Raw genomic sequence first — 56,757 nt, forward strand, 5'->3', positions numbered from 1 at the left:
CGTCAGGCCTCGTCGCGGATGACCGAGGCGGCGGGACGGCGGACGCTGGTGAGCACGGGGCCTTCGGGCACCCCGAGCCGCAGCAGCGACTGCGGGTACCGCCCGTCGCAGAAGCGGGTGCGGATGAATTCGCGCAGCTCCGGCACCTCCAGCGCCTGGGTGTGGAACGCGGCGGCCAGATCGTCCTCGGCGGCCGCGCGCAGCAGGGTCCGCTGCAGCGCCTGGCCGGCCCGTACCCGGTCGTGCGGGGTGTCGCCGGGCGTGGTGACCAGCATGACCAGCCCGGTCTCCGGCGGATGCGGCCCCCCGTCCGGGACCCCCCAGCCGCGGCCCCGGGCGAAGTCGCGTCCCGGGAACCCGGTCCCCGGCGGCTGCTCCGGATAGGCCTCCGCGTGCACCCCTTCGGGGCGGCCGCTGCCCGGTGCCGGCGCCCAGCGGGCCTCCTCGGAGGCGTACGCGGGATTCAGCCGCTGGACGTGCCCGGCCGCCTGGGTGAGCCCCGCCAGCGCCTGCCGGGTGTGCGTCTCCACGGCCTGGATCAGCCGGGCCCCCTCGCGCTCGGCCTCCAGTTCCAGCGACGCCGCCAGCGACGGCCGGATCTCGCCGGCCCGGAAGGCCCCGCGATGGGTGCGCCGCCGCCGGACGGCCCCGTACAGCCGCCGCGCGTCCGGGTTCTCCGCCGCCGGGGCGCCCAGGGTGACGTCCGCCACCAGGTGCGGGCGGTCGGGGTCGGGCAGCACGCGCGCGTCCGGCTCGTACCCGAGCGCCTGGAGCGCGACGCGCAGCGTGAACAGCGCCGCGCCGCAGCTGATCAGCATCTCCCGGCCCTCGGGGTCGGCGATGCCCAGCCGCCGGTCGGCATCCGCGCGCAGGCAGATCCGGGACCCGCCCACGCCGAACGACCACGGCTGGGTGTTGTGGATCGAGGGCGCCCAGAGCGCCGCCTCCGCGGCGGTCCGCGCGTCCTGGTGCCGCGTGTCCGTCATGGCCTTCCTTCCTGGTGGCCCCTCACCAGCCGCGCCGGGCCGGGCGGGAGCCGAGCCGCTCGTCGCGGCTGCGGTAGACGATGTAGGGCCGGGTCAGATAGCCGACCGGCGCGGTGAGCATGTGCACCAGCCGGGTGAACGGCCAGATGCAGAACAGCGCCAGCGCGCTCAGGGCGTGCAGCCGGAACAGCACCGGAACGCCGCTCATCAGCCCGGCGTCGGGCTGGAGGTAGAACACCGAGCGGAACCAGGGCGAGACCGTCTTGCGGTAGTCGTACCCGCCGCCCACGGTGTTGGCGGCGACCGTCGCGGCCAGCCCGAGCACGATGACCAGCGCCAGCACCGCGTACATCAGCTTGTCGTTGCGGGTGGTGGCGGAGAAGACGGGCCCGACCGTACGGCGCCGGTAGATCAGGATGGCCAGGCCGCCCAGCGTGCAGATCCCGGCGACGGTGCCGAGCACCACGGCCATCACGTGGTACGCGTGCTCGCTGACACCGGCGGCCTCGGTCATCCAGTCGGGGATGACCAGGCCGCCGATGTGCCCCAGCAGGACGACCAGGATGCCGAAGTGGAACAGCGGGCTCCCGATGCGGAGCAGGCGCCGCTCGTACAGCTGGGACGAACGGGTCGTCCATCCGAACTTGTCGTAGCGGTAGCGCCAGACGTGCCCGAGGACGAAGACGAGGATGGTGACGTACGGGAGCACGACCCACAGGAGCACGTCCATCAGGAACGGACCTCCAGCCGGTCGGTCACGAACACCTGCCCGCCACCGGCGGCGGGCTCAGCGCCGAACGGGGCGAGGCCGACCTCCTCACCGGGCGGGCCCTCGGCGACGAGGCGCGCGACGGCGTCGTGCTCGCGACCCGCCGGCGGCGGCAGTGTCGCCGCGATCGCCTCCAGGACGGCCGCCCACGGCGACCCGGACTCGGTCAGCGCCAGCCGCAGCAGTTCCAGCCCGGCGCGGTGCTCCAGCAGCAGCCGCCGGCCCTCCTGGAGGTCACCGGTCGCGGCGAACTCCAGCACGACCGCCAGATGGTCGGGCAGTTCCCCGTCGTCCAGGGCGAGCCCCGCCGCGGCGTAGGCCTGCTTGATGCGCAGCAGCGCCATCCCCCGCCTGCGGGTGTCGCCGTACGCGTAGTACGTCAGATAGAGGCAGCATCGCTTGCGGTGGTCGAACGTCGCGACGTAGTCGGCGGCGAGCACGGGCTCCGGCGTGGCGTCCAGATGGTCCAGGAAGCGGGCCAGCGGCGCGGCCACGGGTGGCGGCAGCCCGGCCACGGCGCGGCGCAGCAGGGGCCGCAGCTCCAGCAGCCCGGCGTCGGGATAGCCGAGCAGCAGCGACGCCGCCTGCCAGGCCGTGATCAGCTCGGCGTCGTCCGGTCCCGGTCGCCTGCGCGGTCGCTTCATCGGCTCGGTCGTCCTCGTGGTCCTAGTGCTCAGGGCAAGTGCTCAGGGCAAGTGCTCAGGGCAGGTGGTCAGGGCTTCGGCTCGGTCTCGGCGTCGCCGGAGTCGGCGGGCGGGTTGGCGGGCGGCTCGCCTGGACGCGACGGGAACAGCCCCTGCGGGGTGCCCTTGCCGTCCCAGTTGAGCAGGTTGACGCGCTTGTCCTTCTCCGCCGGATCGACCGGGCTGTCGGCGGTCTGCCGCTGCCGCAGCATGTGGAAGTTCTCCACGGCGACCGGGGCGGCGCCGCCGGACGACTCCCCGAACGGTCCCGACCCGCCCATGCCGGGGCCGCCCTCGTAGTCCAGGCTGCACTCGGTGGCCAGCTCCTCCAGCTTGTGCGCCTGCTCGGCGTGCGCGGTCGGGATGACGTAGCGCTCGTCGTACTTGGCCAGCGCCAGCAGCCGGTACATGTCGTACAGCCGCTCGCCGGTCATCCCGACGCGCGCGGGGATGGACTCGTCGGGCTCCCGGCCGAGGTTGATGTCGCGCATGTACGAGCGCATCGCCGCCAGCCGCCGCAGGACCGCGCCCACCGGAGCCGGATCCCCCGCGGTGAACAGCTGCGCCAGGTAGTCCACCGGGATCCGCAGCGCCTCGATCGCCGCGAACAGGTTGCCGGCGTTTTCGGCCTCGTGCCCGGTGTCGCGCACGACGTCGACCACCGGTGACAGCGGCGGGATGTACCAGACCATCGGCAGCGTCCGGTACTCCGGATGCAGCGGCAGCGCCACCTCGTAGGTACTGATCAGCGCGTACACCGGCGACCGCTGCGCGGCCTCGATCCAGTCGCGCGGGACACCGTCCCGTTCCGCCGCCGCGACGACCGCCGGATCGCGGGGGTCGAGGAAGACCTCGCGCTGCGCCCGGTACAGATCCTTGTCCTCGGGCGTGGACGCCGCCTCCAGCACCCTGTCCGCGTCGTACAGGACCAGGCCGATGTAGCGCAGCCGGCCCACGCACGTCTCCGAGCACACGGTCGGGATGCCGACCTCGACGCGCGGGAAGCAGAACGTGCACTTCTCGGCCTTGCCGGTGCGGTGGTTGAAGTACACCTTCTTGTACGGGCAGCCCGACACGCACATCCGCCAGCCCCGGCAGCGGTCCTGGTCGACCAGCACGATGCCGTCCTCGGTCCGCTTGTAGATCGCGCCGGACGGGCAGGACGCCGCGCAGCTCGGATTGAGGCAGTGCTCGCAGATCCGCGGCAGGTAGAACATGAACGTCTGGTCGAACTCGAATTTGATCTTCTCGGAGAGTTCGGCGAGCAGCACGTCCTCGTCCCCGTGGTCGGGCGACCCGCCGAGGTCGTCGTCCCAGTTCGCCGACCAGGTGATCTTCATGTCCCTGCCGGAGATGAGCGACTTGGGCCGCGCGACCGGCGTGTGCTCCTGGAGCGGAGCGCTGGTCAGGGTCTCGTAGTCGTACGTCCAGGGCTCGTAGTAGTCGTCGATCCCGGGCAGCTTGGGATTGGAGAAGATCGTCAGCAGCTTGCGCGCCCGGCCGCCGCCCTTGAGCGCCAGCCGCCCGCGCCGGTTGAGCGTCCAGCCCCCGCGCCACTTCTCCTGGTCCTCGTACCGGCGCGGATAGCCCTGCCCGGGCCGCGTCTCGACGTTGTTGAACCACACGTACTCGACGCCGCTGCGGTTGGTCCACGCCTGCTTGCACGTCACCGAGCACGTGTGGCAGCCGATGCACTTGTCCAAGTTCATGACCATCGCCATCTGAGCCATAACGCGCACCTAGTACGTCACCTCCTGGGAGCGGCGGCGGATCAGGGTGACCTCATCGCGCTGGTTGCCGGTCGGGCCGAGGTAGTTGAAGGCGAACGACAGCTGCGCGTACCCGCCGATCAGATGGCTGGGCTTGATCAGCAGCCGGGTCAGCGAGTTGTGCATGCCGCCGCGGCGGCCGGTGGTCTCGGCCTGCGGGACGTCGATGAGCCGGTCCTGGGCGTGGTACATGTACGCGGTGCCCTCGGGCATCCGGTGCGAGACGATCGCGCGCGCGACCACGACCCCGTTGCGGTTGACCGCCTCGATCCAGTCGTTGTCGTGCACGCCGATCCTGGCGGCGTCCTCCCTGCTGAGCCAGATCGACGGGCCGCCGCGCGACAGCGACAGCATGAACAGGTTGTCCTGGTACTCGGAGTGGATCGACCACTTGTTGTGCGGGGTCAGGTAGCGCACGGTGACGCCGAGCTCGCCCTGCTCCCCGATCCGCGGCTCGCCGAACAGCCGGTGCATGTCCAGCGGCGGGCGGAAGGTCGGCAGCTGCTCGCCCAGCTCGGCCATCCAGTCGTGGTCGAGGAAGAAGTGCTGGCGGCCGGTGAGGGTGTGCCACGGCTTGAGCCGCTCGACGTTGATGGTGAACGGGGAGTACCGGCGCTCGGAGCTCTCCGCGCCCGACCATTCCGGCGAGGTGAAGACCGGGACGGGACGGGCCTGGGTGTCGGCGAAGGTGATCCGGTCGTCGCCGTGGTCGGCGGCGAGGTCGGCCAGCGGCGTGCCGGTGCGCTTCTCCAGCGTGCGGAAGCCCTGGACGGCCAGATGCCCGTTGGTGGTGCCCGACAGGGCCAGGATGGTCTCGCAGGCGTGCACGTCGCGGATCAGCGAGGGCCGGCCGTCGGCGGGCCCGCCGCGGATCGTCCCGTTCTTGCCGCGCAGGTACGCGACCTCGCGTTCCAGGTCGAACGGCACGCCCTTGGTGGCGGCGCCGAGCTTCTCGGTGAGCGGGCCGAGCGCGGCCATCCTTGCTCCGAGCGCCGGGTAGTCCCGTTCGACGACCACCAGCTTGGGCAGGGTGGTGCCCGGTATCGGCTCGCACTCCCCGGCCGCCCAGTCGGCGACCCGGCCGTGCGGTGTGGCCAGTTCGCCGGGGGTGTCGTGCAGCAGCGGCACCGCGACGACGTCCTTGCGCACGCCCAGGTGCTCGCCGGCGAGCCGGCTGAACGCCTGGGCGATCGACTGGAAGGCGTCCCAGTCGGTACGGGTCTGCCACGGCGGCGAGATCGCGGGGTTGAACGAGTGCACGAACGGGTGCATGTCCGTGGTGTTGAGGTCGTGCTTCTCGTACCAGGTCGCGGCGGGCAGCACGATGTCGGAGTAGATCGTGGTGCTGGTCATCCGGAAGTCCAGTGACAGCAGCAGGTCGAGCTTGCCGGTGGGCGCCTCCTCGTGCCAGGTGACGCCCTTGGGGCGGGCATCGGGCGGCGCCTCGGTGGCGCGTACGGAGGAGTCGGCGCCGAGCAGGTGCTTGAGGAAGTACTCGTTGCCCTTGGCCGAGGAGCCGAGCAGGTTGGCCCGCCACACCGTCAGGATCCGGGGGAAGTTCTCCGGCGCGTCGGGGTCCTCGCACGCGAACCGCAGCCGCCCGGCCTTCAGTTCTTCGACGACATGCTCACCGGCCGGTTTCCCGGCCGCCTCGGCCTCGTCGGCCAGGTCCAGGGGGTTGCGGTCGAACGTCGGGTACGAGGGCATCCAGCCGAGCCGGGCGGACTGCGCGATGACGTCGGCGGTGGAGCGGCCCGCGAGGGTGCCATCGGCGGTGGCGGCCGACAGCGTGCCGGCGCTGAACGGGTCGTACCGGAACTGGTCGGTGTGCAGGTACCAGAACGCGGTCCCGATCATCTGCCGGGGCGGCCGGGACCAGTCCAGCGCGCCCGCCAGCTGCGCCCAGCCGGTGACCGGGCGGCACTTCTCCTGCCCGACGTAGTGCGCCCAGCCGCCGCCGTTGACGCCCTGGCAGCCGGTCATCGTGGTCAGCGTCAGGAACGCCCGGTAGGTCGTGTCGGAGTGGAACCAGTGGTTGGTGCCCGCGCCCATGACGATCATCGACCGGCCGCGGGACTGCTCGGCGTTGGCGGCGAACTCCCGGCCGATCCGCGCCGCCGCCTGCGCGGGCACGCCCGTGATCGCCTCCTGCCAGGCCGGGGTGTACGGCTCGGTGGCGTCGTCGTACCCCGACGGCCAGGTCCCCGGCAGCCCTTCGCGGTACACGCCGTACTGGGCCAGCATCAGGTCGTGGACGGTGGTGACCAGATGGCCGCCGACGCGCCGTACCGGGACGCCCCGGCGCAGCCGCCCCGGCCCCCCGTCCGGAGCGTCGAAGCGTGCCAGCTCCACGACGACACCGGGCTCCGGGCCACCGGCGACGCTCAGCAGCGGATCGATCTCGCCCAGATCGAGGTTCCAGCGGCCGGCGCCGGACTCCCCGTACCGGAACCCCAGCGATCCGCCCGGCACCACCGGCCGTCCGGTCGCCCCGTCCAGCAGAACCGTCTTGAACGCGGCGTGCTCGGAATCCGCCTCAGCGCTGTGCTCATCACCACGGGGCAGGTCGGCGGCGGTGAGGAACTTGCCCGGTACGTAGGCGTCCCCCTCCTGGCGGCTCGGCTCCAGGCGGACGAGGAAGGGCAGGTCGGTGTAGCGCTTGCAGTAGCCGGTGAAGTAGGGCACCTGCCGGTCGGCGAAGAACTCCTTCAGCACGACATGGCCCATCGCCATCGCCAGCGCGCCGTCGGTGCCCGGCTGGGCGGCCAGCCATTCGTCGGCGAACTTGACGTTGTCGGCGTAGTCCGGCGAGACCGCCACGACCTTCTGCCCCCGGTAGCGCGCCTCGGCCATCCAGTGCGCGTCCGGCGTCCGGGTCACCGGGAGGTTGGACCCCCACATGATCAGGTAGCCGGCGTCCCACCAGTCCCCCGACTCCGGTACGTCGGTCTGGTCGCCGAACACCTGCGGCGAGGCCACCGGCAGGTCGGCGTACCAGTCGTAGAACGACAGCATCGTCCCGCCCAGCAGCGACACGAACCGCGACCCTGCGGCGTGCGACACCATCGACATCGCCGGGATCGGGGAGAACCCCGCGATGCGGTCGGGCCCGTGGGTCCTGACCGTGTGCACGTGCGCGGCGGCGATCATCTCGGTGGCCTCGTCCCAGGACGCGCGCACCAGCCCGCCGTGGCCGCGGGCGGACTTGTAGCGCCGGGCCCGTTCCGGATCGGTGACGACGTCCGCCCACGCCGTGACCGGGTCGCCGGTCCGTGCCCTGGCCTCGCGGTACATCTCCAGCAGCAGGCCGCGCACGTACGGGTAGCGGACCCGGGTGGGCGAGTAGGTGTACCAGGAGAACGCGGCGCCGCGCGGGCAGCCGCGCGGCTCGTACTCCGGCCGGTCCGGGCCCACCGACGGGTAGTCGGTCTGCTGCGCCTCCCAGGTGATGATCCCGTCCTTGACGTACACCTTCCAGGAGCACGACCCCGTGCAGTTGACCCCGTGCGTCGACCGCACCACCTTGTCGTGCGACCACCGGTCCCGGTAGAACGCGTCCGCGCTACGGCCGCCCTTCTTCTCCATCGTCCGCAGGTCCGGGGACACCTTCGCGCGGGTGAAGAACCGGCGGGTGCCCACCAGGGCGTCCGTCACCGGCCCGTCCAGCCCGGGGCGTTCCTTGGCGGCCATCAGGGGTGTCCCGCCGTGCTGCGGGGCGCCTGCCGTTCGTGTACGGCGCGCCGTACGGCCGTGGCGGTGAGCAGCCCGGCCGCGGTCGCGACGACCGCGAGCAGCAGCAGGCCGACGGTGTAGGAGCCGAACAGGCCGTAGATCGCGCCCATCACCAGCGGCGGGACGAAGCCGCCCAGGCCGCCGGCCGCGCCGACGAGGCCGGTGACGGAGCCGACCTGGTTCGCCGGGGCCATCAGGGACACCAGCGCGAACGTGGCCCCGCTGCCCGCGCCCAGCGCCGCCGCCATCGCCAGGAACGCGATCGTCCCCAGCGGCATCAGCGGGGGCGCGAACGCCTGCACCGCCGCCGCCACGACGGTCACGGCGAGGCAGACCTCCATGACCTGGACGGCACCGATCCGGTCCGACAGCCAGCCGCCGACCGGGCGCATCAGCACCGCCAGCAGCACGAACCCGGCCATCCGGTTGGCGGCGTCCGCCTGCTCCAGGTCGTACTGGGACTTGAGGTAGGTGGGCAGGTACACCGAGAACGCCACGTACCCGCCGAACGCGACCGCGTACAGGGCCGACGCCTGCCAGGCGACCGGCAGCCGCAGTGCGGCGGCCATCCGGTGCGACATCGGCTCGCCGGGAACGGTCCGTCCGGGCGCCTCGCGCAGGAGCAGGGCCGCGACCACGGCGTACACCGCCAGCAGGACCGCGGTCAGCACGAACGGCGTCGCCATCCCCGACCCGTCGACCAGCCGCACGGTCGTCAGCGCACCGATCGCGGTGCCGCCCATGCCGGCACCGAACACCCCGACCGCGAACCCGCGCCGCTCGGGCGGGTACCAGCCGTTGACGAACGGCACCCCGACCGCGAAGGTCGTACCGCCGATGCCCAGGAAGAAGCCGCCGATCAGCAGCGCGGGCAGCGAGGAGTGGCCGAACAGGCCCAGGAACAGCACCGGGACGATGGTCGCCGCCGATACCAGCGGGAACATCACCCGCCCGCCGTACCGGTCGGTCAGCGCTCCGACCGGGATCCGGCCCACCGAGCCGACCACGACCGGCACCGCCACCAGCAGCGCCTGCTCGAAGGCGCTGAGGCGCAACTCCTCCTGGAACCTCGGGCCCAGCGGGCTCAGCAGCGCCCAGGCCCAGAAGTTCAGCGCGAACCCCAGCGTGGCCAGGGCCAGCATCACCGCGGGACGGCCACCTGCCGCCGCGTCCCCGGATCCCGTCCCCGGTCTCGCCGCCGAGTCCGGTTCCTCAGGCGAACCACCCATGCCGCACCTTCCGCTCGGTCGGCGGTAGCACTACCCGAAGGCATGCCGCAGGTGCGGGTGGTCGTCCCAATATTCGATCAAGGCCTGCGGGCCACCGGCCGGTCGGCGCGGTGGCCCGTTCGCCGGCCGGTCAGGCCGGGTGCTCGGCCTCCAGTTCGGCCAGCAGCCTGCCCTGGCCGGCCAGCAGGTCGGTGAGGATCCGGCGGGCCGCGCCCATCAGCTCCCCCACGTCCCCGCCGGCCAGCTCGTACATCACCGTCGCCCCCTCGCGGCGGGCGGTCACGATGCCCGCCCGGCGCAGCACCGCCAGCTGCTGGGACAGATTGGACGCCTCCACCTCGATCGCGGCCAGCAGGTCGCGAACCGGCATCGGCCCCTCGCACAGCAGCTCGAGCACGCTGATCCGGACCGGATGCCCCAGCGTCTTGAACAGCTCGGCCTTGGCCTGGCTCAGCTGAACCGGCACCGTCAGCTCTCGGTGTCGCTCTCGGCGCGCTCGGCGGCGTCCCCGATGTCCTCGGCGCCGGTGCCGGCCGTGGCCGCCCCGACGCCCATGTCCCGGCGCAGCCGCTCCAGGTCGGTGCCCCCGCTGCTGTACTTGATCTTGCGTGCGACCTTTGTCTGCTTGGCCTTAGCCCGACCTCGTCCCACTCGGTACGACCTCCTCGACGGCGACTTCATCCATTGAAGAAGTTATCAACTGTACAGGAGCAACAGGCCACCGGCCTGGCCTTTCGCGCCTCCGGGCGGGTGATGTTAGTTACCGGTCACCCTGGGTAGCAGCCCGACCAGCCGAGGAAGGGAGCCGGCCCGTGAGCCCGGGCAGCAGCAGCCGGCGCGCGGCCGCCGGGACCGTCCGGGCCGCCGACGACCGGCTCGGCACCGTGGGCTTCCTGTCCCGCAACATCCGCAAGGCGTTCCCCAAGCACTGGTCGTTCCTGCTGGGCGAGATCGCGCTCTACTCGTTCGTGGTCCTGCTGATCACGGGCACGTTCCTGACGTTCTTCTTCCAGCCCTCGCAGGCCGTGATCGTGTACGAGGGCTCGTACGCGCCGCTGCGGGGCGTGGAGATGAGCGAGGCGTACGCCTCCACGCTGCACCTGTCGTTCGACGTCCGCGGCGGGCTGCTGATCCGGCAGATCCACCACTGGGGCGCGGTGCTGTTCGTGGCCGCGATCAGCGTCCATCTGATGCGGATCTTCTTCACCGGGGCCTTCCGCAAGCCGCGCGAGATCAACTGGCTGATCGGCGTCACGCTGTTCGTGCTGGCGCTGGCGGAGGGGTTCGCCGGCTACTCGCTGCCCGACGACCTGCTGTCGGGGACCGGGCTGCGCACGCTGGACGGCATCGTGCTGTCGATCCCGCTGGCGGGCACCTACCTGAGCTTCTTCGTCTTCGGCGGCGAGTTCCCCGGTGAGGACATCGTCCCGCGGCTGTTCACGGTGCACATCCTGCTGGTCCCCGGCCTGCTGCTGGCCCTGATCAGCGCGCATCTGATGATCCTCTGGCACCAGACCCACACCCAGTGGCCGGGGCGCGGGCGGCGCGAGAGCACGGTCTCCGGCGAGCCGACGTTCCCGCACTTCGCCGCGCAGAGCACGGCCTACCTCCTCGCCACCTTCGGGGTCCTGGCCCTGCTGGGCGGCTTCTTCCAGATCAACCCGGTCTGGCTGTACGGGCCGTACGCGCCCGCCCAGGTGTCGATGTTCTCGCAGCCGGACTGGTACGTCGGGTTCCTGGAGGGCGCCCTGCGCGTCATGCCGCCGCTGTCCACGACCGTGGCCGGGCACACGATCTCCTGGAACGTCATGGTCCCGGGGCTGGTCGTGCCGGGGGTGTTCTTCACCCTGATCGCGCTCTACCCCTTCTTCGAGCGGTGGGCGACCGGCGACGCGCGCTTCCACCACATCCTGGACCGGCCCCGCAACGCCGCCACCCGTACCGGCATCGGGGCCGCCGCCATCGCCTGGTACGGCAACCTCTGGGCGGCCGGAGGCAACGACGTCATCGCCTTCACGTTCGGCATCCCGCTGTTCCTGACGACGTGGTCCTTCCGCGTGGGCTTCTTCGTCTTCCCCGTCCTGGCGTTCGTCGTCGCACGGCGTGTCTGCCTGAGCCTGCAGCGCCGCGACCTGCGGATCGCGCGGGAAGGGGTCGAGAGCGGTGTCGTCACGTTCACCCCGGAAGGCGCCTTCCACGAGCTGCACGAGCGGCCCACGCCCGAGGAGGACGCGCTGGTGCGCGCGCGGCCGCGCCGCGACCTCGTCGCCTCGTACCCGGACCACATCATCCCGCTGCCGACCCCCGGGCGGGCCAAGGCCCAGGTCCGTACCCGGGCCAACCGCTTCTACCTCGACTACCACGGCGAGGTCCCCGAAGGCGGGCAAGGCGATCACGACGGGCACCGCGAACCGGACCGGCATCGCGATCACGACGGGCACCGCGAACACGACGGGCACCGCGAACACGACGGGGACGGGCGGGGGAAGCGACGATGACGGCCGTCGACAAGGAGCGGAACACCGGCCTCGCCGAGCCGCTGTCCCGGCACCGCAAGGGACTCCGGATCGGGGACGTGCTGGCGACCACCGATCACAAGGTCGTCGGCTACCTCTACCTCACGACGTCGTTCGCGCTGTTCCTGATCGCCGGGCTGATGGCCATGGTCATGCGGGCCGAACTGCTCGTCCCCGGCCATCAGATCGTCGCGTCGCACCGGTACAACGAGCTGTTCACCATGCACGGCACGATCATGCTGCTGCTGTTCGCCACCCCGCTGTTCGCCGGGTTCGCGAACGTGATCGTCCCGCTGCAGATCGGCGCGCCGGACGTGGCGTTCCCCCGGCTCAACACGCTCAGTTACTTCCTGTTCCTGCTCGGCTCGCTGCTGGTGCTGGCCGGGTTCGCGGCACCGGGGGGCGCGGCGGCGTTCGGCTGGTTCGGCTACACGCCGCTGTCGACCGCGACCTACTCGCCCGGCCAGGGCGGCGATCTGTGGATCATGGGGCTGGTGCTGTCCGGCTCCGGGACCATCCTCACCGGGGTCAACCTGATCACCACGATCATCGGGATGCGCGCCCCCGGGATGGTGATGTTCCGGATGCCGATCTTCGTCTGGAACTCGCTGCTGACCAGCGTGATGGTGCTGCTGGCCTTCCCGGTGCTCACCGCCGCGCTGCTGGCGCTGGAGGCCGACCGGCGGCTCGGCTCGCACGTCTACGACCCGGCGCACGGCGGCGCGCTCCTGTGGCAGCACCTGTTCTGGTTCTTCGGCCATCCGGAGGTCTACATCGTGGCGCTGCCGTTCTTCGGCATCGTCACCGAGATCCTGCCGGTCTTCGCCCGCAAGCCGCTGTTCGGGTACGTGGGCATGGTGGCGGCGACCATCGCCATCACGGGACTGTCGATGACGGTCTGGGCGCACCACATGTTCGCCACCGGCCAGGTGCTGCTGCCCTTCTTCTCGTTCATGTCGTTCCTCATCGCCGTACCGACGGGCATCAAGTTCTTCAACTGGGTCGGCACGCTGTGGCGGGGGCAGTTGACGTTCGAGGCGCCGATGCTGTTCGCGCTGGGATTCCTGGTCACGTTCCTTTTCGGCGGCCTGACCGGCGTGATCCTGGCGTCCCCGCCGATGGACTTCCACCTCACCGACTCGGCGTTCGTGGTGGGCCATTTCCATTACGTGCTCTTCGGTACGGTCGTGTTCGCCATGTTCGGGGGCTTCTATTTCTGGTGGCCCAAGATGACCGGCAAGAAGCTCGGCGAGACCTGGGGGAAGGTGCATTTCTGGTCGCTGTTCATCGGCTTCCACATCACCTTCCTGGTCCAGCACTGGCTGGGCGCCCAGGGAATGCCGCGCCGGTACGCCGACTACGCGGACACGTTCACCGCCCTCAACGCCGTCTCCTCCATCGGATCGTTCATCCTGGGCGCCTCCACGTTCGCGTTCCTGTGGAACGTCTGGCGGACGCACCGCCGGGGCGAGCGGGTCGGCAGCGACGATCCCTGGGGCGCCGGCTCGTCGCTGGAATGGGCCACTTCGTGCCCGCCGCCGCGGCACAACTTCACGCGCATGCCGCGGATCCGTTCCACCCGTCCCGCGTTCGACCTCCACTGGCCCGCGAAGTAGCGGAACCCGCCGCGCCGTTCCGCCGTCCGATCCACCGGCGGTAGTGTGCGAGGGCCAGGACGAACGGGGGAAGGACCGCGGTGACCGGTCGGCAGGGCCAGGGCCAGGGCGATGACGGGGTCGAGGCCTCGGCCGAAGTGACCGCCGCGATCGAGCGTGCGCTGTCCACCGCGGCGCTGGCCTGGAACCGCGCCGACCAGGGTCTCGAGGAGCACGTCTCCCCCGTCCAGCTGCGCGCCGTCGAGGCGCTGGCCCGGCACGGCGAGGTCAACCTGCGCGGGCTGGCCGCCGAACTGGACGTGATCCCGTCCTCGGCCAGCCGGCTGTGCGACCGCCTGGAGGCGGCGGGCCTGCTCGTACGGGAGCACGCCCGGGCCGACCGCCGCGAGATCGTGCTGCGGCTGAGCGCGCGGGGCGAGGAGCTGTTCGCCTCGCTGGCCCGGCGCCGCCGCGCGGTCGTGGCCGAGGCGCTGGCCGGGATGTCCCCCGGATCGCGGGCGCGGCTGCTCGACAGCCTGCAGGAGTTCGGCCGGGCCACCGGTCTCGGCGAGATCGGCGAGCCGGGCGAGCGGCGCCGCCGGGCGTGACCGGCCCGTCACCTGCCGCCATATTTGCCATGTGACAAATTCTTTGCCACGCTTCCCCTGAACCCCCGCGATCAAACCCGCGGTCCGGCACGGCCCCGGAGAACGACTCCCGCCCCTCGGCCTGCTCCCCGCCGCCACGGTCACGTTCTCGCCGGACAGACGGAAGGCCCGATGAAGGTGCAAGGAAACGGGGCACGCCGCCCGGAGCAGGTGGAGCGGGCGCTGCGCACGACGCCGGCGCACTCGCTGCCCGAAGCCCTGGCCGCGGCCGTCCGCGAGCTGTTCCCCGGAGCCGGGACGGCCCGCCTCCTGCTGGCCGACTACAACCTGCGAGTCCTGCTGCCGGCCGACCCGGCCAAGCCCGGCGACCGGGAACGGGAGTCGCTGAAGGTGCACGGCAGCGCCGCCGGCCGCGCGTTCGCCTCGCTGGCCCCCGTCCTGGACTCCGGCCCCGAGCGGATGCTGTACGTCCCGGTGACCGCGCGGGGCGAGCGCCTGGGCGTACTGGCCGTCGCGTTGTCCGGTCCCTCCTCCGAGGCCGACCACGCCGACCTCGTCGAGCTCGGGCCGATCACCGGCGAGGCGCTGGCCGTCGCCTGGAACCACACCGACCGCTACGAGCGCGCCCGCCGGCACCGCAGGCTGTCGCTGGCCGCCGAGTTGCAGTGGCAGCTGCTGCCCGGCCAGGGCTGCGCAGGCGCGGAGTTCAGCCTGGCCGGCCATCTGGAGCCGGCGTACGCGATCGGCGGCGACGGCTACGACTGGTCCACCGAGCGCGACCATCTCGCGCTGGCCGTCGTCAACGGCGCGGGCACCGGCATCCAGGCCGCGCTGCTGACCTCGCTGACCCTCGGCGCGCTGCGCAACGCCCGGCGCTCGGGCGCGGACCTGTCCGAGCAGGTCAGCCTGGCCGGCGACACCGTCTACGGCCGCTACGGCGGCAAGGAGTTCACCGAGACGCTGGTGCTGCGGATCGAGCTGGCCGGCGGGCTGGTCTCGGTGATCGACGCCGGTTCGCCGCGGATCCTGCGGATGCGCGGCTCCCAGGTCGCCCCGATCGAGCTGGAACGCCAGCTGCCGCCCGGCATGTTCGCCGACACCGAGTACCGTCCCCAGCACTTCCGGCTCCGCCCCGGCGACCGGCTGGTGATCATCAGTGACGGCGTGTTCGCCGACGACGACGCCGACCCGTTCCCGGTGGAGAAGGCGGTCCGCCGCACCCGCCTGCTGCCCGCGCCGGAGGTCCCGACCTCGATCCTCGCCGCGCTGGTCGACCACCGCCACGGCCGGGACCTGACCGACGACGCCGTCGTGGTCTGCCTCGATTGGAAGGGGAGCCCCGCCGAAGCGGCGCCGTGAATGGCCTGGTGACGGCCCCGAACGTACGATCGTCCGGGGGGTGATCATGCCTGAGGTGCTGCAGGCCGGCGGCTGGGGGCTGCTGGCGGGTTCGGCGCTGGTGCTGGGGGCGCTGGCCGGCTACCTGATCCGGGTGCCGCGCCGGGTGGTGGCCGGCGTGATGGCGTTCGGCAGCGGCGTGCTGATCTCGGCCGTGGCCTACGACCTCATCGAGGACGCCCACGACCGGGGCGGCCTGGCGCCGACGGCGGCCGGGGCCGCGGCCGGCGCGCTGATCTATACGGGGGCGAACGTGCTCCTGGCCCGCCAGGGCGCGCGCCACCGCAAGCGATCGGGTGGCCAGCAGGCCGCCGAGCGGCAGGAGGGCTCCGGGACGGCGATCGCGCTCGGCGCGCTGCTGGACGGCGTCCCGGAGTCCATCGTCATCGGCGCGAGCCTGCTGACCGGCGGCGCGGTGAGCGCGGTCACCGTCATCGCGGTGTTCATCAGCAACGTCCCCGAAGGGCTGTCGAGCGCCTCCGGGATGCGCCGGTCGGGCCGCGGCCCCCGGTACGTGTTCGGCCTGTGGACCGGCATCGCCGTGCTCAGCGGCCTGGCCGCCGTGCTGGGCTACACCGTCCTGGGCGACGCCTCCGGCTCGGTGATGGCCGCGATCACCGCGCTGGCCGCCGGCGCCATGCTCACCATGATCGCCGACACCATGATCCCCGAAGCCTTCGAGGACGCCCATCTGCTGTCCGGCCTGATCACCGTGGCCGGCTTCCTCACCGCCTTCTCGCTCACCTGAGACCCGCTCGCGTGCGGGACCCCGGCGCCCTGCCGTGCTCGCAGGATCTCCACATTTCCCCGCCGGGGCGGCCACATCGGACCGGTTGAGTGAACGCGTCGGCGCCGGACAGTGGAGGACGGGCATGGAGACGATCGTTCGCGACAGCGGGTTCGCGGGATGGCTGCGGGACTTCGAGCAGGAGGCCGAGGGCCGGGACGCGATGGGCGATCCGGACTGGGAACGGGGCGCGCGGCTGGAACCGCCGGTGATCCGCAGCCTCCAGCGGTTCCAGGTCGGGGAGGACGGCGACGGCGCGTTCCTGGCCGGCAAGGCCGGACGGGCCGGGGACCCCGAGTACGCCGCGGCCGTGCGGCTGTTCATCGCCGAGGAGCAGAACCACGCCCGGATGCTGGGCCTGCTCCTGAAGGCGGCGGGGGCCCCGACGATCGAGGGCCACTGGAGCGACGCGATCTTCGTCCGGGCGCGCCGGCTGATGGGGCTCCAGCTGGAGCTGATGGTGCTGATGATCGCCGAAGTGATCGCGATCGCGTACTACCGGACCCTGCACGAGGGCACGGCCGACCCCCTGACGGCCGAAGTGGCCGGCCGCCTGCTGGCCGACGAGCACCGGCACGTCCCGTTCCACTGCAGGCGCATCGGGGACGGCCTGGCCGCGCTCCCGCGGCCGCTGCGCGCGGCGGCGATCCGGCTGTGGCGGGCGGCCGTGGCGGCCGGGGCCGTCGTGATCATCACCGACCACGGCCGCGCGCTGCGCCGGCTCGGCAAGACCCGGATCCGCTTCGTCCGCGACGTCCTGGCGGAGGCCGCGACGGCCGCGGCCCGGATCCGGGAGCGGTAGTGCCCGGGTCGGCGGAACCCAGGGATCGTGCGCTCGGGCTCAGTAGAGGTCGGGGCCGCGCAGGGTGGCCTCGGCGCCGCCGTCCAGGTAGACGACCTGGCCCGTGACGTGGGAGTTGCCGGGGCTGATCAGCCAGCGCAGCCCCTCGGCCACCACCTCGGGGCCGGCGTGGCCGTTCAGCGGCATCGGGACGGCCTCCTCCATGATCTTGACCATCGCCTCGTCCTCGAACAGCGGGGCGGTCATGGGGGTGAGCACCACGCCGGGCGCGATCGCGTTCAGCGGGATGCCGGCGCCCGCCCACTCGGGCGTGACCGAGGCGCGGCGCAGCCAGCGCGCCAGCGCCGTCTTGGAGGAGGGGTAGAGCAGCCCGCCGTGGTGCCGGCCCACGGCCTCCTCGGCCAGCCGTACGGCCTCGGTCTCGGTGCCGTCCAGGCAGGCGGCGACCACGGCCGGATCGGACTGCTGCGTACCGGAGATGGAGCCGACCACGGCCGCGCGCGGCGCGGGCGCCTCGGCCAGGGCGGGGCGCAGGCCCTCCAGCAGGCCGACCACGCCGTAGAAGTTCACCTTGATCGTCAGCGCGACGGGCGCGGAGATGCCCGCGCAGGCGACGACGCCGTCCAGCCGGCCGCCGGAGAGCTCCAGAACGCCCCGGACGGCGGCGTCGCGGCCCTCGGGGGTGGACAGGTCGGCGCTGACGTCGGTGTCCTTGAGGTCGACGCCGATCACCCGGTCGCCGCCGGAGCGCAGCAGTTCTGCCAGGGACTTGCCGATGCCGGAGGCCGCGCCGCTCACCGCGATGATGCGTGTCATGCCCGACACCGTAGCGATGTGCGGGGAGACGGCCCGGGATCGTCCCGTTCAGCGGGAGATCACCTGGTTCGTACCCGGCTGCTAAGCCCGGCGGGCCGGAATCAATGGCCGGTGAGTATCCGCGGCACCCCGGAGACACGCACCATGTCGGTGTCCCGAGGAAATGAGGAAGAGCATGCGGCCGACCCTTGCCCGGCTGGCGGTGGTGGCGCTGGTACCGGTGCTGGCCCTGGCCACCGCCTGCGGTGACGATGGCGACAAGTCCGGCGGCGCACCGCCGGCGACCCCGTCGTCGGCGGCGACCAGCCCCGCCACGTCGCCGGCGCCCAGCCCGGTCCCCAAGAGCGGCAGCGGCGGCGAGCGCGACGCCTCCCCCAGCGACCTGCCGACGAAGAGCTACAACGCGTTCGCCCGGTGCATGCGCAAGCAGGGCGTGCAGGTGCCCGACGCCGGGCAGAGCCACACGCCGCCCCCGGAGCAGAACCCCGCCAAGGCGCAGCGGGCACTGAAGGCCTGCGCGAAGCTGCTGTCCAGCGCCACCCCGAGCGCCGGCTAAGTCACAGATCCAGCAGGGTCAGCGTTCCCAGCGTGAGGCCGGCGACGGCGAAGACCGCCAGGACATGGCGGACCGGGGTATCGCGGTGCTCGCCGCGTCCTGCCGGGCCGCGGTGCTCGCCGGGCGCCGGCCGGCCGCCGGGCTCGACACGGGCGGGAGGCCGGCACAGATCGTCCAGCAGGCGCAGCCACTGGGGGCCGACCCGGTCGAGATGGTACGTACGGGACGAGGCCAGCGCGCGGTCGCCGAGGCGGTCGCGCAGGCCGGGATCGGTGATCAGCACCCGCAGCGCGGCGGTGAGGCCGGCCACGTCGCCGGGCGGCACCAGCAGCCCGTCATCGCCGTGCGCGATCATCTCGCCGGGGCCGGTGGGGCAGTCGAACGCCACCACCGGCAGGCCCTTGCCCATCGCCTCCAGGATCACCATCGGCATGCCCTCGAACCGCGAGGACAGCACGTACGCCGAGGCACGTTCCATCTCGCCCGCCAGATCGGAGGTACGGGCGCGCAGCACCACCCGCCCGGTCAGCCCGCGGTCGGCGATGCTCTTGCGCAGCCGGTCCCGCCGCGGCCCGCCGCCGAAGATCGCCAGGGTCCAGTCGGGGTGCTCGGCGGCCAGCGGCTCGTACGCCCGCACCAGCAGGTCGAAGCCCTTCTGCCGGGTGAGCCGCCCGGCCGCCAGGATCACCTTGTGCTCGCGCCGCGACGGGCCGCCGGGCATCTCGGGCACCGCATTGGGGATCCGGACGATCCGGGCCGGCGAGCCCGCCAGCTCGGCCCGGTAGTCGGCCAGCGACCGCTCGGTCAGCACCGACACGGCCGTCAGCCTGCGGTACGCGCGGCCGATCTCGCGGCGCAGCCGGGGCGGGTAGGAGCCCAGGTTCATGTGGTCCTGCCCGATCGTGACCACGCCAGGGGGCGCCGCCTCGGCGGCCAGCAGGTTCAGCGAGGGCCGGGTACCGATCAGCACGTCGGGCTGCGGGCCGAGCATGATCCGCAGCAGGCACAGGTCCGTCCAGAGGTTCATGCCCTCGAACGAGGCGTCGTCCACGGGCGTCAGCACGCTCGGCAGGCGGCCGAGCCGCCGCGCGACGCGGCCGGGCGGCGGGCCCGTCGCGTCGTCGGCGGACCGGATCCGCACGTCCGGGTGGAACCGGAAGAACGGCAGTTCACGGTGCCGGACCACGCTGACGATCTCGACGTCGTGCTCGCGGGCCAGGTAGCCGCTCAGGTTGAGCACGGTACGGATGGTGCCGCCCGTCCCGTACGCGTGCTGGAGCAGGAACCGGACGCGCAGCCGCCGTCCCGGTGGCGGCCGGCGGCGGGTGGCCGCCACCGCCCGGGTGGCGGCGAGTACCGCCGAACGGGCCGACCGCTGCAGCCTCACCTTCGCCAGCCATTTGAGCCGGCCCGGCCTGAGCCGCTTGCGCCATGACCGTTTCCGGCCGCGGGCGCGCTTGTTTCCGGGTTCCTCCGCCATCGTTCCCCGCTCTCCGGGAAGGTTCCTGTCCTCACCTTCTGCCCGGATACGAGCGGTTACAACAAAGTGGCCCGGTCAGGCCGTGGTCACCGCGCGGTCGAGCGCTCCGCCCGCGACCCACCGGTTCCAGGACATCTCGTAGTAGCTCCAGCCGTTGTTCCAGTCCAGCCCGCGCTTGGAACCGGTGATCACGACCACGTCACCGCGGTAGGACCAGTTGTAGAACCACTTGGCGGCGGCGGGCGGTGAGTTGAGGCAGCCGTGGCTGACGTTCTGCCGGCCCTGTGCCCAGGTGGTGGCCGCCATCGCGTGGAGGTACTCGCCGGTGGCGGAGATCCGCACCGCCCACGGGATGACCTCCTTGTAGCCGCCGTTCTTCTTGTCCTTGGGGTCGACGCCCATCCACTCCGACGTCATGATCGCCGGATTCTCCTTGCCCATGGTCAGGTGGACGCCGCTGGTGGTCAGGTAGGTGTCGACGCCGTTGACGACCCGGCCGCCCTTGCCCGCGCTGATCGGCCAGCTCTTGACCTTCACGCCGTTCCGCCTGGCGACCGCCCGCTTGGTCTTGGTACTGGCGGTGGTGATGTGCGAGTCGCCGATGGTGAAGCGGCGGGCGAGATCGTTCACACCGTAGCTGCGCTTGCCCGCCCTGACCCCGCTGAGCTTGGCCGAGAACGTGACCTGCTGGTTCGGCTTCCAGTACTCGCCGTTCTTGGTCCGGAAGATCACCTGGGTGCTGCTCGGCCAGAACCACGCGCCGGTGGCCGGCTTGGTCGACTTGACCCGCAGCGCCCGCTCGACCGCCTTCTTGTCCTCCACCGCGCGGTTGAAGGTGACCATGATCGGCATCCCGACGCCGACCTTCTCGCCCTGGGACGGGGTGACGTCGGCGATGGCCAGCGGCTGGGTGGTCCTGAGGGTGGTGAACGTGCTGGTGACCGTGGTCGTCTTGCCCTGCGGGCTCTTGGCGATCGCGGTGACCTTGTACTGCGAGCCGGGCCGCAGCGTCCGGGACTTCCACGCGGTCTTCTCCGGCGACAGCGTGCCCTCGACCGGCTTGCCCTTGCGGGTGACGGTGACCTGCTCGATCGTGCCGCCGGCGGCGGTGACCGTGACCCCCGTGTCGGGCCTGGCCTTGGCCGCGCCGTCGCCCGGCGACACGGTGACCTGGGGAGTCCCGGCCTCGGCCTTGCCTCCCACGGTGACCCCGCCGCCGCCGTCGCCGTCACCGCCGGAACAGGCCGTCGTGAAGACCAGGACGGCCCCCGTCAGACCCGCGCCGGCCCGCACACCTGCGGAAAGTCTCCGCTGCACCGTCAACCTCCCGAACCCCGCCGATGAACAGCGAACCCTTCCCGTCCGGCGGCCGCGGAGCGCTGGGCTCCGCGGCGCCGAGGACGAAAAAGGTTCGCTGCGACATTAGCGACAAAAGTTCGTGACCATACGATGACCCGGGGTTTTGCCGGGCCGCCGAGATCAAAGCGTTGCACGATCAGCCGAGCGCGCTCCCCGACTTCCACTTCTGGAAGGACAGCTGCCAGAAGCCCCAGCCGTTGTTCCACTCCATGTCGCGGTCACTGCCGGTCAGCTTGATCACGTCACCGCGCTGCATGATGTCGTAGTACCACTTGGCGTTGGCCGGGCTGAGGTTCAGGCAGCCGTGGCTGACGTTGGCGCTGCCCTGCACACCGACGGTGGACGCCATCGCGTGGGTGTACTGACCGCTGGCCGAGAAGCGCACACCGTAGTTGACCACGGTCTTGTAGTAGCCGGGCTCGCCCGGCTTGCGGCCCGGCGAGACCATGGTCACCGGGTTCTCCTTGCCCATGGTCAGGTGGACGCCGCTGGTGGTGGTGTACTCGCGGGTGGTCCCGTTGCCCGCACTGAACGGGACCTTGCGCAGCTTCTTGCCGTCCCGGGTGACGGTCATGTGGTGCTTGCCGATGTTGCCCGTGGTGATCTGCGCCGCGCCGATCGTGATCGTCTCGTTGACGTCCTTGGTGCCGTACACCCCGGCGCCCGCGTTGATCCCGGCCAGCTGCGCGTTGAAGGCGACCTTCTGGTGCGGCTGCCAGTACGTCTTGGTGCGGTAGATCACCTGGTCGGACCCGATCCAGCGCCAGGCGCCCTCGACCGGCTTCTCCGGGGTGACCCGCAGCGCCCGCTCCACCGCCGCCTTGTCGGTCACCGCCCGGTTGAAGCGGACGATGATCGGCATCCCCACGCCGACCTTCTCGCCCTCGACGTTCGGCGTGACGTCGAGCACCGAGAGCGGCTTGTCGGCCTTGAGCGTCTTGAACGTGCTGGTGGCGGTGCTGGTCTTGCCGTCGTTACGGGCCTGCGCCGTGACCGTGTACGACGCGCCGGGCGACAGCGTCCGGTCGGACTTCCAGCTCTTCTTGTCACCGGCCATCTTCCCCGTGACGGTGACGCCCTGGCCCTGGACGGTGACGCCCTGCAGCGTCCCCTCGGCGACCCGGACCTCGATCGGCCCGTCCGGCTTCACCGAGCCGGCCCCGTTCGCGGGGGTGATCGTCACCGCGGCCGACTCCCCGGCGGCCAGCGTCCCCTGCTCGCCGCCGTCACCCCCGCCGGCACAGCCGGCGGTGAGGACCAGGACCACCCCGGCGCCACCGGTCACAACAAGCCCGAAACGACCCTTAAATCCCACTGATTCTCCCAAAACCCCTGGTTTACCCCGTGCCCTGTGAATCTATCTGACTTGGTGAGACGCCTGGCAAACGGAAAAAGTTGGCGTTGCGGTCGGCCGAATCGGGTTCAGCACCGAAACGGGTGTGACCGGTGGGACTCGAGAGGTCGTTCAGACCGTCGCCGGCTCGCCGTTGACGTGCCGCATGCACCGCCGGAATCCCAGCAGCGAGACCCCCACGGCGGCGGCGCCCAGCAGCGCCACCACGCTGGTGCGCACCCACAGGAACGTGCCGATCGACTCGTTCAGCAGCATGTAGAGGCTGAACACGGCGTTGGTGAGGAAGACCAGCGACCACAGCAGCGAGATCCGCAGGAAGAACTGGCGGACCCGCTCATGCCGCAGGAACGCCTCGGGCATCGGGACCATGTCGGTGGCCAGCTTCTGTGCCAGCGGGCGGCCCAGCGGGACCGAGGCGAGGAAGGCGATGCTGACCATGAGCGTGCCCAGGGTCGGCTGCAGGAAGTAGACGACGGCACTGCCCGTATAGGCGGCCAGGCCGGCCCGGACGGTGACGCCGATCGCGGCCAGCACCAGCATCGCCGGAACCCCGTCGCCGCGCGCGTAGCGCCAGACGATGCCGCCGTACACCCAGACGATCGCGGCGACCAGCGCGCCGTTCAGCCCGAGAAGCGCGAACGCGGCGTAGAAGACCGCGACCGGGGCGATCACGCCCTCGACGAAACGGGGCAGGGCGTGCCGCAGCATGGCGGTCAGCCGCGGGAGCTCGAAACCCGGATGCGGCGTGCGGTTCATCTGCGTGGATGCTCCAGGGGGCTGCGGAGATCGCCGGGGGGACGGCGGGGAACCCGCCCCACGGTACGTGAAGATCCCGCCGGCACCGCCTCCTTCGCCCAGAGATTCATTCCTCCGGTGGTTCCGGCTGGACTTCCCTGGCCGCCGTGTAGAGGGCCCGCAGGGTCACCGCGACCGAGGGCCTGCGGACGCTCGCGGCCCGTGTGACCGCGTACACCTCGCGGGCGAGCGCGCAGTCGGGAATGCGCCGTACCGCCACACCCTGGTCGCCCGCCGCCAGTGCCAGGGCCGGGATCGCGGCGATGCCGATGCCGCGGGCCACCAGGCTCAGGATCGTGTGCAGTCCCTCGAACTCCCACGGGACGGGGCGGGCCCCGCCCACGGTGTCCAGCAGGCGTTCGACCGCCTGCCGGGACGGCTCGCCCGGCGGGGCCGCCATCCAGGGCTCCTCCCGGAGCCGCTGCAGGTCCACCCGCTGCCGGCGGTCGGACATCGGGTGCGCCGCCGGCACGGCCAGGACGAGCGGGTCGCGCCGCAGGTGGAAGAACTTCAGGGCGGCGGGCGACTGGTCGGGCAGCTTGCCGGTCCAGTCGTCGACCAGGGCGATGTCCACCTCCCCGCTCTGGACCTGCCGCATCCCGTCGCCGGGGCGGGTCTGCCGCAGCACGAAGGTCAGCTCCGGATGGTCGCGCAGGCTGTTGGCCAGCGCCGGGGCGAAGGCCACGGCGGCGGTGGCGAAGGCCGTGAGGACCACGCGGCCCGAGGGGGTGTCGGCCTGGGTGGACAGTTCGGTCTCGGCCGCCTCGACCAGGATCAGGATCTCCTCGGCGCGCTCGGCCAGCCGCCGCCCGGCGTCGGTCAACTCGGCGCTGCGGGCCGTACGGTCCAGCAGCGCGACCCGGGCGTCGCGTTCGAGTACGGCCAGTTGCTGGGAGACCGCCGAGGGGGTGTAGCCCAGGGCCGCGGCGGTCGCGGCGATGCTGCCGCGGCGGGCGAACTCGGCCAGCAGGCGCAGGCGGCGTAGCTCTAGCATCACTACATCTTACGGTCACCATCGATGAGACTCGCTGGTGATGATGCTCGATTGCGGGCAGGATGAAGGTGAACCCGGCCGGGTCAGTTACGGGGATTCACCCGATTTATCGGGGTTCTGCCTCTTCAGCACGCTCATCATCCGTCTTCGTCATGCCTGGAGTTCTCGATGCCCGCGCTCGATCCGACCACCCGGCCGGTCCCGCTCTCGCCGACCCTTGCGATCAATGAAGCCATCGCCCGCAAAAGACGCGAGGGGCGGCAGGTGCTGCCGCTGGGCTTCGGTGAGGCGGGCATCCCCATCCACCCATCGCTCGCCCGGGAGCTGGCGGGTGCGGCCGGTGAGGGTGCCTACGGGCCGGTCGCGGGGTCGGCCGCCCTGCGCGCCGCCGCGGCCGGCTACTGGAGCCGCCGGGGCCTGCCCACCGATCCCGGCCTGGTGGTGTCCGGGCCCGGCAGCAAGCCGCTGCTGTTCGCGCTGATGATGGCGATCGGCGGCGAGATCGCCATCCCGTCCCCGAGCTGGGTGTCGTACGCCGCGCAGGCCACGCTCACCGGCGCGGGGGCCGTTCCGGTCGCCATCACGCCCGGCGAGGGCGGCGTGCCCAACCCGGCGCTGCTGGCGGACGCCGTCGTCCGCGCCCGGGCCCAGGGGCGCACGATCCGGGCCGTGGTGGTGACGCTGCCCGACAACCCCACCGGCACCCTGGCCACCGCCGCTACGGTGCGCCGGCTCTGCGCGGTCGCCCGCGAGCACGATCTTGCGATCATCTCGGACGAGATCTACCGGGACCTGCTGCACGACCCGGCCGGGACGGTGACCAGCCCGGCCGAGTACGCGCCGGAGCGCACCGTGGTGACGACCGCGCTGAGCAAGAGCCTGGCGGCCGGCGGCTGGCGGCTCGGGGTGGCCCGGCTGCCCGACGCGCCGTTCGGCCACGCCCTGCGCGAGCGCCTGCTGGGCATCGCCAGTGAGCTGTGGTCCAGTGCCCCGGCCCCGATGCAGCACGCCGCCGCGTACGCCTTCGCCGAGCCTGCCGAACTGGTGGAGCACATCGACCGCAGCCGCCGCTTGCACGCCGCCGTCACGGGGGCGGTGGCCGGGCGGTTCGCCGACGCGGGCGCCCGGGTCACCCGGCCGGAGGCGGCCTTTTACGTCTACCCCGACCTCGACCCGTTCCGCGATCACCTTCGCGAGGCCCACGGCGTGCACACCGGCGCGGAGCTGACCGGGTTGCTCCTGGAACGTTACGGCGTGGGGGTGCTGCCCGCCGCCGCGTTCGGCGAGCCCGCCAGGGCGCTGCGGATGCGGGTGGCCACGAGCCTGCTGTACGGGGAGACCGACGAGCAGCGGCTGGCGGCCCTGGCGGCCCCCGACCCGGTGGCGCTGCCGTGGATCGCGGCCGGGCTGGACCGTCTCACCGAAGTACTGAACGACCTGAAGACCGCTTCCGGCCATGCCCTCGCCCCGGCGCTCGCCGGCTGACCCGCGACCGCCCCGTACGGGCGGGCACGACGCCGCCCCGGGCCTCTCCCGAGACCCGGGGCGGCGTCCTGTGCTCCCGGCGGAGGGTAAGGGATTCGAACCCCTATGAGTGCGACCTCAACGTCAGTTTTCGAGACTGCTGCCTTCCCGTTCGGCCAACCCTCCTGGCCTTTGTGCCGAGCCGTAGCCGGGATTCGAACCCGGTTCTCCAGAGTGGAAGTCTGGTACCTCACCGAAAAGGCCTCTACGGCGATCCCGGCCCGCGCGCTGACCGCGTGGACCGGCCGGTGGACCCGCAGGGACTCGAACCCTGATCGTCTGCGTGCAAAACAGATGTGTTCCCTTTACACCACAAGCCCATTGTTCTTTCCGCAGGGGCGGCAGGAGTCGAACCTGCTTTTCGCTGGTTTTGGAGACCAGCCGCCTATCCGGTGGCTCACCCCTCTGCGCTACCGTTTTCTTCGATGCACATAAGGATGCGGCGGTTCGTGATCCGGCGCAATGCATTTTCGCCGCGACGGGCCGGGCGCGGGCGTTCGGGAGGGCGCCGGGGCGCCCCACGAAGGCCGGCCATTATTGGACGGATCATCCAGTACGGTCGGGCGGCGCCATGCACCCTGCGTGATCCATCCTGGTCATCGCGTGTCCGCGACCCGATTTCGGGTGGTGTAAGGTCCAACGTCGCACGGGGCGATCGGCTTATGGCCGGCTTATGGCGGGCGGGTGCAGGTCAATGGGCATCCTGCCGCGCGTCCCCGTGATAGACCCGAATCAGTGCGTCGTCACTACGTGATGGATGAAGAAGGCGAGGGGGCCCGCCATGAGGCATGCACAGGACGGGGCTGCCGCGGCGATGAACGCCGTATCCCGGGTTCTCGTCGCCCGGGGCAGGAACGAGCCCCAGGAGCTGGACAACCCCGATGTCGGCTGGGGGCAGCGCGCCCGCGACGGGGTGTGGGTCCCGACCAAGGACGGCCAGCGCGTGCACATCGGCATCGATGTCACCGCGGCCGACACGGTCGGGCATGTGCTGAGGCCCACGCTCCGGGTCTTCGTGGGCGTGGACGTCGACACCGACATCGTCGCGCAGACCACCACCGGCGGCGTGCGGCTGCTGACGGTGATCCACGGGCCGGACGCGCCGGCCGAGTTCCGGTTCCCGCTGTCGCTGGCCGACGGGCTGGCGCTGGAGAGCATGCCGTCGGGGGGGTACGACGTCGTCCACCTGCGGTACGGCGCCACCGTGGGCCGGCTCTACAACCCGTGGGCGTGCGACTCCATGTACCGCCAGGTGAAGGCCGACTACTCGCTCACCGGGCAGGTCGTCACGATGCGCGTCCAGCACGAGGGGTCCTACTACCCGGTGGTCGCCGACCCGCACTACTCGCGCTGACCCGGCCCCGCCCGGCATAGGGTGGGCCCGGCCGCCCCGGTCCCAGACTGGAGTCATCGTGATCTTCACTCATGACACCGAGCACGCGCTCGCCACCGTCGTCGCCCTGATCAACACCGCGCCGGAGGCGTCCGGCGCGGAGGAGCTCGGCGGCCCCGGCGAGCTGCGCGCGTTCCTGGAGGACTACCGCTTCAGCGGCGTGCGCGAGGTGACCGACCGGGACCTGGCCGAGTTCCGCGAGCTGCGCGAGCGGTTCCGGGCGGTGTTCGGCGCCCCGGACGTGCCGCGCGCGGTCGGGCTGATCAACGAGATCATCGGTGCCGTCCGGGCCACCCCGCACCTGACCGACCACGACGGCTACGACTGGCACGTGCACTTCTTCGCCCCGGGCGCCCCGATGGCCGAGCATCTGGCGGCCGACTGCGGGATGGCGCTGGCGTACGTGGTCGCGGCCGGCGAGCTCGACCGGCTGCGCACGTGCGAGGCGCCGGACTGCTCCCGGGTGCTGGTCGACCTGTCCCGCAACCGCTGCCGCCGCTACTGCGACAGCCGTACCTGCGGCAACCGGATGCACGTGGCGGCGTACCGGGCCCGCCGCCGCGAGGCCGAGGCGGGAAGCGCCCACTGAGCCGCCCTGCCGGGCCCCACGGCCCCGGCCGGGAGCGTCAGGGGTCGAGCGCGGAGACGGCGGCCAGGGCCCGCCGGGCGCCGGCGACGTCGTGGACGCGGAAGACCCGGGCGCCCAGCCAGGCCGAGACGCCCAGCACGGCCATCGTGCCGACGCCGCGCTTCTCGACCGGCTGGCCGAGGGTCTCGCCGATGAAGTCCTTGTTGGACACCGCGACCAGGACGGGCCATCCGGTGCCGGTCATCTCCCCCAGCCTGCGGGTGATCTCCAGCGAGTGCCGGGTGTTCTTGCCGAAGTCGTGCGCCGGGTCGATCAGCACCGCGTCGCGCCGTACCCCGAGCGCGACGGCGCGCTCGGCCTCGCCGACCACGTGCCCGATCACGTCGTCGACCACGTCGCGGTAGCCCACCCGGTGCGGCCGGGTGCGCGGGCCGAGCCCGCCCGCGTGCGCGCAGACCAGGCCGATCCCGTACGCGGCGGCGACCTCGGCCAGCCGCGGGTCGGGCCCGCCCCAGGTGTCGTTCAGCAGGTCGGCCCCGGCGGCGGCGACCGCCTCCCCCACCTCGGCCCGCCAGGTGTCCACGCTGATCACGGTCCGCGGATGCCGCTCCCGTACGGCGGCGACCAGGTCGACGACCCGGCGCAGCTCCTCGGCCACGTCGACCTCGTCGCCGGGCCCCGCCTTGACGCCGCCGATGTCGACGATGTCGGCGCCCTCGGCCACCGCCCGGCCGACGGCCGCCAGCGCGGCGTCGAAGCCGTAGGTGGCGCCCCGGTCGAAGAACGAGTCGGGGGTGCGGTTGACCACGGCCATGATCGCGTACCGGCCGAGCGAGCGGCCGTTCAGCCGCAGCGGGACGGCCGCGGTGTCAGTGGGCGGCATTCGGGCACCTCATGATGATCACACGGTGGCACATCCGGCCCGGTTCCGCCACGTCACGGGCCCGCAGGCGCCCCGCCGGAGGCGAACTCGAAACAAATTCGGTTTAAACGGTGCCCTCCCTCGTCAGCCGGTCCGAGGGGTCGCTAACCTCGGACTTCACACTCATCGTGGGGCACGGCTCCCATGACGGGCCCGTCGTCTGACCTATCAGCCATGGAGGATCCGCTGTCCAGGCGAGCACTCATCACCGGCATCACCGGGCAGGATGGCTCGTACCTCGCCCAGCACCTGCTCGACCAGGGCTATGAGGTCTGGGGCCTGGTACGGGGTCAGGCGAACCCGCACGTGTCGCGGCTGCGCAAGCACATCGGCGACGTCCAGATCACCACCGGCGACCTGCTCGACCAGGGCAGCCTGATCTCGGCCGTCGAGCGGGTCCAGCCCGACGAGGTCTACAACCTCGGCGCCATCTCCTACGTCCCGATGTCGTGGCAGCAGGCCGAACTGACGGCCGAGGTCACCGGCATGGGCGTGCTGCGGACGCTGGAGGCCATCCGGGTGGTGTCGGGCATCAGCCCGTCCCGGACGCCGGGCCGCGCGCAGATCCGGTTCTACCAGGCGTCCTCGTCCGAGATGTTCGGCATGGTCAGGGAGACCCCGCAGAACGAGAAGACGCCGTTCCACCCGCGCAGCCCGTACGGCGTGGCCAAGACCTACGGGCACTACATCACCCAGAACTACCGCGAGTCGTACGGGATGTTCGCGGTCAGCGGGATCCTGTTCAACCACGAGTCGCCGCGCCGCGGGGCCGAGTTCGTCACCCGCAAGGTCACGCTGGGCGCGGCCCGCATCAAGCTGGGCCTGGCCACCGAGCTGCGGCTGGGCAATCTGGACGCCCGGCGCGACTGGGGCTTCGCCGGCGACTACGCGCGGGCGATGCAGATGATGCTGACGCAGGACTCCCCCGAGGACTACGTGATCGGAACGGGCCAGACGCAGTCGGTGCGCGACCTGGTCGCGTTCGCCTTCAGCTCCGTCGGCCTGGACTGGGAGAAGCACGTCGTGCTGGACGCCAAGTACACCCGCCCGGCCGAGGTCGACCTGCTGTGCGCCGACCCGAAGAAGGCCCGCGAGCAGCTCGGCTGGGAGCCCGACGTCGCCTTCGACGAGCTGGTGACCATGATGGTCGAGTCCGACATGCGGCTGCTGTCGGAGTCCGCGCGGCCCGAGGACGAGCCGTTCAGCCCCGACCACTGGTGATCTTCCGGCGCGCGCGTGGCACGATGGTCTTCATGGGCACGTGTGAACATGTGAAGGACCTGCCGGACGCCGCGCCGGCGCCGCGGTCCCCCGAGGGCTGCCAGGAATGCCTGGCCGAGGGGACCCGCTGGGTCCATCTGCGGCTCTGCCTGTCCTGCGGGCACGTGGGCTGCTGCGATTCCTCGCCGCGCCGGCACGCCACCGAGCACTACCGGGGCAGCGGCCATCCGGTCGTCCGGTCGTTCGAGCCGGGTGAGGACTGGCGCTGGTGCTTCGCCGATGAACTGATCGTTTAATGGCCGAGGTCCGGCTGGCCACCGGCCCCGGCCGCTGGATCCTGCTGGCGACGGTGCTGGGCTCCAGCGTGGCGTCGCTGGACGCCACGGTGGTGAACGTGGCGCTGCCCCGGCTGGCCCGCGATCTGGACGCCGGGATGGCCGGCCTGCAGTGGACGGTGAACGCCTACACGCTCACCCTGGCCGGGTTCATCCTGCTGGGCGGCTCGCTCGGCGACCGGTTCGGGCGGCGCCGGATCTTCGTGATCGGCGTGGTGTGGTTCGCGCTGGCCTCGCTGCTGTGCGGCGCGGCGCAGGACATCGGCACGCTGGTGGCCGCGCGGGCGCTGCAGGGGGTCGGCGGCGCGCTGCTGGCGCCCGGCTCGCTGGCGATCATCCAGGCCTCGTTCACGGCCGAGGACCGGCCGCGCGCGGTCGGCACCTGGTCGGGCTTCGGCGGGGTGGCGGGCGCGATCGGCCCGTTCGCCGGCGGCTGGCTGGTGGAGGTCGCCGGCTGGCGCTGGGTGTTCCTGCTCAACCTGCCGCTGGCCGCCATCGTCATCCTGGTGACGCTGCGGCACGTGCCCGAGAGCGTGGACCCGGAGGCGCGCGGCCGCTTCGACATCCTCGGGGCGGTGCTGGCCGCGCTGGCGCTGGCCGGGACGACCTACGCGCTCACCGAGGCGCCCGAGGCCACCGCGAGCACGGCGATCACCGGGCTGGCGGCCGTGCTGGGGCTGGCGGCGGCCGCCGGGTTCGTCTTCGTCGAGCGCGCCCGAGGCCGGGGCCGCGGGCTGCCGGGCCCGCGCCTGAACGGGCGGCGCGGCCGGAAGGCGCGCGAGGTGCCGCGGCCGATGCTCCCCCTGGAGGTCTTCGCCTCCCGGGAGTTCTCGGCCGTGAACGTGGTGACGTTCGTGGTGTACGGCGGGATGGGCGTGATGTTCTTCCTGTTCGTGCTCAACCTGCAGGTGGTGTCGGGCTTCTCGGCGGTCGCCGCCGGGACGGCCCTGCTGCCGCTGACCGTGCTCATGCTGCTGCTGTCCTCGCGGGCGGGGGCGCTGGCGCAGCGGATCGGGCCGCGGCGGCCGATGGCGGCCGGGCTGCTGGTCGCGGCGGCCGGCATGCTGCTGATCGGCCGGATCGGAGCGGACGCCTCGTACGTGTGGCAGGTACTGCCCGCCGTGACCGTGTTCGGGCTGGGCCTGTCGGCCGTGGTCGCGCCGCTGACCGCGACGGTGCTGGCCAGCGCGGACGTCCGGCACGCCGGGGTCGCCAGCGGGGTCAACAACGCGGTGGCGCGGGCGGCGGGCCTGCTGGCGGTGGCCGCGATCCCGCCGCTGACGGGGCTGACCGGGGACGCCTACGAGAATCCGGCCGTGTTCTCCGACGGCTTCCAAACCGCGATGCCGCTGTGCGCGGCGCTGCTGGCGGCGGGCGCGGTGCTGACCTTCCTCACCGTCGGCGACGACGTGCTGCGCGCCGCGCCGGAGGAGCGCGAGCCGCAGTGCAAGACCCACTGCGCCGTCGGCGCCCCGCCCCTGGAGCCGGACCGGGAACGGGCCGAGCCCGCGGCGACGGAGCCGGGCCCGCCCCCCTCGAAACCGTCCGGTCCGGCGGCGTAGCGAACGCGGCGCCGCCAGAGGTCCCGGGTCCGGTTCCGGCTATGTCCAGGACCAGAGGGGTTCGTTGGCATACGGTCGGCTCATGAACCTGCGGCAGCTGCGCTATGTCGTGGCCACCGCCGACCACGGCACCATGACGTCGGCGGCTCAGGCGCTCTACGTCGCACAGCCCGCGCTGTCGCGGGCCGTACGGGAGCTGGAGCGCGAGCTCGGTGTGGAGCTGTTCGCCCGGTCCGGGCGCGGCGTCGTGCTCACCGCGGTGGGCGAGCGGGTGGTCCGGCAGGCGCGGGTGGCGCTGGACGCGGTGGACGCGATCGAGTGCCTGTCGGTCACCCGCGCCAACGGCCGCGGCTCCGAGCTGCGCATCGCCACCACCCTGTCGCTGGAGCCCGAGCTCACCGGGGGGCTGATCCCCCGGTTCGCCCGCGATCAGCCCGCGGTGCGGGTCCGGGTGGTCCGCTGCGAGGGGCGGGAGTCGGTGGCCGCCGCGCTGCGCGCCGGCCGCGCCGAGATCGCGGTCACCGACCTGCCGGTCCCCGCGGATCTGGCCGCGCACCCGTTCGAGCAGCGGGAGGTCGTGCTGATCTCGCCGCCGACCCTGCGGCTGCGCGAGCCGGTGCCGCTGACCGCGCTGGACGGCATGCGGCTGGTGATGCCCGCCAAGGGCGGCGCACGCCGGGCCGAGCTCGACGCGATGCTGGTACGGATCGGTGCCAAGCCGGTGCCCGCGGTGGAGTCCGACGAGCGCGGTTCCTGGCTCGGCTGGGTCCGGGCCGGGATGGGCTCGCTGCTGTGGTACCGCAACCAGCTCGACGACACCGAAGGGCTGGCGGTCCGCTCGTTCATGCCGCCGATCACCCGCATGATCGGACTGGTGCACGCGCACCGGCAGCTGGCGCCGGTGGCGCGCGAGTTCCTGGCCTTCGCCAAGGAGACCTCGCGCGAATCCCGCGTCCGCGACCGGCTGTAGACCTGACCGGGCCCGATCGGCCCCGGGATCGTGCATGATCGACGGGTGGAGGCTACTCACGCGCTGTGGCTGCTCGCGGTCCCGGTCAGCGCCCTGATGGTGGCGGCGCTGGCCCGGCGGATCGGGGCCTCGGCGCCGCTCGCGCTCGTCGTCGCGGGACTGCTGCTCGCATTGCTGCCGGGCGTCCCGGAGTTCGAGCTCGATCCCGAGCTCGTGCTGTTCTTCTTCCTTCCCCCGCTGCTGTTCTCGGCCGCCTGGGAGAGCTCGTCCATCAACCTGCGCGAGAACACCCGCACGATCGGCCTGCTGTCGGTGGGGCTGGTGCTGTTCACCACGCTGGTCGTCGGCTACACCGCGCACCTGCTGATCCCCGGCCTGCCGCTGGCAGCCGCGTTCGTGCTCGGGGCGATCGTGGCGCCGCCGGACGCGGTCGCCGCCGTGAGCGTGGCACGGCGGCTGGGGCTGCCCCGCCGGCTGGTGACGATCCTGGTCGGGGAGAGCCTGTTCAACGACGCCACGGCGCTGACGGCGTTCCGGGTCGCGGTGGCCGCCGTGGCGGGCGCGGGCTTCACGCTCTCGGACGGCCTGGTCCGGTTCCTGTTCGCCACCATCGCCGGCGTCGCCGTCGGGCTGATGCTCGGCCCGCCGATGCACTGGCTGCGCACCCGGCTGAAGGATCCGCTGGTGGAGAACGCGGTGATCCTGATGGCGCCGTTCGCCGCGTACCTGATCGCCGAGACCGTGCACGCCTCCGGCGTGATCGCGGTGGTGGTCAGCGGCCTCTACCTCGGCGACCGGTTCGCCGCGTCGCCGGCGGTGACCCGGCTGATCGGGCACTCCTTCTGGAAGGTCCTGATCTTCATTCTGGAGTCGGTGGTCTTCCTGCTCATCGGCCTCCAGCTGCCGCTGGTCCTGGAGGGCCTGTCCGGGTACGGGTGGAGCGAGCTGGCGTGGTGGGCGGTCGCGGTGTTCGCCGTGGTGATCGCCGTCCGGTTCCTGTGGGTGTTCCCCACCTCGCACCTGGCGAGGTGGACCTCGCCCACGGCCCGCGACCGGGAGGCCGACATCGGCTGGCGCGGCCGGGTCGTCATCTCCTGGGCCGGGATGCGGGGCGTGGTGTCGCTGGCGGCGGCGTTCGCGATCCCGTTCGGCGGCGCCGAGGGCGAGGCGTTCCCGGGCCGTTCCCTGATCCTGTTCCTCACCTTCACCACCGTGCTGGGCACGCTGCTGGTCCAGGGCCTGACGTTCCCGCTGCTGATCCGCCGGCTCGGGGTCGGCGCCGCCGACGAGCGCCACGCCGACACGGTCTCGGAGGCGGGCGCCCAGCACGCCGCCGCCAACGCCGCGCTGGCCCGGCTGGAGGAGCTGGTGGCCCAGGAGGAGGAGCCGCCGGACGAGTCCGTCCTGGAACGGCTCCGGCAGCTGGCCGAGCACCGCCAGCTGCGGGCCTGGGAGCGGCTGGGCGGCGGGACCGGCCCCGAGGGCGCCGAGGTCCCCACCAGCACCTACCGGCGGCTGCGCCTGGAGATGCTGACCGCCGAGCGCCGCACGTTCGTCCGGATGCGCGACGAGCGCCGCATCGACGACGAGGTCCTGGAACGGGTCCTGCACGAACTCGACCTGGAGGAGGCCGCCCTGAGCCGCGGCTGATGACCACGGACCGTCACAGCCTCAAGCCCGTCCGGGCCGCGGCCGGCCGGAGGGCTCGCCGAAGGCTGCGGCGCGCAGCTCGCGGGGGCTGACGCCGTAGCGGTGGCGGAAGGCGGTGCTGAGGGCGCTGGCGGAGGAGAAGCCGGAGGCGTGCGCCAGCTCGGTGATGGGCCGGTGCCGGTGCCGGGGGCTGCGCAGCCGGTCGCGAACCAGCCGGAGCCGCTCCTCCCTGATCAGCTCGCGCGGGGTGGTGCCGGCGTGCTGCAGGGCCAGCTGGACCTGGCGCAGCGACCAGCCGAGGCGGTGCGCCACGGTGGCGCCGGTGAGGTCGGGGTCGGCGGCGTTGGCGCGGACGAACCGGCGGACCATCGCCTCCACCTCGGCCAGATGGCCGGGCGCGCCGGGCCGGTCGTCGGCGTCGACGACCATGCACATCAGCTCGGCGACGCGGTCGCAGACCACCTCGAACTGGCGGGCGCTCAGCCGGTCGCGCTCCTCGTAGGCGGACCTGATCATGCCGTCGACGACCCGGGCCAGGCCGGTGGTCATGTCGAACCTGGCGCTCAGCGGGGTGCGGCGGCCGAGCCGGCCGTTCACCTCCTGTGCCGGGATGGTCAGCACGAGCGCCCGCGCCGGGGCGTCCTGGACCAGCTCGAACGGCTCGGCCGGGGTGAACAGGCCGCCGGTGCCGGAGGTCAGCCGGACCTCGGCGCCGTCCTGGCGCAGGGTGAGCCCGCCGTCGACCGGGACCAGCAGGCGGTAGTCCTCGTCGGGCTCCTGGCGGGCCTGCCCGGCGGTACGGGAGTAGCCGACCCGCTCGGACCAGAAGTCGATGAGCTGGTAGGGGCCGCCGCGCTGGCGGGTCGCCCCGCCCAGGAAGTCGCCGCCGCGCGGGAAGCGGCAGTCGAGGCGGCAGTGGCTGCCGCTGACGTGCGCGCTCCAGAAGCCGGCCCGTTCCGCGGGCGGGAGCTCCGCCGTGGACACGGTCTGCACCGTGTAGGCACCGTCGGACACCGGGACACCCTTCGTTCTCGCAGCGCGACCCCACCGCACGGATCACGCGATCAGTGATCATAGCGGGACTTACCGTGAGCGGCGGCCCGGCGCGCCGGGGGCGGCGATCGGTGTCACCGTGCGCCGCACGTCAAGCATCGTGCGCGTGGGCGCAAGTCCGGAGGGCCGAGATGATCTATCGTCTCCAAACCCCCCTTTCCGGAGAACCTGCCCATCGCAGGGCAGATAGCGCACGTCCCCCTCTGCTCGCCCCGTCCCGAGGATCCGATGGAGCAATTTCTGCTGGCCCTGGCGATCGTCTGCTCGATCGCCGGCCTCGCCGCGGTCGCCGTCCTGCTCGTCCTCCAGCGCCAGACCGTGGCCGCGCTGCGCCGGGAGAACGCCACGCTGGCCGACGGCGTGCTGCGCCGGGACGAGGAGTTCCGGCATCTGGCCACCACCCGGCTGCCCGAGCTCCTGCAGTCCCTGCACAACCCGGCCGTGCAGGTGCCCGGCCCGCTGCACGATCCGCGGACGCTCGGGCCCGCGTACGAGCGGGGCACCGGCGAGCTGATGGACCTGTTCGCCGGTTCGGTGGAACGGGTCCAGGCCCGCGCCGACAAGGCCGCCAAGGTCACGCTGCGGTCCACCATGCGCGGCGTGCAGAGCCTGGCCGGCGAACAGCAGCTGGCGATCACCACCATGCAGCAGCGGCACGACGACCCCGACGTGCTGGCCGACCTGCTGCGGCTGGACCACATGAACGCCCAGCTCGGCCGGCGCGCGCAGGCCACCGCGGTGCTGTGCGGGTCCTGGCCCGGGCAGCAGCGTTCGGCGTCCACGCTCAGCGACGTGGTCCGCGGCGCGACCTCCCGGATCCGCGACTACCTGCGGGTCGAGGTCCACTCGCCGGTGAACGCGGCCGTGGTCGGCCGCGCCGTCGAGCCCGTCGTGCTGACGCTGGCCGAGCTGCTGGACAACGCCGCGCGGCACTCCCAGCCCGACACCTCCGTCGAGGTGAACGTGCGGACCACGCACAACGGCGTGGCCATCATGATCGACGACGCCGGGGTCGCGATGGACGCCGACGAGCTGGAACGGGCCGGGCGGATGCTCACCGGGCTCCGGTCGGTCGACATCCACCGGCTGGGCGACCCGCCGCAGGTCGGGTTCGCCGTGGCGGGCGTGCTGGCCGCCCGGTACGGCTTCACCATCTCGGTCGACACCCGTTCCCCGTACGGCGGGGTACGGGCGGTGGTGTTCCTGCCTTCCAGGCTCCTCACCGACGTCCCCGAGCCGGAGGCGCCCGGATCGGCCCCGGTACGGCGGCGCGCGGCGGTACCGGGCCTCGCGGAGCACAACGGCACAGGGGCCGGAGAGGCCCCGAGGGAGACCATGAGCACCTCCGCGCGGACCACGGGCGGCCTGCCCAAGCGCCGCCGCGCCGAGCCGTCCGGCATGTCCACACCCGCGGGGGACGTGGCGGGCACGCCCGCGCGGCCGGCCCGCGAGACGGCCGCCGGGCTGGGCGCCTGGCAGCGCGGGACCCGTTCCGGCCGCGACGCGGCACCGTCCGACGAAGAAGGAAAGGACCTGCTGCCATGAACGAGCCCGCCCACGACCCCGCCGGCAACAAGCTCGGCTGGATGCTCGACGAGACGCTGCTGATGCCGGAGACCCGGTACGCGATCCTGCTGTCGGCCGACGGGCTGCTGATGGCGCATTCGGAGCGGATCGGCCGGGACGAGGCGGAGCGGCAGGCGGCCGGGATGTCGGGCCTGCAGTCGCTGGCCCGCGGCACGGCCGCGTTCTGCGGCGACCCCGGCACCACCTGGCGGCAGACGGTGACCGAGTTCGACGACGGCTACGTGTTCCTCGTCGCCGCCGGGCCCGGCGCGTACCTGGCCGTCTCGGCGACCCAGCGGGTGGACATGGAGTCGGTGTCGTTCCGGCTCCAGGAACTGGTGCAGCGGCTGGGCAAGGAGCTGACCACGCCGCCCCGGCACGGCCCGGCCGCGTGAGCCGGCCGCGGCGCGGCGAGCGCGCGCTGGTCCGGCCGCACGTGGTGACCGGCGGGCGGGCGCATCCCACCCGCAACGTGTTCGACCTGGTGACGCTGGTGACCGCGGTCAGCGACCGGCTGACCGGGCTGAACCCCGAGGAGCGCCGCATCGTGACGCTGTGCCGGGGCGGCGCGCTGTCGGTGGCCGAGATCGCCGGGCATCTCCGGCTGCCCGTCGGCGTCGTCCGGGTGCTGCTGTCGGACCTGATGGACAGCGGCCACGTCACCACCCGGGCGGCGGCGCCGTCGTCGCGGCTCTCCCGTACCGAGATCCTCCAGGAGGTGCTCGATGGACTCCGTGCCACGCTCTGAGGTCCCGGAGGTCCCGGAACTCTCTGCGGCCGCTGATGGGGCCGCTGAGGCGCGCTACCTGCCCGACACCGTGCGGACCGCGGCCAAGATCCTCATCGTGGGCCACTTCGCGGTCGGCAAGACGACCTTCGTCGGCACGCTCTCGGAGATCCGCCCGCTGCGCACCGAGGAGTACATGACGCAGGCGGGCGCGATCGTCGACGACCTGTCGGGGGTTCCCGAGAAGACGACCACGACCGTGGCGATGGACTTCGGCCGCCTCACCCTCAGCGACCGCCTGGTGCTGTACCTGTTCGGTACGCCCGGTCAGCGGCGGTTCAAGCAGCTGTGGAGCGACCTGGCACGCGGCGCGCTGGGCGCGCTGGTGCTGGTGGACACCGAGCGGCTGGAGCAGTCGTTCGAGGTCATGAACATGCTGGAGACCCACCGGCTGCCGTACGCGGTGGCCGTCAACCGGTTCGACCACTCCCCCGTCTTCCCCGAGGCGGAGGTCCGCGAGGCGCTGGACCTGCTGCCCGCGACCCCGCTGGTGATCTGCGACGCCCGGGACCGCACGTCCTCGGCGCGGGCGCTGATCTCGCTCGTCGACCATCTGCTCACCCTCGACCAGGAGCTCGTGTGACCGCCGAGACGCCGTCCCCGTCCCCGAACGCGCCCGTACCGCCCGGGCCCCCTTCCGCCGATCCGCCCGGCCAGGACCGCCGCCCGCGCGACCGCGTCCCGATGTACGGGGACGACTTCGCCGCCGACCCGCAGGCGCTCTACGACGAGATGCGCCTGCACGGGCCGCTGGCACCGGTCGAGCTGGCGCCGGGCGTCGAGGCGACGCTGGTGGTCGGGTACGACGCGGCGCTGGAGGTGCTGCGCGATCCGGGAACGTTCCCGAAGAACCCGAGCCGCTGGGAGAAGACCGTCCCGGCCGACTGCCCCGTCCTGCCGATGATGGCCTACCGGCCGAACGTGCTGTGCGCCGACGGCGAGGTGCACACCCGGCTGCGGGCGCCGATCAACGACGCGATGGCGCGGGTCGACACGATCGAGCTGCGCGAGGACGTGGAGAACGCCGCGGACCGGCTGCTGGACGACTTCGCCGGCGCGGGCGAGGCCGACCTGGTCGGGCAGTACGCCCGCGCGCTGCCGCTGCTGGTGATGAGCGACATGTTCGGCTGCCCGCCCGACATCGGCGGCCGGCTGGTCTACGGGATGAGCGGCATCTTCGACCTCGAGCGCGCCGAGGAGGCCAACGCCGTCCTCACCCAGGCCGTGTTCGACCTGGTCACGCTGAAGCGCGAGCGGCCGGGGCAGGACGTGACGTCCTGGATGGCGGGGCATCCGGTCGGGCTGACCGACGAGGAGATGGCGCACAACCTGGTGAACATGCTGGGCGCCGGGACCGAGCCGCAGCAGAGCCTCATCGCCAACGGGGTCCGGCTGCTGCTGACCGACGACCGGTTCGCCGGCGACCTGTCCGGCGGCAACCTGCCGGTCGAGGACGCCCTGGACGAGATCCTCTGGACCGACCCGCCGATGGCCAACTACAGCTCCACGTACCCGGTACGGGACGTGGACTTCGCCGGGCACCGGCTGCCCGCCGACCGGCCGGTGCTGGTCAGCTTCGCCGCCGCCAACACCGATCCGTCCCGGGCGACCCGCGGCCGTACCGGCAACCGCGCGCACCTGGCCTGGAGCGCGGGACCGCACACCTGCCCGGCCAAGGGGCACGCCCGGCTCATCGCCTCGGTGGCGATCGAGCGGCTGCTGGACCGGCTCCCGGACCTGGAGCTGGCCGTCCCGGCCGAGGAGCTGACGTGGCGGCCCGGGCCGTTCCACCGCGCCCTGACGGCGCTGCCGGTACGGTTCCCGCCCGCCAGGTGACCGTCGGCATCAAGGCGCCCGGGCAGATCCCCCGGGCGCCTTGGTGCCGGTCCTCTCCGGACTCCGCTACTCGCCGTCCAGCGGCTTGTCGGGCAGCTCGACGGCGTAGGACTCCTTGACCACGTCCAGGTGGTGCCAGGACTCGCGCACGGTCGCGCCCGGCACCGCCCGGATGGCGTCCAGGACGGCCACCAGCTCCGCCCGCGAGGACGCCTCGGCCTGGCCGACGATGTCGTACCGGCCGAAGCCGGTCGCCAGGTACCGCACGCCCTCCTGCTCGGCCACGGCCTCGGCCACTCGGCGCAGCCCGCCGGTCACCACCAGGCCGAAGCCGCCGAGCTCGGCGGCGCCCAGCGCGGTCGGATCGGCCAGCCCGGTGACCTGGATGACCCCCGAGCGCATCAGCCGGACGACCCGGGCCCGCGTCGCGGCCTGGGACAGGCCGATGATGTGGGCCAGCCGGGTGTACGGCGCGCGGCCGTCGCGCTGCAGTTCCTGCAGCAGCCGCCAGTCGATGTCGTCGAGCGTGACGTCACCGAGCTCGCGCACGACGGCGTGGGTGTCGCGCACGGTGGACACCGAGCGGAACACCTCCGCCGAGCGCACCCCGGGGACGGCACGGATCCGGTCGACCTCGGCGGCCAGCGCGGTGTCGTCCCGGGCGCGCACCTGCGCGACCAGGTCGTGCGGCCCCGCCGTCAGGGCGGTGAAGCTGACCGCGGTGTGCTCGGCGATGGCTGCGGCGACCTTGCGGGCCGAGCCGTCGACCGTGACCGACACGTGGCCGATGGCCTCGGCCCCGACGACCGCGGCGTGCACGATCCCCACGACGCGGACGACCTCGGTCTCGAGAAGGTTCTGTACCCGTGCCCGCACGGCCGTGCGAGACAGCCCCACCCGGTCGGCGAGCGCCTGGAAGGTCGCCCTGCCATCCCGCTGGAGCTCGCGGACGAGCACGGCGTCGACCGCATCCAGCACGGCTCTCCTCCTCGGCATGTGATGACTAGATTTGCTGACAACTGCAAGATCATTCCATTTCGGGACGGTCCGTCGTCAAATATTGAGCTTGCTCGTGTTCGGCGCGCCCGTACGCCGTCAATGCGTCTAAATCCGGACGTGGCGGTGCCGAATAGGGCGCCGGATAAACGGCTCCGGCACCGCAACGCGGCCAGGGTCATCGCGGTGGCCCGGTCTCGCCGGGCGACGGCACGGGACCGGACGGCGTGGCGATGATCACTGCGGCGAGCGGGCGCGGCCCGGCGCGGGGGGACGCGGGACACCGGGCTCATGAGCGTGGCGTGCATGCGCTTCTCCCGGTGTTCTGCTGTGACGCCTCCTACGGGGGGCGGATCTCCGCGCGAGGCACATGTAAGAAAACTGCATCGCCGCCGCACGATCGTCAAGAGGTAACTTTACAGAGAGCTAAACCTCACGTTGCACTCAAAACCACTGCGTCCGCGCCGCCTCCGGTATTACGCGCGCGACGTCCGGATCGCTCGCGAAAGGCACTACGGCGCCACGCGTTCGTCACCTTGGGGCGTTCCCGCCGGTCCGCGCCCGGCACGCCGCGCGGGGAGGCGTCCGGTGGCCACTCCTGGCGACCGGGCGGCGGCCGAACGGAGATCGGTGCTCGACCGATCCGTGATCGGCCGGTGACGGGAGGTTCCCGGTGCCGCATTGGCCGGAGCACCTGGGGGTATGAATCACAATGTACGGTGGCCCGGCCCACTTCCACGTGATTGGTGTGTAGTTCAGCGTGCACCTTCTGAACGGTGAGCATTCCGCCCACGACCTCACCTACAACGACGTCTTCATGGTCCCGCGCCGCTCGGCGGTCGGGTCCAGGCTCGAGGTCGACCTGTCCACCTCCGACGGCAGCGGGACGACCCTGCCGCTCGTGGTGGCCAACATGACGGCGGTCTCCGGCCGCCGGATGGCCGAGACGATCGCCCGCCGGGGCGGCCTGGCGGTGATCCCCCAGGACATTCCGGTCGAGGTGGTGGCCGAGGTGATCGGCTGGGTCAAGCGCCGGCACCTGGTGTACGACACCCCGATCCGGCTCTCCCCCGGCGCCACCGCCGGCGAGGCCCTGGCGCTGCTGCCCAAGCGGGCGCACGGCGCGGTGATCGTGGTCGAGGACGGCCGCCCGGTGGGCGTGGTGACCGAGGCCGACTGCCACGGCGTCGACCGCTTCGCCCAGCTGCGCGACATCATGTCCCGCGACCTGGTGACGCTGCCGTACGGCGTCGACCCGCGCGAGGCGTTCAACCGGCTGCACGAGCGCGGGCACCGGCTCGCGCCCGTCGTCGACGCCGAGGGCCGGCTGGACGGCATCCTCACCCGTACCGGCGCGCTGCGCGCCACCCTCTACTCGCCCGCCGTGGACGGGGCCGGCCGGCTGCGCGTCGCCGCCGCCGTCGGCGTGAACGGCGACGTGGCGGGCAAGGCCAAGGCGCTGCTGGAGGCGGGCGCCGACCTGCTGGTGGTCGACACCGCGCACGGGCACCAGGAGAAGATGGTCACCGCGCTGGCCGCCGTCCGCGGGCTCGACCCGGGCGTCCCGGTCGCGGCCGGCAACGTGGTCACCGCCGAGGGCACCCGCGACCTGATCGAGGCCGGCGCCGACATCGTCAAGGTCGGCGTGGGGCCGGGCGCGATGTGCACCACCCGGATGATGACCGGCGTCGGGCGCCCGCAGTTCTCCGCCGTGCTGGAGTGCGCCGCCGAGGCGCGCCGGCTCGGCCGGCACGTGTGGGCCGACGGCGGGGTCCGGCATCCGCGGGACGTGGCGCTGGCACTGGCCGCCGGGGCGTCCAGCGTGATGGTGGGCTCCTGGTTCGCCGGCACCTACGAGTCGCCGGGCGACCTGCAGCGCGCCGCCGACGGCCGGCTCTACAAGGAGAGCTTCGGGATGGCCTCCGCGCGCGCCGTACGGCTGCGCACCGCCGACGACTCCCCCTTCGACCGGGCCCGCAAGGCACTGTTCGAGGAGGGCATCTCCACCTCGCGGATGTTCCTGGACCCCGAGCGCCCCGGTGTGGAGGACCTGATCGACTCGATCGTGGCCGGGCTGCGCAGCTCCTGTACGTACGCGGGCGCGCGGACGCTGGCGGAGTTCCACGAGCGGGCCACCGTGGGGATCCAGAGCTCGTCCGGCTACGCCGAGGGCAAGCCGCTGTCCAGCAGCTGGTGAGGCGGCCGGCCGGCCGTTCCGGCACCGCAGTACCGAATCAAGATCACCAGAAGACCGTCCGGCGGACCGTTCCCCCGCTAGGATCACCGGGTGATCCGGGAGCCCGGACCTCCGTGGCGGACGCCCCGGACCGTCCCGGCCTCCGGATCGGGCGTCCTCCGCCGGGCAACTCCCGGCGGGCTTTGCGCGTCCTTAATGGTAGGTGGGGCCTTAGATCACCGGGCGTGGGGAATCGGAGCGTACATGGCGAGTCGATCGGCAGCCCGGCGTGCCCGCGGCGGTGACGCCGAGCCCGGCCTCGCCCGCGCGCTCGCGCTCACCCTGGCCTCGGCGCTGATCTGGGGCGTCGCCCATCTGCGCACCGGCCGCCGGGTGATCGGCGGGATCCTGCTCGGCGCGTTCGCGCTGCTGGTCATCGGCGCCGCCGTCGCCGGAACGTTCTTCCGCGCTCGGCCTGCTGTGGGTCACCATCGTCATCCGCTCGTACCAGCTCGTCCGTCCCGACGCGCTGTCGCTGGGCGGCCGCATGGCCGGCACGGTGGCGGTCACGGTGCTGTGCTTCGCCGTCGCGGTGCCGGTGTCGTGGGGCGCGTACAACACCTATGTCTTCCGGGACGCGCTCACCGGCATCTTCCAGGCCGGCGGCACCAACGGGCGCAAGGTCGACACCAAGGACCCCTGGAACGGGCAGTCCCGGGTCAACGTGCTGCTGCTGGGCGGCGACGCCGCCGCCAACCGGCAGGGCGTGCGCACCGACAGCATGACCCTCGCCAGCGTCGACACCAAGACCGGCGACACCGTCCTGCTGAGCCTGCCGCGCAACCTGGAGAGCTTCCCGATGCCGCCCGGCCCGGCGCGCGACCGCTTCCCCTACGGCTTCACCGGCGACGGCGCCGGGACGCCCGGGCTGCTCAACGAGGTCTACCAGTTCGCCGAGGAACACCCCGACCTGGTGCCGGGCGCGCGCAAGAACCAGCGCGGCCCCGAGCTGCTGAAGTCCACCATCAGCGGGATCCTGGGCCAGCCGGTCGACTACCACATCCTGGTCGACATGTTCGGCTTCGCCGACATCATCGACGCGATGGGCGGCGTCCGGATCAAGATCACCGAGCCGATCCCGTACGGCCAGCGGGGCGACGTCCTGCAGGCGGGCGACCGCGTACTCAAGGGCAAGGAGGCCCTCTGGTACGGCCGGTCCCGCACGATGAGCGACGACTACACCCGGATGGGGCGGCAGAAGTGCCTGCTGGGGGCCATCGCCAAGCAGGCCGACCCGCAGACCGTGCTGACCAAGTTCGACAAGCTGGCCGCCGCCACCAAGAACGCCATCTCCACCGATATCCCGCAGGAGCTGCTGCCGGCGTTCGTGTCGCTGTCGGGCAAGGTCAAGGACGGTGCCCGGATCGACAGCCTGCAGTTCGTGCCGCCGCTGATCCACACCGGCAACCCCGACCTCGACCTGATCCGCAAGCTCACCGCCCGGGCCGTGGCCGGCGAGCGCGAGGCCTCGCCGTCGCCGTCGGCCTCCCCGAAGAGCACCTCGCCCGTCGCGGGCGGCACCACCTCCCCCACGCCGCGCCGGACGCAGAGCAAGCCGACCTCCCTGACCGCCTCCTGCCCGTCCTGATCGACGGCCGGGGATGAAGCGCGCCCACCGCCTGCGCCAGGTCGTCAACGTCTGCAACCTGTCGACGCCCCTGGGGCTGCTGCTGGCCAGGATCGCGGCCCGCCACCTGCGCCGGGGGCCCGACGGCCTGTACATCGCTGGCGGCTACCGCCCGCCCGTCCCGGTCGCGTCCGCGTTCACGCTGGGCAATGTCGTCCTCGTCCGGCGCGACGCCGAGAGCCTGCTCGCCCGTCCGGCACTGCTGCGTCACGAGGCCCGGCACTCGACCCAGTACGCGTATTGCCTGGGGCCGGTCATGCTCCCGCCGTACCTGCTGTGCGCCGGGATCTCGCTGCTGCTGTGCGGCGACCACGCCTCGTACAACCCGTTCGAGCGCCTCGCGGGCCTCGATGACGGCGGCTACGCCAGGCGCCCGCTCCGGTTCCGCCGCCGCTAGGGCCGCCGCGGTGTCTTCACCGGTCCCGGAAAGGGGGATCATGGTGGCAGGACTTCCGAGTGTGAAGGGCGGGTGACGGGTGCCCCAGATCCACGGCTGCGATGCCTTCCGGGTGGCGATGCCGCGCGGGCGGCGGCCGGAGAGCGTCCTGGTACGGCTGCGCGGCCAGGACGGCACGGTGGGCTGGGGCGAGGCCGCCGTCGCGTCCGGCGGGCCCCGGCCGGTCTGGACCGACATCGAGGAGCGGATGGGCCCGGCGCTGATCGGCCTGGAGCTGGAACGTCCCGAGGACGTCTCGGCCGCGGCCGAGCTGGGCTGCCCGGGTGCCGCCGCCGCGATCGACACCGCCTGCTGGGACCTGTGGTGCCGGGCCAAGGGGATGCCGCTCGCGCACGCGCTCGGCGGCACCCGCACCTCGATCGTCACCGGCGCCAGGATCACCCCCGAGCCGCTGCTGGAGACCGTGGTGGGCCGCGTCAACCAGGCCGTCGGCGCCGGGCACACGCGGGTCACGCTGGACGTGCGGCCCGGCTGGGACATCGAGCCGGTACGGGCGATCCGGCAGGCCTTCCCCGCGCTGGCGCTGGTCGCCGACGCCGGGCACGCCTACCGCGAGACGCCCGAGCACCTGGCCGTCCTCGAAGGGCTGGACGCCTACGGGATCCTCGCGATCGAACGGCCCTTCCCCGCCGGCGACCTGGCCGCGCACGCCCGCCTGCAGCACCGGATCGGCGCGGCCATCGCACCCGCGGTCGGCGATCTGGACACGCTGCAAGCGGCGATCTCCCTTGAGGCGGGGCGCGTGCTGGACCTGCGCGCCAGTGCCATGGGCGGGCTCACCGCGGCCCGCAGCGCGCACGACCTGGCCTACGCCGCCGGCTGGGACGTCTGGTGCACCGGTACGGGCGCGTTCGGCATCGGGCAGGCCGCGGCGGTCGCGCTGGCCGCCCTGCCCGGTGTCACGCTGCCCAGCGAGGTGTCCGACCCCGCAGGCGGCCCGGCGTTCGTGTCACCGCCGGTGCGGTCGTCGGGCGGGGTCGTCGGCGTCCCGTACACCCAGGCCGGGCTCGGCCACGAGATCGACGAGGCGCGGATCGAGCGGCTGGCGTCGCGGCGCCTGTCCATCCCGGCATGAGCCGCGGGCAGGGCACGGTGTGGGTGGTCGCGGGACCGCCGGGCGGCGGCAAGACCACCGTGGCCGGCCTGCTGCTCGCCCGGTTGCGGCCCGTCCCCGCGCTGCTGGACAAGGACACGCTGTACGGCCCGTTCGTCACGGCGATCCTGGCCGCCTCCGGGCGGGATCCGGGCGAGCGCGAGGGTCCCTGGTACGACGAGCACATCAAGCGGCACGAGTACGCGGGCCTGACCGGCACCGCCCGGGAGATCCGCGCGTCCGGCTGCCCGGTGCTGCTGAGCGGCCCGTTCACCGGCCAGATCCGCTCGCCGCGGCGATGGGCGCGATGGGTGGACGAACTCGGCGGCCCGGACGTGCGGCTGGTCTGGATCCGCACGGACCCCGCGACCCTGCGGCACCGCCTGGAGGCGCGCGGCCTGGAACGCGACCGCGGCAAGCTGGAGTGCTTCGCGGAGTTCGTCGAACGGATGCGCCCCGAGGAGCCCCCGCCCGTTCCCCACACCGAGGTCGACAACCGGCTGAGCGCGCCACCCCTGGAGACCCGGCTCGCGCGGCTCAGCTGACGCCGGGACGTACCAGCCCGGTCTCGTACGCGTACACGGCCGCCTGGGTACGGTCGCGCAGGCCCAGCTTCATGAGGATGCGGCTGACGTGGGTCTTGACGGTCTGCTCCGCGACGACGAGCCGCTCGCCGATCTCGGCGTTCGACAACCCGCCCGCGACGAGGGCCAGGACCTCGGTCTCCCGCTCGGTGAGCGCGGCGTCGCGCTTCAGCGGGCGGAACTCCCGGCCGCCCATCCGGGCGAAGTGCGAGATCAGCCGCCGCGTCACGCTGGGCGCCAGCAGCGCCTCGCCGCCGGCGACGACCCGTACCGCCTCCGCGAGCGCCTGGCCGGTGGCGCTCTTGAGCAGGAAGCCGCTCGCCCCGGAGCGGAGGGCCTCGTAGACGTACTCGTCCAGGTCGAAGGTGGTGAGCACCAGGACGCGCGCCGTACCGGCCTCGGTGATGATCCGGGTGGCCTCCAGCCCGCTCATCACGGGCATCCGCACGTCCATCAGGACCACGTCGGGGCGCAGCGCGGCGGCCCGCTCCACCGCGTCCCGCCCGTCGCAGGCCTCACCCGCGACCTCGATGCCGGGGCGGGCACCGAGCAGGACGGAGAAGCCCTCGCGGACCATGGCCTGGTCGTCGGCGATGAGCACCCGGATCGTCATGGCGCCGTCCCTTCCCGCCCGGTGGGCAGCTCCGCCCGTACCGTGTAGCCGCCGTCCGGGCGCGGGCCCGAGGTCAGCGTGCCGCCGAGCATCGCGGCCCGCTCGCGCATGCCGATCATCCCGTGCCCGCCACGGGACGGCGCGCGCGGGTGCTCGGGAGCGGTGTTGGCCACCTCGAGGTCGAGTCGGCCGGGCCGGTGGTCGAGTGTCACCGTGACGTCGGTGCCGGGCGCGTGCCGTATGACGTTGCTCAGCGCCTCCTGGACGATCCGGTACGCGGTCAGCTGCACGCCTCGCGCGAGAGGACCCGGCGCCCCCAGCGTCTCGACCGTCACGCGAAGGCCCGCGCCCCGTACACCGGACAGGAGGTCGTCCAGGCGGTCGAGGGTCGGCTGGGGAGCGTCGCCCTCGTCCGCCGCCCGGCTCGCCGACGGGTCGGCGCGCAGGACGTCCAGCACGCGGTGCAGCTCGGTGAGGGCCTCGACGGCGTTCTGCCGGATGGTCGCGAACGATCCGGCCAGCTCGGCCGGCGGGTCGGCGACGCGCAGCGGTGCCGCCTCCGCCTGGATGGCGATCACCGACATGTGATGGGCCACGACGTCGTGCAGCTCGCGCGCGATCCGGGTGCGCTCCTCCAGCAGCGCGCGGCGGGCCCGTTCCCGGCCGCTGATGTGCTCCTGCTCGGCCAGGCGGCGCAGCGCTTCGGCCCGCGACCGCAGCGCGCCGGAGGCGGTCAGCACCACGGCCGAGTACACCGCCATCGCGGCGATCCCGAACAGCGGCTCCCGGCTTCCCGGCAGGACGAGGCCGAGCGCGCATCCGGCCAGCAGGGTGAGCGCCCACATCGCGACCGATACCCGGGCCCGCACCCGCGCCCCGACGAGTGCCAGCACGCTGAGGTGGATCGCCAGCGCCGGGCCGGGCCACAGCGGCCCGGCGCCGGCCTCCGGAACGGCCACCAGCGCCATGGCCACCCCAAGGGCCAGCGACGTCCACCAGCCCGCCGGCGGCCAGTACAGCGCGATCGGCAGCGCGAGCGCGTGCGCGATGCCGAGCGTGGCCGCGGCCTGGTTGGGGACGCCGAAGTCCTCGATCAGCGTGTGCCAGGCGACGCCGGACAGGATCGCGGCATACAGCCCGACGGCGGCGTGCGGCGCCCAAGCCGTCCAGCCGGGGCGCCGCAGCGGCATCATCGGCGCCCCGGCCGTGAAGGCCAGGTCCGTGCCCAGGGTCCGCAGCCATCCGGCCGTTCGCGTCATCACCGTCATCGTCAGGCCGACGCTAGGCGAACGGGACGCGCGGCGGCATCACCCTGCGGGCGGAGCTTCGCGGCTAGCTCTCCAGGGTGACCCGGGTCGCCTTCCCCTATCCCGGCCGATCCCCTGGTCAGTTACGCGCTGTGGCCCCCTCGAGATCGGCGATGACCTCGGAGGCCGTCAACGGGTCCAGCTCGCCGAAGGTGTACGGCGCGCCCTGAACGGGAGGGTGGGAGGACCGGTCGGGAGCGGGGTCGGCACCGATCCAGACCGCCTTGAACGTCTGGTCTCCCGATTCGCTGACCTGGCCGGCGAACAGCCCCGTCTCCAGCGTGACGACGACGTACCGCCCGTGCCCGGCCGGGCGGACGAAGCACTCGATCCCGCCGCCGGAGCCGACGGGACCGCGGTACCAGCCGCGCCGCTCCAGCTGGAGCACGTTCCCGTAGGGCACGGTCGCCTCCTCGAACCGGGCCAGCCTCCCGCCGGCCTTCTCCTCCCCGGTCAGCCCGTACACGTCCCGTCCGAGCTGCGGGAACGGTTGCGAGATCTCGTAGTCGGCGAAGATCTGCGACCACTCCTCCAGGGTGCCCGCGAGGTGCAGCGGGTGGGCGATCCCGATGGCGGCGTCACCGGGTGCCATGACGGCGGCGTCGGTGACGTCCGCGAAGGTGCGGTCCTCGGCGAGCCGGAACGCCGACGCCGTGCCGCCGTGCTCGGCGAGCCAGACCAGCCGCCGGGCGATGTGCCACACCAGCGGATGCTGGACGAAGAACTCGCGGAACTCGTCCAGGGTCCACCTGCGGCCCGTCGTCATCGCCAGTTCCAGGCGCTGGAGCTGGATGCCCGCGATCGCGCGGACGTCCTTCTTCAGATCGGCGAAGCGCCCGTACGCGGCGGAGGCGAGCGCGGCATCGTCGCGTACCCCGGGTTTGGGCAGGCTCGGCCGCCGCTTGCCCTGCTCGTCGACGACGTAGGGCTTCAGCGCCTCGTCGAAGCCGGCGGTGAACCGCCGCGGGCCGTAGTCGAGGACGAGGGTGCCGGTGGCGTCCAGCCCGAAGCCGGGAACGAGCCGGTCGCCGAGCTGCTCCGGGGTGAGGCCGCGCGCCGCCGCGATGTCCTCGACCTTGTCCTGCGCGCGCTCCTTCAGGCCCTTGAACCTGGCCTTCTGGGCGATGGCGTGGACCTCGCGGAGCGCGAGATCGGTTCCGATCTCGGCCAGCACGTCGAGCCCGCGTACCGCGTGGTGGTGGCCGCCCTCCCCCGGCCAGGCACGGATCAGCGGGACGAGACCGCGCACGGCCTCGTCGTCCCCGATCCGTCCCAGGACACTGAAGTGCCAAGCGTCTTTGGCGGACGCGCCGTCCTCATTCCAGCGGCGGAAGAGCGCCCAGCCGAACCCCGCCAGGGAGCGCTCGTCGCAGGCCTCCAGCACGCCCGCGAGGCCGGGATCCGGCTCGGGCTCGCCGGACACGGAGAGCGCCAGCAGGGTGAGCAGATGGCGGACGGCCGGTACGGGCAGCGCGCGCTCCCCGTTCCGCAGCAGCACCTGCGGAAGGCCGTCGGTGTTCACGTCGGTGTACTCGGCGGCCTTCTTCCAGGGACGCGCTTCTTCCGCGTCCTCGGCCAGCAGCGCCTCCACGAGAGCGACGGCCTGCTCGCCGTACGGGCGTGCGGCGGCGAGCACCGTGCCCTCGCCTTCCTTGACCGCGAGGAAACGCAGCGCGTGCTCGGCGCCCGCCCGAGCCCGCCCGGCCCTGCCCAGGGCGACCGGGATCAGGTGCGGCAGTGCCGCCTGACCGTGCCGGGTGAACCAGGCGGCCGCGGGCTCGCGCGCCCCGGCGACGCGCAGCAGCCAGTCGGCCATCGCCTTCGCGACCTCACCGTCCAGGAACGGCAGCAGCAGTTCGGCGCCCCGGGCGGGCCTGGAGCGGGCGAAGTCCAGCGTGACCGGAAGCGCGTCGAGGCCGAAGCGGGCGATGAGGGGCTTGAGCCAATGGTCGGGGCTCCACGGGTTGCGGGTGCCGAGTCCGCTCTGGTTCCACGACGGCCTCCACTCGCGCAGTGCGGGGCGGGCCAGCTCCTCGGGGCCCTTCGCCAGCATCGCGGCCTGCCAGTAGGCCATCTGGTGGAGCGGGTCGGCCGCCACGCCCGTACGGATGCCCTCGAGTCGCTTCTCCCACTTCGCGTCGCGTCCGGCGGATTGCGTAACCTGTCGCACGGTGACGCCGCCTCCGCTGGGATCGGCGATCGGCGTGCCTATCCAGGCGTCGTGCTCACCGGGCGCCCAGACGACGGCCTGTTCTCCGGACAGGGGCAGGCCCTTGAGGACGACCGGCTTGCGCTTCGGCTCCGTGCGGGCCCAGGGCGGATCGACCAGGAGCGGGGGGAGCTCGTCCGCCGAGGCCTCGGGAACGTGGCCGTCCGCGGCGGTCAGCTTCTCCGCGATCGCGCGGGCCTCCGGAGGAAGGTCCGGCAGGACGCGCGTCACCAGTCCGGTGTTGGCGCGCAGGTGGTCGGTCAGCAGTTCTTCCGCCGTCGCGTCCCCAACCGTCATGGCAGCCGCCAGAACGCGGATCGCGCGGACGGGATTGCGCCGCATGGTCTCGCGCAGCGCGGCCCGCATATGGGAGTTCCCGGAGCGTTCCAGCATGAGCCGGAACGCCTCGTCGCCGGGCAGCCGGCCCAGTGCCTCCAGCAATCCCTTGCGGCGCGGGGCACTGTCGTGATGCCGGTCGAACGCGTCGGCCATGAACGGGGCGATGGCGGGCCCCACCCCCTCGGCCAGGGTGAGGAGGTTCTCGATGTAATAGCAGTCAGAGACAGAGATACGTGCTTCGGTGCCCAGGATTTCGAGATGTTCGGGAGATCCCAGAGACTGCAGCAGCAGGTCTCTCGGCATCGTGTTCGCGGGCGCGGCGCAGCATTCGGCGACCCAGTCCAGCTGTGTCGGGACGAGATAGGCGGCGAGCATTTGCCGGGCCGGTGACGTACGAAGGCCGCCGAGCAACGCGACGACCTCCTGGTATTCGGTGTCGTCCGCCGTGGCGAGAATCGCGCGTAGCCGCTTGGCGTCGTCGCCGCCCCAGTAGCCTTCGTGGAAGACCAGGCCGGCTTTATTCGCGCGGTAGGGGCCGCCGACCTCGATGCCGCACCGTTCGACGAAGGCGTGGACGGCGAACGGCAGGCCGTACGTGGTGATCCACGCGTCCACGAACCGGACCGTCATCTCGCCCGCCTGATGGTCCGAGTCCGGGATGGCCGCGAGTGCCGCCGCGCCCCGCGGCCCGGCCTTGCCCGCGAGATGCTCCCGCGCCGCCGCCGCGAGGACCGGATCGGTATCGCGGTGGGTCAGCACTTCTTCGATCCGGCCGGCATAGGGGGCCAGGAGCCCTTCCTCGCTCAGATCGGCCACCTTGATATCCGGACCGGGATGGCCGCCGCGCCGGGGATGCAGATGCCGCTTCCAGGACCGCGGGATCTCGAGGACGTTCTCGTCGGGAAGCGGGGGGCTTGTTTTGATCACGACGGAAATGTAGTGCAGGGTACCGACATGGGGACCCCTTTCACGCGAGCACCGTGCCGCCGTGGGAAGCCCTCCGGGATCTCGAGCGCGCCCACGGCGGCACCGACGCCATTCTGGAGATTCAGTACGACTTGGGCAGTCCCAGGGAGTGCTGGGCGACGAAGTTGAGGATCATCTCGCGGCTGACCGGGGCGATCCGCATCAGCCGGACGACCCCGGCGAGCATGCCGACGCCGTACTCGGTGGTCAGGCCGTTGCCGCCATGGGTCTGGATGGCCTGGTCGACGCAGTGGATCGCGGCCTCGGCGGTGGCGTACTTGGCCATGTTCGCCGCCTCGCCCGCACCCGCGTCGTCGCCCTCGTCGTACAGCCAGGCGGCCTTCTGCCCCATCAGCCGGGCCAGCTCCAGCTCGATCTTCGCCTCGGCCAGCGGGTGCGCGAGTCCTTGATGGGCACCGATCGGGGTCGTGAAGACCTGCCGGTCCTTGGCGTACGCCGTCGCCTTGTCCAGTGCCAACCGGCCGATCCCGGCGCCCATCGCCGACGCCATGATCCGTTCGGGGTTGAGCCCGGCGAACAGCTGCAGCAGCCCGCCGTCCTCGTCCCCGATCAGCGCGTCGTACGGCAGCCGCACATCGTCCAGGTGGCAGACGAACTGCTTCTCCGGCGACACGATCTCCATGTCGATCGGCGTCCAGGAGAAGCCGGGGGCATCGGTCGGCACGATGAGCAGGGAGGGCCGCAGATTGCCCTTCTGATCGGCGCTGCGGGCGACGAACAGCACGGCGTCGGCCTCGTCGACGCCGGAGATGAACGTCTTCTGGCCGGACAGGATCCAGCCGTCGCCGTCCCGCCGGGCGGTCGTGGTGATCCTGTGCGAGTTGGAGCCGGCGTCCGGCTCGGTGATCGCGAACGCCATCTTCACCGAGCCGTCGGCGAAGCGCGGCAGCCAGTGCTTGCGCTGCTCGTCCGTGCCGGACCGGGCGATGATCGTGGCGCAGATGGCCGGGGAGACGACCATCAGCAGCAGCGGGCAGCCGGCCGCGGCCAGCTCCTCGCACACCGCGGCCAGGTCGCCGATGCCGCCGCCCCCGCCGCCGTACTCCTCGGGCACGTTCACGCCGAGGTAGCCGAGCCGGCCGGCCTCGTTCCACAGCTCGTCGGTCTTCTGCCCTGACCGGGCCTTCTCGACGTAGTAGGACGGGCCGTACTTGGCGCCGAGGTCGGCGACGGCGGCGCGCAGGGCCTGCCGCTCCTCGGTCTCGATGAAGCTCACTGGGGGTTCCCTTCGGATTCGGGAGCGGGCTCGGGGGCGGCGATGACGGCGAGGACCGCGCCGGACTCGACCTGCCGCCCGGCGGCGACGGCGAGTTCGGCGACGATGCCGGAGGCGGGGGCGGCGATGCGGTGCTCCATCTTCATCGCCTCCAGCACCACCAGCGTCTGCCCTTCGGTCACGGTCGCTCCGGTCTCGGTCTCGACCCGGATGACGGTCCCGGGCATCGGGGCCAGCAGCGAGCCGGGCGCGACCAGATCGCTCGGGTCGGCGAAGCGCGGCAGCGCGCGCAGTGTCACGGGCCCGAGCGGCGAGTGGACGTACAGGTCGTCCTGGACGCGACGTACGTCGAAGTCGCGCCGCACGCCCGCCACCTCAAGGGTGACGGCGCCGGCGGACGACGCGATGAGCCGCACACCGTCATGGCCCTCGGCCCGCAGGACGCCGCCGCGCGTGAAGCGGTAGGCGACGTCGATCGCCGTGCCGTCCTGCGTCTCGTACGACTTGCGCTGCGGCTGTGACGGCAGGTTGCGCCATCCCGACGGCAGGCCGTCCAGCACCTGGGCCGACGCCCGGTTGGCGGCGGCGTCGGCAAGCGCGGCGGCCAGCGCCGACAGCCGTACGGCCTCCTCGTCGGCCAGGGGCGCGGCGAGGACGTCCAGGCCCACGTCGTCGAGATAGCCGGTGGTCGCCTCGCCGTTGAGAAAGCGGGGCTCGGACAGGATGCGGACGAGCAGGTCCCGGTTGGTCGTGACGCCGTGGACGCGCGCGCCCGCGAGCGCGGCACGCAGGCGGCGGGCGGCGGCCTTGCGGGTCGGCCCGTACGCGATGAGCTTGGCGAGCATCGGGTCGTAGTGGACGCCGACCTCGCTGCCGCTCTCGACACCGCTGTCGAGCCGGAGCCCGTACTCCGCCGGGATCCGGAACGCGGCATCGACGTCCGGCACCTCGAACGTGTGCAGGGTGCCGCTGCCCGGCCGCCAGCCGGCGGACGGGTCCTCGGCGTACAGGCGCACCTCGATGGCGTGCCCGCGCGGCTCCGGCTGCCCGGCCGGCAGCCGCGCCCCCTCGGCGACCTCGATCTGCAGCCGTACGAGGTCGAGGCCGTAGACGCACTCGGTGACCGGATGCTCGACCTGCAGGCGCGTGTTGACCTCCAGGAAGAAGAAGCGCCCGTCGCCGGCGAGCATGAACTCGACCGTTCCGGCGCCGGTGTAGCCGATCGCGCGGGCCGCGTTCGCCGCCGCGCGGCACAGCTCCTCGCGCAGGCCCGGGTCCACGGCGGGCGACGGCGCCTCCTCGATGATCTTCTGGTGGCGGCGCTGGACCGAGCAGTCCCGCTCGCCGAGCGCCCACACCGTCCCGTGCGCGTCGGCCAGCAGCTGGACCTCGACGTGCCGCGCGTGCCGCAGCAGCGGCTCGCAGAACACCGACGGGTCGCCGAACGCCGACTGCGCCTCCCGGCGCGCGGAGGCCACGGCCTCGGGCAGCTCGCCGAGCGTGTGGACGGCCCGCATCCCGCGCCCGCCGCCGCCCGCCGACGCCTTGACCAGGATCGGCAGGTCCGCCTCGGTGACGGCGTCCGGATCGAGCTCGGTCAGCACGGGCACGCCCGCCGCCGCCATCAGCTTCTTGGCCTCGATCTTCGAGCCCATCGCCTCGATCGCCGCCGGCGGCGGGCCGACCCAGGTGAGCCCCGCCTCGGCGACCGCCCGCGCGAACGCGGCGTTCTCCGACAGGAACCCGTACCCCGGATGGACCGCGTCGGCGCCCGCTGCCCGGGCCGCCGCGATGACCAGGTCACCGCGCAGGTACGTGTCGGCGGGCGCGGCGCCCGGCAGCCGCACGCCCGCGTCCGCCTCGGCCGCGTGCGGCGCCGCCGGGCCGTCGGCGTCGGAGAACACCGCCACGGTGCCGATGCCGAGGTCGCGGCACGTACGGAAGACGCGGCGCGCGATCTCGCCCCGGTTGGCCACCAGCAGTCTGTCGATCATTCGTTCCTCGCTCGCGACGTTCGGGCTCATGGGCGGCCTCACATCCGGAAGACGCCGAAGCCGCCGGCGCCGGCCCCGGCACCGCGGACCGGGGCGTTGTGCACGACCGACAGGCAGAGCCCCAGCACGGTACGGGTGTCGCGCGGGTCGATCACGCCGTCGTCGTACAGCCGCCCGGACAGGAAGTACGGCAGCGACTCGGCCTCGATCTGGCCCTCCACCATCTCGCGCATCGCGCGGTCCTGGTCCTCGTCGTAGTCCTGCCCGCGCGCCTGCGCCGACTGGCGGGCGACGATCGACAGCACCCCGGCGAGCTGCTGCGGTCCCATCACCGCCGACTTGGCGCTCGGCCAGGTGAACAGGAAGCGCGGATCGTACGCCCGGCCGCACATCCCGTAGTTGCCCGCCCCGTACGAGGCGCCCATGACGACCGTCAGATGCGGCACCGTGCTGTTGGCCACCGCGTTGATCATCAGCGCGCCGTGCTTGATGATCCCGGCCTGCTCGTACTCCTTGCCGACCATGTAGCCGGTGGTGTTGTGCAGGAACAGCAGCGGCGTGTCGCTCTGGTTGGCCAGCTGGATGAACTGCGCCGCCTTCTGCGCCTCCTGGCTGAACAGCACGCCCTGCGCGTTGGCGAGGATCCCGATCGGATACCCGTGCAGCCGCGCCCACCCGGTGACCAGGCTCGTCCCGTACAGCGGCTTGAACTCGTCGAACTCCGAGCCGTCCACGATCCGGGCGACGACCTCGCGCGGATCGAACGGCACCTTCAGGTCCGCGGGGACGATCCCCGCCAGCTCCTCCGGGTCGTACCGAGGCTCCTGGTACGGCACGGACGGCGGCGGCCCGAGCCTGCGGTGGTTGAGCCGCTTGACGATCTGCCGCCCCAGCCGCAGCGCGTCGGCCTCGTCCACCGCCATGTGGTCGGCGAGGCCGGAGGTGCGGGCGTGCATCTCCGCGCCGCCGAGCTCCTCGTCGTCGGCCTCCTCGCCGGTGGCCATCTTCACCAGCGGCGGCCCGCCGAGGAACACCTTGGCGCGTTCCTTGACCATGACGACGTGGTCGCACATCCCCGGGATGTACGCGCCGCCCGCGGTCGAGTTGCCGAAGACCAGCGCGATCGTCGGGATCCCGGCCGCCGACAGCCGGGTGAGATCGCGGAACATCCGCCCGCCCGGGATGAAGATCTCCTTCTGGGTGGGCAGGTCGGCACCGCCGGACTCCACCAGGTTGATCACCGGCAGCCGGTTCTCGAACGCGATGTCGCTGGCCCGGAACGTCTTCTTGACCGTCCACGGATTGCTGGAGCCGCCCCGTACCGTCGGATCGTTGGCGATGATCAGGCACTCCACGCCCTCCACCACCCCGATCCCGGTGATCACGCTGGCCCCGACCGGGAAGTCGCTGCCCCACGCCGCCAGCGGGCTCAGCTCCAGGAACGGCGAGTCGGGATCGATCAG

49 protein-coding genes and 4 tRNA genes (1 of these 53 cut by a window edge) are annotated in these 56,757 nt (G+C 72.6%); 25 read left to right on the forward strand and 28 right to left on the reverse strand.

Features of this window, described 5'->3' with window-relative positions; translation table 11 throughout:
- Positions 1-2 precede the first annotated feature (2 nt).
- The 8 genes from ACH34Q_RS36710 to ACH34Q_RS36745 all read right to left on the reverse strand — a co-directional run bounded on the left by ACH34Q_RS36710 (position 3) and on the right by ACH34Q_RS36745 (position 9,819).
- Complete coding sequence (locus ACH34Q_RS36710; RefSeq protein WP_395987775.1) at positions 3-986, reverse strand: Acg family FMN-binding oxidoreductase; 984 nt, start codon at positions 984-986, stop codon at positions 3-5.
- Positions 987-1,008: 22 nt separating this feature from the next.
- Complete coding sequence (narI, locus tag ACH34Q_RS36715) at positions 1,009-1,716, reverse strand: respiratory nitrate reductase subunit gamma (protein ID WP_395987776.1); 708 nt, start codon at positions 1,714-1,716, stop codon at positions 1,009-1,011.
- Complete coding sequence (gene narJ, locus ACH34Q_RS36720; protein ID WP_395987777.1) at positions 1,716-2,399, reverse strand: nitrate reductase molybdenum cofactor assembly chaperone; 684 nt, start codon at positions 2,397-2,399, stop codon at positions 1,716-1,718. Before narJ ends, narI begins: the two co-directional genes overlap by 1 nt.
- Positions 2,400-2,467: 68 nt before the next feature.
- Positions 2,468-4,168, reverse strand: coding sequence for a nitrate reductase subunit beta (gene narH, locus ACH34Q_RS36725; RefSeq protein WP_395987778.1), 1,701 nt, complete (start codon positions 4,166-4,168; stop codon positions 2,468-2,470).
- A gap of 9 nt (positions 4,169-4,177) precedes the next feature.
- A complete protein-coding gene (locus tag ACH34Q_RS36730; protein WP_395987779.1) occupies positions 4,178-7,897 on the reverse strand; it encodes a nitrate reductase subunit alpha in 3,720 nt (1,239 codons plus the stop codon).
- Positions 7,897-9,168, reverse strand: coding sequence for a nitrate/nitrite transporter (locus tag ACH34Q_RS36735; protein ID WP_395987780.1), 1,272 nt, complete (start codon positions 9,166-9,168; stop codon positions 7,897-7,899). The genes ACH34Q_RS36730 and ACH34Q_RS36735 overlap by 1 nt, the downstream gene beginning before the upstream one ends.
- 130 nt (positions 9,169-9,298) lie before the next feature.
- Positions 9,299-9,634, reverse strand: a complete 336-nt coding sequence (locus ACH34Q_RS36740; protein ID WP_395987781.1) for an ArsR/SmtB family transcription factor — start codon at positions 9,632-9,634, stop codon at positions 9,299-9,301.
- A 2-nt stretch (positions 9,635-9,636) separates the two neighbouring features.
- Entirely contained in the window at positions 9,637-9,819 is a 183-nt protein-coding gene (locus ACH34Q_RS36745) for a DUF3073 domain-containing protein (protein WP_395987782.1), read from the reverse strand.
- Between the two features lie 161 nt (positions 9,820-9,980).
- Here ACH34Q_RS36745 and ACH34Q_RS36750 point away from each other — a divergent pair, with 161 nt between their 5' ends.
- The 6 genes from ACH34Q_RS36750 (at position 9,981) to ACH34Q_RS36775 (ending at position 16,874) form a co-directional block, all read left to right on the forward strand.
- Positions 9,981-11,666, forward strand: coding sequence for a cytochrome bc complex cytochrome b subunit (locus ACH34Q_RS36750; RefSeq protein WP_395987783.1), 1,686 nt, complete (start codon positions 9,981-9,983; stop codon positions 11,664-11,666).
- A complete protein-coding gene (gene ctaD, locus ACH34Q_RS36755; protein WP_395987784.1) occupies positions 11,663-13,300 on the forward strand; it encodes a cytochrome c oxidase subunit I in 1,638 nt (545 codons plus the stop codon). Before ACH34Q_RS36750 ends, ctaD begins: the two co-directional genes overlap by 4 nt.
- An 80-nt stretch (positions 13,301-13,380) precedes the next feature.
- Complete coding sequence (locus tag ACH34Q_RS36760; protein ID WP_395987785.1) at positions 13,381-13,887, forward strand: MarR family winged helix-turn-helix transcriptional regulator; 507 nt, start codon at positions 13,381-13,383, stop codon at positions 13,885-13,887.
- 171 nt (positions 13,888-14,058) lie between these two features.
- Positions 14,059-15,246 (forward strand): PP2C family protein-serine/threonine phosphatase, encoded by a 1,188-nt coding sequence (locus ACH34Q_RS36765; RefSeq protein WP_395987786.1) that lies wholly within the window; start codon positions 14,059-14,061, stop codon positions 15,244-15,246.
- Positions 15,247-15,292: 46 nt separating this feature from the next.
- Positions 15,293-16,033, forward strand: a complete 741-nt coding sequence (locus ACH34Q_RS36770) for a ZIP family metal transporter (protein WP_395987787.1) — start codon at positions 15,293-15,295, stop codon at positions 16,031-16,033.
- A 124-nt stretch (positions 16,034-16,157) separates the two neighbouring features.
- Positions 16,158-16,874: a ferritin-like domain-containing protein gene (locus ACH34Q_RS36775; RefSeq protein WP_395987788.1), complete on the forward strand. Its 717-nt coding sequence runs from the start codon at positions 16,158-16,160 to the stop codon at positions 16,872-16,874.
- Positions 16,875-16,913: 39 nt separating this feature from the next.
- Here ACH34Q_RS36775 and ACH34Q_RS36780 read toward each other — a convergent pair whose 3' ends face one another.
- Positions 16,914-17,690: an SDR family oxidoreductase gene (locus ACH34Q_RS36780; protein WP_395987789.1), complete on the reverse strand. Its 777-nt coding sequence runs from the start codon at positions 17,688-17,690 to the stop codon at positions 16,914-16,916.
- Between the two features lie 175 nt (positions 17,691-17,865).
- Here ACH34Q_RS36780 and ACH34Q_RS36785 point away from each other — a divergent pair, with 175 nt between their 5' ends.
- Positions 17,866-18,246 (forward strand): hypothetical protein, encoded by a 381-nt coding sequence (locus tag ACH34Q_RS36785; protein ID WP_395987790.1) that lies wholly within the window; start codon positions 17,866-17,868, stop codon positions 18,244-18,246.
- A gap of 1 nt (position 18,247) precedes the next feature.
- On the opposite strand, the gene ACH34Q_RS36790 is transcribed toward ACH34Q_RS36785, so the two are convergent.
- The 5 genes from ACH34Q_RS36790 to ACH34Q_RS36810 all read right to left on the reverse strand — a co-directional run bounded on the left by ACH34Q_RS36790 (position 18,248) and on the right by ACH34Q_RS36810 (position 24,228).
- On the reverse strand, positions 18,248-19,726 hold the full coding sequence (locus ACH34Q_RS36790) for a glycosyltransferase family 4 protein (RefSeq protein WP_395987791.1): 1,479 nt from the start codon (positions 19,724-19,726) through the stop codon (positions 18,248-18,250).
- Between the two features lie 75 nt (positions 19,727-19,801).
- Entirely contained in the window at positions 19,802-21,043 is a 1,242-nt protein-coding gene (locus ACH34Q_RS36795; RefSeq protein WP_395987792.1) for an Ig-like domain-containing protein, read from the reverse strand.
- Positions 21,044-21,221: 178 nt separating this feature from the next.
- The gene (locus ACH34Q_RS36800; RefSeq protein ID WP_395987793.1) at positions 21,222-22,400 is read right to left on the reverse strand and encodes an Ig-like domain-containing protein; all 1,179 of its coding nucleotides are present in this window, start codon (positions 22,398-22,400) and stop codon (positions 21,222-21,224) included.
- A gap of 150 nt (positions 22,401-22,550) precedes the next feature.
- Positions 22,551-23,195 carry a VC0807 family protein gene (locus ACH34Q_RS36805; RefSeq protein WP_395987794.1) on the reverse strand — a complete coding sequence of 215 codons (645 nt, stop codon included), beginning with the start codon at positions 23,193-23,195 and terminating at the stop codon, positions 22,551-22,553.
- A gap of 106 nt (positions 23,196-23,301) precedes the next feature.
- Complete coding sequence (locus tag ACH34Q_RS36810; protein WP_395987795.1) at positions 23,302-24,228, reverse strand: LysR family transcriptional regulator; 927 nt, start codon at positions 24,226-24,228, stop codon at positions 23,302-23,304.
- A gap of 168 nt (positions 24,229-24,396) precedes the next feature.
- On the opposite strand from ACH34Q_RS36810, the gene ACH34Q_RS36815 reads away from it, so the two are divergent.
- The gene (locus tag ACH34Q_RS36815) at positions 24,397-25,713 is read left to right on the forward strand and encodes a pyridoxal phosphate-dependent aminotransferase (RefSeq protein ID WP_395987796.1); all 1,317 of its coding nucleotides are present in this window, start codon (positions 24,397-24,399) and stop codon (positions 25,711-25,713) included.
- Positions 25,714-25,793: 80 nt separating this feature from the next.
- Here the strand turns inward: ACH34Q_RS36815 and ACH34Q_RS36820 are convergent.
- From ACH34Q_RS36820 to ACH34Q_RS36835, 4 genes are all read right to left on the reverse strand, one after another.
- A tRNA-Ser gene (locus ACH34Q_RS36820) sits at positions 25,794-25,878 on the reverse strand.
- Between the two features lie 14 nt (positions 25,879-25,892).
- Positions 25,893-25,964, reverse strand: a tRNA-Gly gene (locus ACH34Q_RS36825).
- A 37-nt stretch (positions 25,965-26,001) separates the two neighbouring features.
- Positions 26,002-26,072, reverse strand: a tRNA-Ala gene (locus tag ACH34Q_RS36830).
- A 13-nt stretch (positions 26,073-26,085) separates the two neighbouring features.
- Positions 26,086-26,157, reverse strand: a tRNA-Trp gene (locus ACH34Q_RS36835).
- A 376-nt stretch (positions 26,158-26,533) separates the two neighbouring features.
- Here ACH34Q_RS36835 and ACH34Q_RS36840 point away from each other — a divergent pair.
- Both ACH34Q_RS36840 and ACH34Q_RS36845 read left to right on the forward strand, forming a co-directional pair.
- On the forward strand, positions 26,534-27,106 hold the full coding sequence (locus tag ACH34Q_RS36840) for a hypothetical protein (protein WP_395987797.1): 573 nt from the start codon (positions 26,534-26,536) through the stop codon (positions 27,104-27,106).
- Positions 27,107-27,164: 58 nt separating this feature from the next.
- Positions 27,165-27,734, forward strand: coding sequence for a CGNR zinc finger domain-containing protein (locus ACH34Q_RS36845; RefSeq protein ID WP_395987798.1), 570 nt, complete (start codon positions 27,165-27,167; stop codon positions 27,732-27,734).
- Between the two features lie 37 nt (positions 27,735-27,771).
- Here ACH34Q_RS36845 and folP read toward each other — a convergent pair whose 3' ends face one another.
- Positions 27,772-28,617, reverse strand: a complete 846-nt coding sequence (folP, locus tag ACH34Q_RS36850) for a dihydropteroate synthase (protein WP_395987799.1) — start codon at positions 28,615-28,617, stop codon at positions 27,772-27,774.
- Between the two features lie 213 nt (positions 28,618-28,830).
- On the opposite strand from folP, the gene ACH34Q_RS36855 reads away from it, so the two are divergent.
- The 5 genes from ACH34Q_RS36855 to ACH34Q_RS36875 all read left to right on the forward strand — a co-directional run bounded on the left by ACH34Q_RS36855 (position 28,831) and on the right by ACH34Q_RS36875 (position 34,394).
- Positions 28,831-29,877, forward strand: coding sequence for a GDP-mannose 4,6-dehydratase (locus ACH34Q_RS36855; RefSeq protein ID WP_395987800.1), 1,047 nt, complete (start codon positions 28,831-28,833; stop codon positions 29,875-29,877).
- A gap of 32 nt (positions 29,878-29,909) precedes the next feature.
- Positions 29,910-30,173 (forward strand): ubiquitin carboxyl-terminal hydrolase 14, encoded by a 264-nt coding sequence (locus tag ACH34Q_RS36860; RefSeq protein WP_395987801.1) that lies wholly within the window; start codon positions 29,910-29,912, stop codon positions 30,171-30,173.
- Complete coding sequence (locus ACH34Q_RS36865; RefSeq protein WP_395987802.1) at positions 30,173-31,774, forward strand: MFS transporter; 1,602 nt, start codon at positions 30,173-30,175, stop codon at positions 31,772-31,774. The genes ACH34Q_RS36860 and ACH34Q_RS36865 overlap by 1 nt, the downstream gene beginning before the upstream one ends.
- Positions 31,775-31,856: 82 nt before the next feature.
- On the forward strand, positions 31,857-32,744 hold the full coding sequence (locus ACH34Q_RS36870; protein WP_395987803.1) for a LysR family transcriptional regulator: 888 nt from the start codon (positions 31,857-31,859) through the stop codon (positions 32,742-32,744).
- Positions 32,745-32,789: 45 nt separating this feature from the next.
- Positions 32,790-34,394, forward strand: a complete 1,605-nt coding sequence (locus ACH34Q_RS36875) for a Na+/H+ antiporter (RefSeq protein WP_395987804.1) — start codon at positions 32,790-32,792, stop codon at positions 34,392-34,394.
- A 21-nt stretch (positions 34,395-34,415) separates the two neighbouring features.
- On the opposite strand, the gene ACH34Q_RS36880 is transcribed toward ACH34Q_RS36875, so the two are convergent.
- Positions 34,416-35,408: a helix-turn-helix domain-containing protein gene (locus tag ACH34Q_RS36880; protein ID WP_395987805.1), complete on the reverse strand. Its 993-nt coding sequence runs from the start codon at positions 35,406-35,408 to the stop codon at positions 34,416-34,418.
- Positions 35,409-35,675: 267 nt separating this feature from the next.
- On the opposite strand from ACH34Q_RS36880, the gene ACH34Q_RS36885 reads away from it, so the two are divergent.
- The 5 genes from ACH34Q_RS36885 to ACH34Q_RS36905 are packed head-to-tail and all read left to right on the forward strand — an operon-like array spanning position 35,676 to position 39,636.
- Positions 35,676-36,992, forward strand: a complete 1,317-nt coding sequence (locus tag ACH34Q_RS36885) for an ATP-binding protein (protein WP_395987806.1) — start codon at positions 35,676-35,678, stop codon at positions 36,990-36,992.
- A complete protein-coding gene (locus ACH34Q_RS36890; protein WP_395987807.1) occupies positions 36,989-37,408 on the forward strand; it encodes a roadblock/LC7 domain-containing protein in 420 nt (139 codons plus the stop codon). The genes ACH34Q_RS36885 and ACH34Q_RS36890 overlap by 4 nt, the downstream gene beginning before the upstream one ends.
- Complete coding sequence (locus tag ACH34Q_RS36895) at positions 37,405-37,761, forward strand: DUF742 domain-containing protein (RefSeq protein ID WP_395987808.1); 357 nt, start codon at positions 37,405-37,407, stop codon at positions 37,759-37,761. The genes ACH34Q_RS36890 and ACH34Q_RS36895 overlap by 4 nt, the downstream gene beginning before the upstream one ends.
- On the forward strand, positions 37,739-38,383 hold the full coding sequence (locus ACH34Q_RS36900; RefSeq protein ID WP_395987809.1) for a GTP-binding protein: 645 nt from the start codon (positions 37,739-37,741) through the stop codon (positions 38,381-38,383). Before ACH34Q_RS36895 ends, ACH34Q_RS36900 begins: the two co-directional genes overlap by 23 nt.
- The gene (locus ACH34Q_RS36905) at positions 38,380-39,636 is read left to right on the forward strand and encodes a cytochrome P450 (RefSeq protein WP_395987810.1); all 1,257 of its coding nucleotides are present in this window, start codon (positions 38,380-38,382) and stop codon (positions 39,634-39,636) included. The genes ACH34Q_RS36900 and ACH34Q_RS36905 overlap by 4 nt, the downstream gene beginning before the upstream one ends.
- Before the next feature lie 66 nt (positions 39,637-39,702).
- Here the strand turns inward: ACH34Q_RS36905 and ACH34Q_RS36910 are convergent, their stop codons facing one another.
- Positions 39,703-40,614 carry an Lrp/AsnC family transcriptional regulator gene (locus ACH34Q_RS36910; protein WP_395987811.1) on the reverse strand — a complete coding sequence of 304 codons (912 nt, stop codon included), beginning with the start codon at positions 40,612-40,614 and terminating at the stop codon, positions 39,703-39,705.
- Between the two features lie 778 nt (positions 40,615-41,392).
- On the opposite strand from ACH34Q_RS36910, the gene ACH34Q_RS36915 reads away from it, so the two are divergent.
- Positions 41,393-42,829, forward strand: a complete 1,437-nt coding sequence (locus ACH34Q_RS36915; protein WP_395987812.1) for a GuaB1 family IMP dehydrogenase-related protein — start codon at positions 41,393-41,395, stop codon at positions 42,827-42,829.
- A gap of 210 nt (positions 42,830-43,039) precedes the next feature.
- On the opposite strand, the gene ACH34Q_RS36920 is transcribed toward ACH34Q_RS36915, so the two are convergent.
- Positions 43,040-43,357 (reverse strand): hypothetical protein, encoded by a 318-nt coding sequence (locus ACH34Q_RS36920; RefSeq protein WP_395987813.1) that lies wholly within the window; start codon positions 43,355-43,357, stop codon positions 43,040-43,042.
- Between ACH34Q_RS36920 and ACH34Q_RS36925 the strand changes: the two genes are divergently transcribed.
- The 4 genes from ACH34Q_RS36925 (at position 43,356) to ACH34Q_RS36940 (ending at position 46,590) form a co-directional block, all read left to right on the forward strand.
- Complete coding sequence (locus tag ACH34Q_RS36925) at positions 43,356-44,456, forward strand: LCP family protein (RefSeq protein ID WP_395987814.1); 1,101 nt, start codon at positions 43,356-43,358, stop codon at positions 44,454-44,456. The two genes, ACH34Q_RS36920 and ACH34Q_RS36925, sit on opposite strands and share 2 nt — an antisense overlap.
- 13 nt (positions 44,457-44,469) lie before the next feature.
- Positions 44,470-44,892: a hypothetical protein gene (locus tag ACH34Q_RS36930; protein ID WP_395987815.1), complete on the forward strand. Its 423-nt coding sequence runs from the start codon at positions 44,470-44,472 to the stop codon at positions 44,890-44,892.
- 79 nt (positions 44,893-44,971) lie between these two features.
- Positions 44,972-46,027, forward strand: a complete 1,056-nt coding sequence (locus tag ACH34Q_RS36935; protein WP_395987816.1) for an enolase C-terminal domain-like protein — start codon at positions 44,972-44,974, stop codon at positions 46,025-46,027.
- Positions 46,024-46,590 (forward strand): AAA family ATPase, encoded by a 567-nt coding sequence (locus ACH34Q_RS36940; RefSeq protein WP_395987817.1) that lies wholly within the window; start codon positions 46,024-46,026, stop codon positions 46,588-46,590. Before ACH34Q_RS36935 ends, ACH34Q_RS36940 begins: the two co-directional genes overlap by 4 nt.
- Here ACH34Q_RS36940 and ACH34Q_RS36945 read toward each other — a convergent pair.
- The 6 genes from ACH34Q_RS36945 to ACH34Q_RS36970 form a co-directional block, all read right to left on the reverse strand.
- Entirely contained in the window at positions 46,583-47,242 is a 660-nt protein-coding gene (locus tag ACH34Q_RS36945) for a response regulator (RefSeq protein ID WP_395987818.1), read from the reverse strand. The two genes, ACH34Q_RS36940 and ACH34Q_RS36945, sit on opposite strands and share 8 nt — an antisense overlap.
- Positions 47,239-48,501: a sensor histidine kinase gene (locus ACH34Q_RS36950; protein ID WP_395987819.1), complete on the reverse strand. Its 1,263-nt coding sequence runs from the start codon at positions 48,499-48,501 to the stop codon at positions 47,239-47,241. Before ACH34Q_RS36950 ends, ACH34Q_RS36945 begins: the two co-directional genes overlap by 4 nt.
- 127 nt (positions 48,502-48,628) lie before the next feature.
- Positions 48,629-52,024: a DUF4132 domain-containing protein gene (locus ACH34Q_RS36955; protein ID WP_395987820.1), complete on the reverse strand. Its 3,396-nt coding sequence runs from the start codon at positions 52,022-52,024 to the stop codon at positions 48,629-48,631.
- 121 nt (positions 52,025-52,145) lie between these two features.
- A complete protein-coding gene (locus ACH34Q_RS36960; protein WP_395987821.1) occupies positions 52,146-53,300 on the reverse strand; it encodes an acyl-CoA dehydrogenase family protein in 1,155 nt (384 codons plus the stop codon).
- Positions 53,297-55,294: an acetyl/propionyl/methylcrotonyl-CoA carboxylase subunit alpha gene (locus tag ACH34Q_RS36965; RefSeq protein WP_395987822.1), complete on the reverse strand. Its 1,998-nt coding sequence runs from the start codon at positions 55,292-55,294 to the stop codon at positions 53,297-53,299. Before ACH34Q_RS36965 ends, ACH34Q_RS36960 begins: the two co-directional genes overlap by 4 nt.
- A 38-nt stretch (positions 55,295-55,332) precedes the next feature.
- Positions 55,333-56,757: the 3' portion of an acyl-CoA carboxylase subunit beta gene (locus tag ACH34Q_RS36970; protein ID WP_395987823.1), read on the reverse strand. 225 nt of this gene lie beyond the right edge of the window; the window shows 1,425 of its 1,650 coding nt (coding positions 226-1,650); the start codon falls outside the window, past its right edge — the gene reads right to left on this strand; it ends in the stop codon at positions 55,333-55,335.

This window comes from Actinomadura sp. 9N407 (assembly GCF_044326315.1).
GTDB lineage: Bacteria > Actinomycetota > Actinomycetes > Streptosporangiales > Streptosporangiaceae > Spirillospora.

Coding starts and splice junctions, on each gene's coding strand:
- ACH34Q_RS36815 (WP_395987796.1), top strand. CDS start 24,397: ATGCCCGCGCTCGATCCGACCACCCGGCCGGTCCCGCTCTCGCCGACC.
- ACH34Q_RS36710 (WP_395987775.1), bottom strand. CDS start 986: ATGACGGACACGCGGCACCAGGACGCGCGGACCGCCGCGGAGGCGGCG.
- ACH34Q_RS36735 (WP_395987780.1), bottom strand. CDS start 9,168: ATGGGTGGTTCGCCTGAGGAACCGGACTCGGCGGCGAGACCGGGGACG.
- ctaD (WP_395987784.1), top strand. CDS start 11,663: ATGACGGCCGTCGACAAGGAGCGGAACACCGGCCTCGCCGAGCCGCTG.
- ACH34Q_RS36900 (WP_395987809.1), top strand. CDS start 37,739: ATGGACTCCGTGCCACGCTCTGAGGTCCCGGAGGTCCCGGAACTCTCT.
- ACH34Q_RS36890 (WP_395987807.1), top strand. CDS start 36,989: ATGAACGAGCCCGCCCACGACCCCGCCGGCAACAAGCTCGGCTGGATG.
- folP (WP_395987799.1), bottom strand. CDS start 28,617: ATGCCGCCCACTGACACCGCGGCCGTCCCGCTGCGGCTGAACGGCCGC.
- ACH34Q_RS36775 (WP_395987788.1), top strand. CDS start 16,158: ATGGAGACGATCGTTCGCGACAGCGGGTTCGCGGGATGGCTGCGGGAC.
- ACH34Q_RS36885 (WP_395987806.1), top strand. CDS start 35,676: ATGGAGCAATTTCTGCTGGCCCTGGCGATCGTCTGCTCGATCGCCGGC.
- ACH34Q_RS36920 (WP_395987813.1), bottom strand. CDS start 43,357: ATGCGGCCGCCCAGCGACAGCGCGTCGGGACGGACGAGCTGGTACGAG.
- narH (WP_395987778.1), bottom strand. CDS start 4,168: ATGGCTCAGATGGCGATGGTCATGAACTTGGACAAGTGCATCGGCTGC.
- ACH34Q_RS36730 (WP_395987779.1), bottom strand. CDS start 7,897: ATGGCCGCCAAGGAACGCCCCGGGCTGGACGGGCCGGTGACGGACGCC.
- ACH34Q_RS36925 (WP_395987814.1), top strand. CDS start 43,356: ATGGCCGGCACGGTGGCGGTCACGGTGCTGTGCTTCGCCGTCGCGGTG.
- ACH34Q_RS36870 (WP_395987803.1), top strand. CDS start 31,857: ATGAACCTGCGGCAGCTGCGCTATGTCGTGGCCACCGCCGACCACGGC.
- ACH34Q_RS36965 (WP_395987822.1), bottom strand. CDS start 55,294: ATGATCGACAGACTGCTGGTGGCCAACCGGGGCGAGATCGCGCGCCGC.
- ACH34Q_RS36780 (WP_395987789.1), bottom strand. CDS start 17,690: ATGACACGCATCATCGCGGTGAGCGGCGCGGCCTCCGGCATCGGCAAG.
- ACH34Q_RS36950 (WP_395987819.1), bottom strand. CDS start 48,501: ATGACGCGAACGGCCGGATGGCTGCGGACCCTGGGCACGGACCTGGCC.
- ACH34Q_RS36940 (WP_395987817.1), top strand. CDS start 46,024: ATGAGCCGCGGGCAGGGCACGGTGTGGGTGGTCGCGGGACCGCCGGGC.
- ACH34Q_RS36860 (WP_395987801.1), top strand. CDS start 29,910: ATGGGCACGTGTGAACATGTGAAGGACCTGCCGGACGCCGCGCCGGCG.
- ACH34Q_RS36785 (WP_395987790.1), top strand. CDS start 17,866: ATGCGGCCGACCCTTGCCCGGCTGGCGGTGGTGGCGCTGGTACCGGTG.
- ACH34Q_RS36865 (WP_395987802.1), top strand. CDS start 30,173: ATGGCCGAGGTCCGGCTGGCCACCGGCCCCGGCCGCTGGATCCTGCTG.
- ACH34Q_RS36790 (WP_395987791.1), bottom strand. CDS start 19,726: ATGGCGGAGGAACCCGGAAACAAGCGCGCCCGCGGCCGGAAACGGTCA.
- ACH34Q_RS36930 (WP_395987815.1), top strand. CDS start 44,470: ATGAAGCGCGCCCACCGCCTGCGCCAGGTCGTCAACGTCTGCAACCTG.
- ACH34Q_RS36810 (WP_395987795.1), bottom strand. CDS start 24,228: ATGCTAGAGCTACGCCGCCTGCGCCTGCTGGCCGAGTTCGCCCGCCGC.
- ACH34Q_RS36770 (WP_395987787.1), top strand. CDS start 15,293: ATGCCTGAGGTGCTGCAGGCCGGCGGCTGGGGGCTGCTGGCGGGTTCG.
- ACH34Q_RS36855 (WP_395987800.1), top strand. CDS start 28,831: ATGGAGGATCCGCTGTCCAGGCGAGCACTCATCACCGGCATCACCGGG.
- ACH34Q_RS36765 (WP_395987786.1), top strand. CDS start 14,059: ATGAAGGTGCAAGGAAACGGGGCACGCCGCCCGGAGCAGGTGGAGCGG.
- ACH34Q_RS36840 (WP_395987797.1), top strand. CDS start 26,534: ATGAGGCATGCACAGGACGGGGCTGCCGCGGCGATGAACGCCGTATCC.
- narJ (WP_395987777.1), bottom strand. CDS start 2,399: ATGAAGCGACCGCGCAGGCGACCGGGACCGGACGACGCCGAGCTGATC.
- ACH34Q_RS36805 (WP_395987794.1), bottom strand. CDS start 23,195: ATGAACCGCACGCCGCATCCGGGTTTCGAGCTCCCGCGGCTGACCGCC.
- narI (WP_395987776.1), bottom strand. CDS start 1,716: ATGGACGTGCTCCTGTGGGTCGTGCTCCCGTACGTCACCATCCTCGTC.
- ACH34Q_RS36945 (WP_395987818.1), bottom strand. CDS start 47,242: ATGACGATCCGGGTGCTCATCGCCGACGACCAGGCCATGGTCCGCGAG.